55 protein-coding genes and 1 riboswitch (2 of these 56 running past the window's edge) are annotated in these 57,671 nt (G+C 50.8%); of the genes, 22 read left to right on the forward strand and 33 right to left on the reverse strand.

Features of this window, described 5'->3' with window-relative positions; translation table 11 throughout:
• The 3 genes from MUG06_RS12440 to MUG06_RS12450 all read right to left on the reverse strand — a co-directional run.
• Positions 1 to 44 carry the start of a YfaZ family outer membrane protein gene (locus MUG06_RS12440; protein ID WP_243078780.1) on the reverse strand. Its footprint begins 229 nt before the window's first position, so only the first 44 of its 273 coding nucleotides appear in the window; the start codon lies at positions 42 to 44; its stop codon lies beyond the left edge, outside the window.
• A 90-nt stretch (positions 45 to 134) separates the two neighbouring features.
• Complete coding sequence (locus MUG06_RS12445) at positions 135 to 830, reverse strand: LrgB family protein (RefSeq protein WP_215847878.1); 696 nt, start codon at positions 828 to 830, stop codon at positions 135 to 137.
• Positions 823 to 1,248 (reverse strand): CidA/LrgA family protein, encoded by a 426-nt coding sequence (locus tag MUG06_RS12450; RefSeq protein ID WP_243078781.1) that lies wholly within the window; start codon positions 1,246 to 1,248, stop codon positions 823 to 825. The genes MUG06_RS12445 and MUG06_RS12450 overlap by 8 nt, the downstream gene beginning before the upstream one ends.
• Positions 1,249 to 1,352: 104 nt before the next feature.
• Between MUG06_RS12450 and MUG06_RS12455 the strand changes: the two genes are divergently transcribed.
• A complete protein-coding gene (locus MUG06_RS12455; RefSeq protein WP_215847880.1) occupies positions 1,353 to 2,255 on the forward strand; it encodes a LysR family transcriptional regulator in 903 nt (300 codons plus the stop codon).
• Positions 2,256 to 2,394: 139 nt separating this feature from the next.
• Here MUG06_RS12455 and MUG06_RS12460 read toward each other — a convergent pair whose 3' ends face one another.
• The 4 genes from MUG06_RS12460 to soxR form a co-directional block, all read right to left on the reverse strand.
• Positions 2,395 to 4,044, reverse strand: coding sequence for a Na+/H+ antiporter (locus MUG06_RS12460; protein ID WP_243078782.1), 1,650 nt, complete (start codon positions 4,042 to 4,044; stop codon positions 2,395 to 2,397).
• Between the two features lie 150 nt (positions 4,045 to 4,194).
• Positions 4,195 to 5,544: an NCS2 family permease gene (locus tag MUG06_RS12465; protein WP_243078783.1), complete on the reverse strand. Its 1,350-nt coding sequence runs from the start codon at positions 5,542 to 5,544 to the stop codon at positions 4,195 to 4,197.
• Between the two features lie 350 nt (positions 5,545 to 5,894).
• Entirely contained in the window at positions 5,895 to 6,560 is a 666-nt protein-coding gene (locus MUG06_RS12470; protein WP_243078784.1) for a glutathione S-transferase, read from the reverse strand.
• Positions 6,561 to 6,600: 40 nt separating this feature from the next.
• Positions 6,601 to 7,086 (reverse strand): redox-sensitive transcriptional activator SoxR, encoded by a 486-nt coding sequence (gene soxR / locus MUG06_RS12475; RefSeq protein ID WP_215847882.1) that lies wholly within the window; start codon positions 7,084 to 7,086, stop codon positions 6,601 to 6,603.
• 100 nt (positions 7,087 to 7,186) lie between these two features.
• On the opposite strand from soxR, the gene soxS reads away from it, so the two are divergent.
• Both soxS and MUG06_RS12485 read left to right on the forward strand, forming a co-directional pair.
• Positions 7,187 to 7,612, forward strand: a complete 426-nt coding sequence (gene soxS, locus MUG06_RS12480; RefSeq protein ID WP_215847883.1) for a superoxide response transcriptional regulator SoxS — start codon at positions 7,187 to 7,189, stop codon at positions 7,610 to 7,612.
• Between the two features lie 281 nt (positions 7,613 to 7,893).
• Entirely contained in the window at positions 7,894 to 8,175 is a 282-nt protein-coding gene (locus MUG06_RS12485) for a YjcB family protein (protein WP_215847884.1), read from the forward strand.
• Positions 8,176 to 8,229: 54 nt separating this feature from the next.
• Here the strand turns inward: MUG06_RS12485 and MUG06_RS12490 are convergent, their stop codons facing one another.
• Entirely contained in the window at positions 8,230 to 9,180 is a 951-nt protein-coding gene (locus MUG06_RS12490) for an ATP-grasp fold amidoligase family protein (protein ID WP_215847885.1), read from the reverse strand.
• A gap of 8 nt (positions 9,181 to 9,188) precedes the next feature.
• On the reverse strand, positions 9,189 to 10,445 hold the full coding sequence (locus tag MUG06_RS12495) for a polysaccharide biosynthesis C-terminal domain-containing protein (protein ID WP_243078785.1): 1,257 nt from the start codon (positions 10,443 to 10,445) through the stop codon (positions 9,189 to 9,191).
• Between the two features lie 527 nt (positions 10,446 to 10,972).
• Between MUG06_RS12495 and MUG06_RS12500 the strand changes: the two genes are divergently transcribed.
• Positions 10,973 to 11,368 carry a transposase gene (locus MUG06_RS12500; RefSeq protein ID WP_215847887.1) on the forward strand — a complete coding sequence of 132 codons (396 nt, stop codon included), beginning with the start codon at positions 10,973 to 10,975 and terminating at the stop codon, positions 11,366 to 11,368.
• A gap of 933 nt (positions 11,369 to 12,301) precedes the next feature.
• Here MUG06_RS12500 and MUG06_RS12505 read toward each other — a convergent pair.
• Complete coding sequence (locus MUG06_RS12505; protein ID WP_243078786.1) at positions 12,302 to 13,261, reverse strand: DMT family transporter; 960 nt, start codon at positions 13,259 to 13,261, stop codon at positions 12,302 to 12,304.
• A 78-nt stretch (positions 13,262 to 13,339) separates the two neighbouring features.
• A complete protein-coding gene (locus MUG06_RS12510) occupies positions 13,340 to 14,167 on the reverse strand; it encodes an AraC family transcriptional regulator (RefSeq protein WP_243078787.1) in 828 nt (275 codons plus the stop codon).
• Between the two features lie 128 nt (positions 14,168 to 14,295).
• Between MUG06_RS12510 and MUG06_RS12515 the strand changes: the two genes are divergently transcribed.
• Positions 14,296 to 14,817: an isochorismatase family protein gene (locus tag MUG06_RS12515; RefSeq protein WP_243078788.1), complete on the forward strand. Its 522-nt coding sequence runs from the start codon at positions 14,296 to 14,298 to the stop codon at positions 14,815 to 14,817.
• A 74-nt stretch (positions 14,818 to 14,891) separates the two neighbouring features.
• Here the strand turns inward: MUG06_RS12515 and ssb1 are convergent, their stop codons facing one another.
• Positions 14,892 to 15,440, reverse strand: a complete 549-nt coding sequence (gene ssb1, locus MUG06_RS12520; RefSeq protein ID WP_243078789.1) for a single-stranded DNA-binding protein SSB1 — start codon at positions 15,438 to 15,440, stop codon at positions 14,892 to 14,894.
• A 224-nt stretch (positions 15,441 to 15,664) separates the two neighbouring features.
• Between ssb1 and uvrA the strand changes: the two genes are divergently transcribed.
• A complete protein-coding gene (gene uvrA / locus MUG06_RS12525; RefSeq protein ID WP_215847892.1) occupies positions 15,665 to 18,493 on the forward strand; it encodes an excinuclease ABC subunit UvrA in 2,829 nt (942 codons plus the stop codon).
• 232 nt (positions 18,494 to 18,725) lie between these two features.
• The gene (locus MUG06_RS12530) at positions 18,726 to 19,790 is read left to right on the forward strand and encodes an NAD(P)-dependent alcohol dehydrogenase (protein ID WP_215847893.1); all 1,065 of its coding nucleotides are present in this window, start codon (positions 18,726 to 18,728) and stop codon (positions 19,788 to 19,790) included.
• 63 nt (positions 19,791 to 19,853) lie between these two features.
• On the opposite strand, the gene MUG06_RS12535 is transcribed toward MUG06_RS12530, so the two are convergent.
• The 6 genes from MUG06_RS12535 to dnaB all read right to left on the reverse strand — a co-directional run bounded on the left by MUG06_RS12535 (position 19,854) and on the right by dnaB (position 25,009).
• Positions 19,854 to 20,177 (reverse strand): MmcQ/YjbR family DNA-binding protein, encoded by a 324-nt coding sequence (locus tag MUG06_RS12535; RefSeq protein ID WP_215847894.1) that lies wholly within the window; start codon positions 20,175 to 20,177, stop codon positions 19,854 to 19,856.
• Between the two features lie 2 nt (positions 20,178 to 20,179).
• Positions 20,180 to 20,596: a secondary thiamine-phosphate synthase enzyme YjbQ gene (locus tag MUG06_RS12540; RefSeq protein ID WP_215847895.1), complete on the reverse strand. Its 417-nt coding sequence runs from the start codon at positions 20,594 to 20,596 to the stop codon at positions 20,180 to 20,182.
• Between the two features lie 290 nt (positions 20,597 to 20,886).
• A complete protein-coding gene (locus MUG06_RS12545; protein ID WP_215847896.1) occupies positions 20,887 to 22,080 on the reverse strand; it encodes an amino acid aminotransferase in 1,194 nt (397 codons plus the stop codon).
• A gap of 60 nt (positions 22,081 to 22,140) precedes the next feature.
• On the reverse strand, positions 22,141 to 22,755 hold the full coding sequence (locus MUG06_RS12550; RefSeq protein ID WP_215847897.1) for a YitT family protein: 615 nt from the start codon (positions 22,753 to 22,755) through the stop codon (positions 22,141 to 22,143).
• Positions 22,756 to 22,994: 239 nt separating this feature from the next.
• Positions 22,995 to 23,474, reverse strand: a complete 480-nt coding sequence (locus tag MUG06_RS12555) for an Lrp/AsnC family transcriptional regulator (RefSeq protein WP_215847898.1) — start codon at positions 23,472 to 23,474, stop codon at positions 22,995 to 22,997.
• Positions 23,475 to 23,602: 128 nt separating this feature from the next.
• Positions 23,603 to 25,009, reverse strand: a complete 1,407-nt coding sequence (gene dnaB / locus MUG06_RS12560) for a replicative DNA helicase (protein WP_215847899.1) — start codon at positions 25,007 to 25,009, stop codon at positions 23,603 to 23,605.
• A 95-nt stretch (positions 25,010 to 25,104) separates the two neighbouring features.
• Between dnaB and MUG06_RS12565 the strand changes: the two genes are divergently transcribed.
• Complete coding sequence (locus MUG06_RS12565; protein WP_243078790.1) at positions 25,105 to 26,088, forward strand: quinone oxidoreductase; 984 nt, start codon at positions 25,105 to 25,107, stop codon at positions 26,086 to 26,088.
• 185 nt (positions 26,089 to 26,273) lie between these two features.
• Here MUG06_RS12565 and pspG read toward each other — a convergent pair whose 3' ends face one another.
• The 3 genes from pspG to MUG06_RS12580 all read right to left on the reverse strand — a co-directional run bounded on the left by pspG (position 26,274) and on the right by MUG06_RS12580 (position 29,057).
• On the reverse strand, positions 26,274 to 26,540 hold the full coding sequence (gene pspG, locus MUG06_RS12570; protein ID WP_243078791.1) for an envelope stress response protein PspG: 267 nt from the start codon (positions 26,538 to 26,540) through the stop codon (positions 26,274 to 26,276).
• 166 nt (positions 26,541 to 26,706) lie between these two features.
• Positions 26,707 to 27,702 (reverse strand): tRNA dihydrouridine(20/20a) synthase DusA, encoded by a 996-nt coding sequence (gene dusA / locus MUG06_RS12575; RefSeq protein WP_243078792.1) that lies wholly within the window; start codon positions 27,700 to 27,702, stop codon positions 26,707 to 26,709.
• A gap of 104 nt (positions 27,703 to 27,806) precedes the next feature.
• On the reverse strand, positions 27,807 to 29,057 hold the full coding sequence (locus tag MUG06_RS12580) for a conjugal transfer protein TraF (protein ID WP_243078793.1): 1,251 nt from the start codon (positions 29,055 to 29,057) through the stop codon (positions 27,807 to 27,809).
• A gap of 440 nt (positions 29,058 to 29,497) precedes the next feature.
• Between MUG06_RS12580 and zur the strand changes: the two genes are divergently transcribed.
• Positions 29,498 to 30,019 carry a zinc uptake transcriptional repressor Zur gene (gene zur, locus MUG06_RS12585; protein WP_215847904.1) on the forward strand — a complete coding sequence of 174 codons (522 nt, stop codon included), beginning with the start codon at positions 29,498 to 29,500 and terminating at the stop codon, positions 30,017 to 30,019.
• A gap of 71 nt (positions 30,020 to 30,090) precedes the next feature.
• Here the strand turns inward: zur and MUG06_RS12590 are convergent, their stop codons facing one another.
• The 4 genes from MUG06_RS12590 to MUG06_RS12605 all read right to left on the reverse strand — a co-directional run bounded on the left by MUG06_RS12590 (position 30,091) and on the right by MUG06_RS12605 (position 32,997).
• A complete protein-coding gene (locus MUG06_RS12590) occupies positions 30,091 to 30,303 on the reverse strand; it encodes a CsbD family protein (RefSeq protein WP_215847905.1) in 213 nt (70 codons plus the stop codon).
• A gap of 173 nt (positions 30,304 to 30,476) precedes the next feature.
• Positions 30,477 to 31,799, reverse strand: coding sequence for an MATE family efflux transporter DinF (gene dinF, locus MUG06_RS12595; RefSeq protein WP_243078794.1), 1,323 nt, complete (start codon positions 31,797 to 31,799; stop codon positions 30,477 to 30,479).
• 108 nt (positions 31,800 to 31,907) lie between these two features.
• The gene (gene lexA, locus MUG06_RS12600) at positions 31,908 to 32,522 is read right to left on the reverse strand and encodes a transcriptional repressor LexA (protein WP_215847907.1); all 615 of its coding nucleotides are present in this window, start codon (positions 32,520 to 32,522) and stop codon (positions 31,908 to 31,910) included.
• Positions 32,523 to 32,628: 106 nt separating this feature from the next.
• Positions 32,629 to 32,997 (reverse strand): diacylglycerol kinase, encoded by a 369-nt coding sequence (locus MUG06_RS12605; RefSeq protein WP_215847908.1) that lies wholly within the window; start codon positions 32,995 to 32,997, stop codon positions 32,629 to 32,631.
• A gap of 128 nt (positions 32,998 to 33,125) precedes the next feature.
• Here MUG06_RS12605 and plsB point away from each other — a divergent pair, with 128 nt between their 5' ends.
• Positions 33,126 to 35,549, forward strand: a complete 2,424-nt coding sequence (plsB, locus tag MUG06_RS12610; protein WP_243078826.1) for a glycerol-3-phosphate 1-O-acyltransferase PlsB — start codon at positions 33,126 to 33,128, stop codon at positions 35,547 to 35,549.
• Between the two features lie 76 nt (positions 35,550 to 35,625).
• On the opposite strand, the gene ubiA is transcribed toward plsB, so the two are convergent.
• From ubiA to MUG06_RS12630, 4 genes are all read right to left on the reverse strand, one after another.
• Complete coding sequence (gene ubiA, locus MUG06_RS12615; RefSeq protein WP_243078795.1) at positions 35,626 to 36,510, reverse strand: 4-hydroxybenzoate octaprenyltransferase; 885 nt, start codon at positions 36,508 to 36,510, stop codon at positions 35,626 to 35,628.
• 11 nt (positions 36,511 to 36,521) lie between these two features.
• Positions 36,522 to 37,034, reverse strand: coding sequence for a chorismate lyase (ubiC, locus tag MUG06_RS12620; protein WP_243078796.1), 513 nt, complete (start codon positions 37,032 to 37,034; stop codon positions 36,522 to 36,524).
• Between the two features lie 87 nt (positions 37,035 to 37,121).
• Complete coding sequence (gene psiE, locus MUG06_RS12625; RefSeq protein ID WP_243078797.1) at positions 37,122 to 37,532, reverse strand: phosphate-starvation-inducible protein PsiE; 411 nt, start codon at positions 37,530 to 37,532, stop codon at positions 37,122 to 37,124.
• Positions 37,533 to 37,597: 65 nt separating this feature from the next.
• The gene (locus MUG06_RS12630) at positions 37,598 to 38,305 is read right to left on the reverse strand and encodes a UTRA domain-containing protein (protein WP_243078798.1); all 708 of its coding nucleotides are present in this window, start codon (positions 38,303 to 38,305) and stop codon (positions 37,598 to 37,600) included.
• Between the two features lie 216 nt (positions 38,306 to 38,521).
• On the opposite strand from MUG06_RS12630, the gene MUG06_RS12635 reads away from it, so the two are divergent.
• The 7 genes from MUG06_RS12635 (at position 38,522) to MUG06_RS12665 (ending at position 45,147) form a co-directional block, all read left to right on the forward strand.
• Positions 38,522 to 39,583: an ABC transporter substrate-binding protein gene (locus tag MUG06_RS12635; RefSeq protein ID WP_243078799.1), complete on the forward strand. Its 1,062-nt coding sequence runs from the start codon at positions 38,522 to 38,524 to the stop codon at positions 39,581 to 39,583.
• A 20-nt stretch (positions 39,584 to 39,603) separates the two neighbouring features.
• Entirely contained in the window at positions 39,604 to 40,416 is an 813-nt protein-coding gene (locus MUG06_RS12640; protein ID WP_243078800.1) for an alkaline phosphatase family protein, read from the forward strand.
• Positions 40,413 to 41,252, forward strand: a complete 840-nt coding sequence (locus MUG06_RS12645; protein ID WP_215847914.1) for an ABC transporter permease subunit — start codon at positions 40,413 to 40,415, stop codon at positions 41,250 to 41,252. Before MUG06_RS12640 ends, MUG06_RS12645 begins: the two co-directional genes overlap by 4 nt.
• Positions 41,253 to 41,261: 9 nt before the next feature.
• On the forward strand, positions 41,262 to 42,047 hold the full coding sequence (locus MUG06_RS12650) for an ABC transporter permease (RefSeq protein WP_215848358.1): 786 nt from the start codon (positions 41,262 to 41,264) through the stop codon (positions 42,045 to 42,047).
• A 2-nt stretch (positions 42,048 to 42,049) separates the two neighbouring features.
• Entirely contained in the window at positions 42,050 to 43,042 is a 993-nt protein-coding gene (locus MUG06_RS12655; RefSeq protein WP_243078801.1) for an ABC transporter ATP-binding protein, read from the forward strand.
• Between the two features lie 110 nt (positions 43,043 to 43,152).
• A complete protein-coding gene (locus MUG06_RS12660) occupies positions 43,153 to 44,769 on the forward strand; it encodes a Na/Pi cotransporter family protein (protein ID WP_243078802.1) in 1,617 nt (538 codons plus the stop codon).
• Between the two features lie 39 nt (positions 44,770 to 44,808).
• Positions 44,809 to 45,147: an SMR family transporter gene (locus MUG06_RS12665; protein ID WP_215847916.1), complete on the forward strand. Its 339-nt coding sequence runs from the start codon at positions 44,809 to 44,811 to the stop codon at positions 45,145 to 45,147.
• Between the two features lie 57 nt (positions 45,148 to 45,204).
• Here MUG06_RS12665 and panS read toward each other — a convergent pair whose 3' ends face one another.
• From panS to lysC, 3 genes are all read right to left on the reverse strand, one after another.
• Positions 45,205 to 46,122 carry a ketopantoate/pantoate/pantothenate transporter PanS gene (gene panS / locus MUG06_RS12670; protein WP_215847917.1) on the reverse strand — a complete coding sequence of 306 codons (918 nt, stop codon included), beginning with the start codon at positions 46,120 to 46,122 and terminating at the stop codon, positions 45,205 to 45,207.
• 184 nt (positions 46,123 to 46,306) lie between these two features.
• Positions 46,307 to 46,999 carry an aquaporin Z gene (aqpZ, locus tag MUG06_RS12675; RefSeq protein ID WP_243078803.1) on the reverse strand — a complete coding sequence of 231 codons (693 nt, stop codon included), beginning with the start codon at positions 46,997 to 46,999 and terminating at the stop codon, positions 46,307 to 46,309.
• Between the two features lie 279 nt (positions 47,000 to 47,278).
• The gene (gene lysC / locus MUG06_RS12680) at positions 47,279 to 48,631 is read right to left on the reverse strand and encodes a lysine-sensitive aspartokinase 3 (RefSeq protein ID WP_215847919.1); all 1,353 of its coding nucleotides are present in this window, start codon (positions 48,629 to 48,631) and stop codon (positions 47,279 to 47,281) included.
• Between the two features lie 118 nt (positions 48,632 to 48,749).
• Positions 48,750 to 48,943: riboswitch (Lysine riboswitch) on the reverse strand.
• A gap of 423 nt (positions 48,944 to 49,366) precedes the next feature.
• On the opposite strand from lysC, the gene pgi reads away from it, so the two are divergent.
• The 5 genes from pgi (at position 49,367) to MUG06_RS12705 (ending at position 55,385) form a co-directional block, all read left to right on the forward strand.
• Entirely contained in the window at positions 49,367 to 51,013 is a 1,647-nt protein-coding gene (pgi, locus tag MUG06_RS12685) for a glucose-6-phosphate isomerase (protein WP_215847920.1), read from the forward strand.
• Positions 51,014 to 51,594: 581 nt separating this feature from the next.
• The gene (gene yjbE / locus MUG06_RS12690) at positions 51,595 to 51,843 is read left to right on the forward strand and encodes an exopolysaccharide production protein YjbE (protein WP_215847921.1); all 249 of its coding nucleotides are present in this window, start codon (positions 51,595 to 51,597) and stop codon (positions 51,841 to 51,843) included.
• Between the two features lie 73 nt (positions 51,844 to 51,916).
• Positions 51,917 to 52,564, forward strand: coding sequence for a YjbF family lipoprotein (locus MUG06_RS12695; RefSeq protein ID WP_243078804.1), 648 nt, complete (start codon positions 51,917 to 51,919; stop codon positions 52,562 to 52,564).
• Entirely contained in the window at positions 52,561 to 53,295 is a 735-nt protein-coding gene (locus MUG06_RS12700) for a capsule biosynthesis GfcC family protein (protein ID WP_243078805.1), read from the forward strand. Before MUG06_RS12695 ends, MUG06_RS12700 begins: the two co-directional genes overlap by 4 nt.
• Positions 53,295 to 55,385 (forward strand): YjbH domain-containing protein, encoded by a 2,091-nt coding sequence (locus MUG06_RS12705; RefSeq protein ID WP_215847924.1) that lies wholly within the window; start codon positions 53,295 to 53,297, stop codon positions 55,383 to 55,385. The genes MUG06_RS12700 and MUG06_RS12705 overlap by 1 nt, the downstream gene beginning before the upstream one ends.
• A 63-nt stretch (positions 55,386 to 55,448) precedes the next feature.
• Here the strand turns inward: MUG06_RS12705 and metH are convergent, their stop codons facing one another.
• Positions 55,449 to 57,671: the 3' portion of a methionine synthase gene (gene metH / locus MUG06_RS12710; RefSeq protein ID WP_243078806.1), read on the reverse strand. 1,461 nt of this gene lie beyond the right edge of the window; only the last 2,223 of its 3,684 coding nucleotides appear in the window; its start codon lies beyond the right edge, outside the window — the gene reads right to left on this strand; it ends in the stop codon at positions 55,449 to 55,451.

Here is a 57,671-nt window from a genome sequence, read left to right on the forward strand (position 1 = left end):
CATGCTGCCAAAAGCAGGCCGGCGACGACTATAAATTTCATCATTGTGTTCTTCCTTGTGTGTTTAAAAACAGCACGCACTTTAAGGAAAGAACAAGAGGTGGAATATAAGCACCGGCTTGAAAAAGTCTTAACTCAGATCGCCCACATTACATGGCCGATCAATGGCGCGGCTATCACGGTTAGCACACCTGAAAGCATCATCACCAGGCTGGAAACCACGCCTTCTTGCTGGCCTAACTGATAGGCGCGAGCCGTGCCAGCACCATGTGAAGCCGCACCGAAACCGGCCCCTTTTGCCACGCCCTGTTTGATGGCAATTCGCAAGAATAAAACGTCGCCTACCGCCATGCCAAAAACGCCGGTGATCACCACAAACAGCGCCACTAAATCGGGTTGACCCCCAATGGGCCCAGCAGCGGCTAAAGCAAATGGCGTGGTGATAGAACGCACCGCCAGGCTGCGCTGAATAGATTCCGGCAGCGTCAACAGACGCGCCAGCCAGACTGAGCTGCACACCGCGACCAGGGTTGCGGTGAAGACGCCAGCACTTAATGACATCCAATGCCGTTTGATGATCGCCATGTTTTCATATACCGGCACGGCAAACGCCAGCGTGGCGGGCCCCAGCAACCACAGCAACCAGTGACTTTCGGCAATGTAATCCTGCCAGCTAATGTGCGTCACCATCAGCAAGGCCACCAGCACCAGCGGTGTCATCACCAGCGGCATTAACAACAAGGTGCGCCAGCGGCGGTAGAGATGTTTATTGAGGTAATAGATCAACAAGGTAATGACCACACACAGCAGGCTGAGCAATAAATCACGCATTATTGCCCTGCTTACGCGCTGCGCGCGCCACTTCAAAGCGATAAACGCGATCCACCACTAAGGCTGTCGAGGCCAGGACCAACAGCGTACTGATAGCAATCACCAGAAAAATGCGCCAGCCTTCAATACGTAGCAAATCGCCGTAGTTCACCACTGCGACCACCGCAGGAATAAAGAACAACAGCATTTCCGCCAACAGCCAGTTTGAACCCGCCTTCACCCAACCCAGCGGCACGATGCGTGTCACGATTAAAACCAACATCAGCAGCATGCCGACGATATTGGCAGGCAACGGCAAATGCAGCCAATTGACCAGACGATCGCAGCCTACAAACACGCTGATATAGAGCACCAGCTGCAGTGGCAATCCAAGTCGTTGCAGCATGCCCATTCTTCGCGGACTGATTGCTAACGCCATTTTTTTCTTCTCCCCGTCAATTCAAGGTGCTCAGTATAAATCCCAGACAGAAGGTGAAAAAAATGAATTAATATTATTAAAATCATGCCAAAAAGGAATAGCTCATGGATGTCCGCGCGTTGCGTTACTTTACCGAAGTGGTTCGCCAGCAAAGTTTTACGCGCGCCGCGCAGAAACTGTATGTGACGCAGCCAACTATCAGCAAAATGTTGCGTCAACTTGAGGAAGAGCTGGGCTGTACGTTGATATTACGCGATGGTCGCCGCTTGCATCTCACCGACAGTGGGCAGGCGGTTTATCAGCGTGGCCTGGCGATTTTGCAGGAGTTTCATCAGCTAGAGGCGGAAATCGGCGACATTAATCAGTTGAAAACCGGCGAGCTACGATTGGGCATTCCTCCCATGGTGGGTATGCAGATAGCCGGTTCAATTTCCGCTTTTCGCCGTCGTTATCCTGGCGTAGCACTAAAAATTTCTGAGTTTGGTGGCTTAACCGTTCAGCAGGCCGTGCTGGCGGGCAGTTTAGATATCGCGCTTACCGCGCTACCCGTGGAGGCAGATTTACCTCTTAATACGCTGCCGCTGATGCATCATCCCCTTTGCGTGCTCCTGCCGCGCCGCGCCGAGTGGCTCAATCGCAGCCATATTGGTTTGTCCGAATTGGCAGAACATCCTTTACTGATTTTTAATGAAGAGTTTTCGCTTAATCGCCAGTTAATGCAGGCGTTTCAACGTCTCGGCATTACGCCAACGATCGCAGTGAGAAGCGGGCAATGGGATTTTCTGGCTGCAATGGTACAGGCCGAAATGGGAGTAGCAATTTTGCCGGAGCCGATCTGCCAAAGGCTGGATAAACAGTCGCTGCTGTGGCTACCACTGGAATCAGAACTGAAGTGGAGTTTAGGGCTGATTTGGCGTGAGGGCAGCTATTTGTCTCGCAGTGCGCAAGCATGGATTGATTGCTGTCATGAACATTGGCCCGATGACGCTCCACGTCTTTCAGTGTGACCCGCCATCATTCACGCTACTGTTGCGTTGGCTTCACTTTTTTCCCCGGTCACTTACCTGAGTAAGCTTCCGAGGATAAACACGCTTGCCGCCTTCCTGCAGCATGAATGATGCGGGTTATTTCATTCTCGTAAAAAACTTATTCTTCTTTCTCAATCAGTAACGCTTCCAGCAAATCGAGATCGTGCAGCAGTTTCTGCATGGTTTCGTTGGAAATCTGTTGAGTAGCACGCAAATGATAGACCTCGGCGCGTTCAGCACGCAGCGCTGTCAGACGGAATCGACGCTCCAGATTCTCGGCGAACAGCGCGTGATCGATATCATTTTTACCTTCTGCACGACGACGCAAGTTGCCAATCACGCGCAAGCTGACCTCTTTCAGCAGTTCAGGATCGATGTTCTCGGTGGTCTCATTTTCCAAACGAGACTCCATCTTCTGTAGGCTCTCAATGGCCACGCTGGCCATGACCGCGCGGGCATTTTGCAACTCACGGCGATGACTGGATTTATCGATACCATCATAGCCACGCAGCAGAATAGGCAGAATGACCACGCCAATCAGCAGCGAGAACAGAATCACACCGGTGGCGATAAACACCAGTTCATAACGGGCTGGGAACGGGTCGCCATTGCTGAGAAACAGCGGAATAGATAACACACCCGCCAGCGTAATGGCTCCACGTACACCCGCGAATGAAGCAATCAGCAGCTCTTTAAACGAGTAGTTGGAGAACTCCAGCGGCTTTTTCTTCAACAGGCGCTTACTGAAGCGCTGCATGATCCATAACCAGCCGAAGCGCACCACCATCAACGAGACATAGACCAACCCGATATCTGCAAACAGCATCCACAGCTCGACATTAGGATCGGCGTTAGCCTGGTCGATGGAGGTTTGCAGAATGTCGGGCAACTGCAGGCCAAGCATCAGGAATACCATGCCGTTAAAGACGAATTCCAGCATCTGCCAGACGCTGTTAGCACGTAAGCGCATCGCCAAAGGAGCCTGACGGATGATGCCAGAGCGCGTAATGGTCATACCCGCAGCAACCGCAGCCAGGATACCAGACACACCCAAATGTTCAGCAATCAGGTAAGAGGCGAACGGCAGCAGCAGCAGCAGAACCGTCTGTGTAGCCGGATCATCACCACTCCAGCGGCTCAGCAGGCGCAGCGATTTTCCGTAAAGCCAGCAGATTGCAACACCGGCAACCAAACCGCCTACCGCAACCTTGAGGAACTCAACGCTGGCGCCGCCCCAGGTAAAGACCATTGTGCCCATGGCGACGGCAACAGCAAACTTGAGCGACACCAGGCCGGATGCGTCGTTCATCAACGCTTCGCCCTGCACAATCGACATGATTTTTTTCGGGATACGCCCTTCACCGACAATGCCTGAAAGTGCGACGGCATCGGTTGGTGACAGCACCGCCGCCAACGCGAAGGCGGGAATCAGTGGAATGCCGGGCACCAGCCAATAAATCAGGTAGCCAATTCCCACCACGGTAATCAGAACCAGCACCAACGCTAATCCAATAATTTCTCGACCGTGATGCAGGAACTCGCTAATCGGTGTTTTCCATCCATCAGCAAACAGCAGCGGCGGAATGAACAGCACTAAAAACAGTTCTGGATCGAAGTCAACATGCAGGCCAAACGTTGGCCAGGCAAGCAGCGCACCGGCCGCGATCTGCACTAATGGCAGCGGTATTTGAAAAGGGAGAATGCGAGCAGCAACGCCAGAAAGCGAGACCACCAGCGTCATAATGAGAATAGTAAAAAAGATTTCCATGCTTTCCTTAAGCGCCTTAAAGTCTCTCAAGCAATGTCGTAAGCGCTAAAGTGTAAAACAAACCCAAGGTTGCTGGGATTACTACACGTGCGACAAGGGGTAAAAAAAGAGAATAATCCTGGACGCGCCTCTGCGCGCCCACTTCTACAGTCAGATCGCCCAGCCACCAGCGTAAAAAGCCACCAAGGCTACCGCAATCACCACGGTTCCTGTATTCAATTTACGCCATTCGCCAGCAAAAATGCGTCCAACTACCAGCGCAGCAAAACCGAGCATGATGCCGGTGACGATGTTGCAGGTCAGCACAATAATGACCGCCGTCAGCAGGCCAGACATCGCATCGACAAAATCAGTAAAGTCGATTTTGGCGACGTTACTCAGCATCAGCAGGCCAACGTACATCAGCGCAGGCGCTGTGGCATACGCCGGGACTAAGTATGCCAGCGGCGACATAAACAAAATCACCATGAACAGCAAACCTACCACAATTGCCGTCAGACCGGTTTTACCGCCTGCAGCCGTGCCCGCCGCAGACTCAATATAAACCGCCGCTGGCGATGCGCCGACTAAGCCAGCAAACAGACTGCTGACCGAGTCGGTGGTTAAAGCGCGACCGCCGTTGATGATCTGCCCGTCTTTATCGAGCAGATTCGCCTGGCCAGCCACTGCGCGGATGGTGCCGGTGGCATCAAATACCGCTGTCATCACCAACGCTAACACGCTAGGTAACACGACTGGCTGCAAGGCGCCCATGATATCGAGGCTAAACACCAGCGATTGACCGTTGGCATCAGCCAGGCTCGGCAGCGCAAACAAACCTTGATAACTTACCGCGGGATCGAAAATGAGCCCTAATACCGAAATGGCAATAATGGTCAGCAAAATGCCGCCCGGCACCTTACGCTTTTCAAGACCAATAATCGCACCCAATCCCAACAGTGACATCATGACCGGGAAAGAGTTGAAATGACCCAGCGCTACCGGCAAACCCGGAGCCGGGTTTTTTACCACTAAACCTACGCCATCCGCCGCGATCAGCAGCAAAAACAGCCCGATGCCGACGCCTGTGCCGTGCGCAACGCCCATCGGGAGATTGCGCAAAATCCATGAACGGATACCGGTCACGGAAATCAGCGTAAACAATACGCCCATCAGGAATACCGCACCGAGCGCGACCGGCACGCTGATCTGCTGCCCCAACACCAGACTAAAGGCGGTAAAGGCGGTTAACGAAATGGCGCAGCCAATCGCCATCGGCAGGTTAGCCCACAAGCCCATAATGATGGAGCCAAAGCTGGCAACCAGACAGGTCGCGACGAACACAGCGGTTGGCGAGAAGCCCGCTTTGCCCAGCATACCTGGCACGACAATCACCGAATAAACCATGGCTAAAAACGTGGTTAGCCCCGCCAGAATTTCCTGGCGAACGCTGCTGCCACGAGCAGAAATTGAGAACCAGGCGTCCAGTTTTCCACTGGCCGGTCGTGATTCGTTTGACATAATTGAGCCTCAAAGAGTTTTTGTTGTGTAGATCGCTCTGCGACCGCCGCCCTGAAATCCCTGGGTAAGTTGTTTGCGCCAAACGGCGTCAAACAGAAGGCAAACGTTTACCTTGCCGCAGATAAGTGACCCTTCAAAGATGGGCAAATAAAAAGGCAAACGATTATCCGGCGTTTGCTGGCACATTTTCAACTGCTTGATGGTCATTAATCAGGATAAAGATTTCACTGGATCGCGTATGACGTAGACTTGCTCTGTTGCGTAACACGCGTTTCGCTTTGAAGTTGCAGGATTTTATGAAGAGGAGAAGAGGTTGCGCAACGGCAAGCATTACGCAACAAAAAAGGGATTCAGCCTTGCAGGTTAATGTCGCCGCCCTGCTGAATGGCGCGTTGCCAGGCGGCGCGCTGTTTCACCGTTTCCAGCCACTTTTGCGTCGCGGGCATCTGCTGCAAACCGGCACGCTGATTCAGTGCCAAAAGCGGGAAACTCATTTGAATATCCGCGATGCTGAAACGCTTGCCCGCAAACCACGGATGCGCGACAAGATGGTTTTCAATCATTTGCATGTGCAGCTTCAGCTGTTTATCAAGAAAGGCTTTTTGTACGCCTTTACCAAACATGCCGCCAATCGGCCGCAATAGCCAAGGCACCGGCGCTTGCCCGAGTCGAGCAAAAATCAATTTCATTACCAGCAATGGCATTAATGAACCTTCGGCATAGTGCAGCCAGTAACGAGATTGCAGCGCCTCTTCCTCATCAGTAAGTTTCAGTCGATATTCGGCATCATATTTATTTTCGAGATATTCGAGGATGGCACCCGATTCGGCAACCACGCGGTTTTCGTCAGTAATGATTGGCGATTTACCCAAAGGGTGAATTTTTTTCAGCGCCTCAGGTGCCAGCATGGTGGATTCGCGCTGATAGCGTTTGATCTGATAAGGCACTTCCAGCTCTTCGAGCAGCCATAACACGCGATGCGAGCGCGAATGCTCAAGATGGTGAACGGTGATCATCGTGATTCCCTGTTAGGTGATTATCAGCCAAGTATAGACATCACTCCCGCCCTGACAGTTTGTCATCCTGCTCGGGATCAAGCAGTACCGCACCTGAACCTTGCTCTCCCAACCGATCGCCTGGATTGCGTAGTGGGCAGTCACGCATCGAAAGACAACCGCAGCCGATGCAGCCATCCAGATCGTTGCGTAAGCGGGTCAATGTTTCGATACGTTTATCCAGTTCCTCACGCCAGTGCTGCGTCAGTGCATCCCATTCGTGGGTCGACATACGTTTATTAGCAGGGATATGTTCGAGACTGTCGCTCACCGTCGCCAGAGGAATACCAATGCGCTGGGCAATCTTGATTATCGCCACACGTCGCAGCACGTCTCGGCTATAACGGCGCTGGTTGCCGCCGTTGCGTGTGCTGAAGATAAGCCCTTTGTTTTCATAAAAATGCAGCGCAGAAACAGCAACGCCGCTGCGTCGTGCGACTTCGCCCGGCGTCAAAACCGGTTTTGGGTAGTTGCGATCTTTTTTCATTTGGACCTTTACCTCAAGTTAACTTGAGGAATTATACTCGCTTCCCATCAGAACAACGAATTCCTATACCGCATTGAATTATCACCAGAAGGATGAGGCTATGATGCAAGAAGAGATCATTCACTCCCTGACACACTGGATTGACCAAAATCTGGACAAGAGTTTGTCTATTGATGAAGTCGCAGCAAAATCAGGTTATTCGAAATGGCATCTGCAGCGTATGTTCCGTACCGTGACGAAACAAACGCTGGGTGGATATATTCGTGAACGTCGCCTGACCTTAGCGGCTGAAGCGTTGAGCCTGACGCAACGTCCCGTATTTGATATTGCGATGCAATATGGCTACGACTCGCAGCAAACTTTTTCACGCGTATTCCGTCGCCAATTTTCACAAACGCCAACCGCTTATCGCCACACCATGCGTCGTCAGGCCATTCAGCGCCCTCGCCTGCTGAGCTTTGATTGCAGCGAAAGCATGGCCAGCTTTACCCAACGAACCACGGGCGAATGCTGTCCCGTTAGCTAAATTTGATTTCGCCTTCAGTGCGCCCCAAGCGGGCGCGCCTTCTTAATTGTTTTTCCTCACCTTTTCTTCCCCGCCACTTTCTGCTCAAACTTCAATCAAATTTTTTGTACCATACCAGTTGCAAATTTTGTTCAAAATATAAAATCGAGTGATATAATGTGAGCCAAGTCACATTATGACCTTGGGTTGACGACGGAAAAGCACGACCTGACACGCTTTTTCGCCGCCGGTGATGTCCGCAGATTGTCAGGAATAATCACTGATCTATTGAGGTTGAGTCGATGGCTACGTTAACCACCAGTCTTATCGTTATGCGTTGGGAATTACTTAGCGCCGTTATGATGTTTTTTGCCAGCACCTTGAAAACCAAACTTCGTCAGGATAGCCATCACGTTATGGCATTCATGTGTGGTGGCATCGGTTTGGGCATGACCTGCTGGTTTGTCACCGGTTTAATGGGCATTACACTCACTATGGAGAGTGTGCACAATTTCATGTCCATCTCTAAGGATGTGTTTATCCAGGTGATGAGCCAAGCGCCTGCTGAATGGCCAATGCCTTAAAATTTTCCAATAAAAAACCCCGCTACGCGGGGTTTTTTATATTGCTGTGTATTCTTAAATTTTCTTCAACATGGCAGGGATATTAACATCCTGCACTGTGACGCCCGGTCTCTGCGTTCCGCGACGATCTTGAATCCACATGTCTCCCATCATTTGATTGAGTCCACGATCTAACCCTGTCACCAAACCTGCGCCTGGTGTAAACGTCAATTCACCAAAATAAATACGCTCTTCATGGATATACCAGTCAACACGCACATAGTCGAAATCACTGGCCAGCTTTTTGCTCATATCGAGCGCATGTTGCAGTGACGGCATGATGTTAGTGACATCCAGCCCGGTATCACGGATCTTGTGAAACGCCTCATTAAGGTTATTCACATAGAAATTCATGGATAACAGCGGCTGACATCGGTTGTAGATGACTTGCAGCACATATTCAAACTTGCCATCACGCTTGTTGAACATATGAAACTTGTAATCAATCGGCGCACTTTTTCCATCACCGATGTATTGCTCCACCAAAATACGGGGCTTGATGTAGCGATAATGGATTTCACGCGCTTCATTAGCAAAATCCGTTTTCAGCCAGCGATAGCAATCATGGATGATTTGCTGCTTACGCAACGCGTCCGGTTCTTCCAACAGAATTTCTACCATGTTAGACGCGTGGTTCGGTTTAATCACCGTTCCTTTCCAACAAGGCAAACTATTCAGCGTGGTCGGATCGGTGGTTTCGTGTACCAACGGGATCAGGTATTCGTTGCCAATCTTCTCGGCAATGAATTCGCGCACGCTAAACTTATCTGACAAGCGACCATAATTTTGGTAATCGCCGTAGATAAATTTGCGGTACAGCACCTTTTCGTTAAACACTTTAGGCTGACGAAGATTGGGCAGTTTTCTGAACTTATGGAAGTAGTAGATGCGATCCTGATAGGACCAAGGCATCTTCTTGATGAAATACTGCACACTTCTTCTGAGTTCTTCTTTCAACTTGAGCATATCGGACCTCATTTGTAGGTTTTGTAGTTGAGTGAGGAAACTTGAATCTTTTGAATGACGCCGTTTTTGAAGAAGTAATTCATTACGGTAAGGGACAACAGTTCTGAAAGGAAAACGCTCCACGCGGCCCCCATGACGCCGTAGTCCTGGATTAGCCACCAGGAAAGCGGCACACTGATGACCATCAAACAAATGATTTTCCTCAGCAAATAGTTAAACCCACCTTCTTTTACCATGTAGCGATACGCTACAGTCCCCATTGCCGAAAAGCTGGTTGCAATCGACAGCAACGTAATGAGGCTTCCTGATTGTGTGTATTCTTTACCGTATAAAGCGATGATGATCTGCTCACCGAACAACGCAATGATCAGCAACATCAACAATGAAACACCCACGACATACCCGTGTAGCCGTGCAGCTAATTTTATCGCTGCATCGCCGCGCTCCCTGAAGATCTCGCTAAAGCAGGAAGTAATCAGCGCGACGGGGATAAAAATCCACGAAGCGGCAATTGTGTTGGCGGCAGCGAACAAGCCAAGATCACGTGCTGAAACAATCCCTGCCAGAAACATCTGCGCCGTTCTAACCTGCACAGAAATAAAGATGCTGGAGATGGCTAACGGCAAGCCGGCGTACATTAAGTAACGCAAATAAGCAGCGCGCTTTTCACGCGGCGGCATGAGATCCTGGTGTTCGCGATAAAAGTTGTAGCGTTTGATGAAATACGGCACCAACGTCACCGCCACAATAGAAAGCGTGAGCCACAGTGGATTCAGACGCTGCCAGGCAATGATGAAACTGATAGTAAAACTCAGCAGCATGCCAATGGCGTTAGCGATGGTATTTAACCGTGAGGCAAGCCGCGCATTGTTATAAACGCTGAACGTGTCTTGAGTGACAAAAACCGATGCCACGAATGAGGCCAGTGCAAATGCCAGGAAATTTTCCTGCATGTTGTACCAGACCCAAATCAGCACAGGTATTGAGGTGAGCAACAATAAAACCATTCGCATGGTGCGCGCGATCGTCATCAGGCGTAAGCCTTTTGACGCATTTTTACTCACACGTTTAAAAAGAATGGTTTCGGTGCCAAATATTGCAATGGTTTGCACCATGGCAAATAAAGAGGTTGAGAAGGCCATTTGACCAAACACCGTTGGGCCAAACGATTTAGCCACGTAAGAAGTCACAAATATGACGCCAAACACAGAGATGAGCTTCTCAGACATCATCCAGGCGGCATTAGACATTACGCTCAATTTCATCGACTCTTCCTTAATATTACTGACCTACAACCTCTTCGGTACAACATCCCTGTAACGAATTAATAAGCGCTCAGTGGGCCTGGCGAAAATTAAAGGCTTCAAACCAAACTGGTCCGAAAAAATGAGAATCAAAGCACGATTCAGAGAATGAATTCAGGATTATTCTTATTATATTTGGCGCGAATAACTTGAGATGGAAACGATTTCAAGCTGAAATGAGCGCAGTTTTGTAGAGTCATAACCTGCGTATTAATCAAGGCGGTTATGCTAAATATCCAATGTACGTAGAATTTTTTCGTATTTAGGATGTGAAGAATCTATATCAAAAACCCTTCTCCAGGAAGGCGTCCTAACCCGATCAGAATAAAATAAGATTTATCCCATGATGATATTTATTCTAAATATCTTAATTTAACCTTCGCAATTCAATTCGAGCACTTTAATACTGCATTAATAGAAAACTTACAGTGCCAGGATTTATTAAAGTCATTCTCATCCATTAATCGATAAGAAAGGTAAGCGCATTTATGAGAAAGTCACGATATAGCGAAGATCAAATCACAAATGCCATTAAAGCTTCTGAATCAGGTGTAAAAGTCAGGGAGATTTGTGAGGAGCTTGGCATCTCCGAAGCAACCTTTTATAGCTGGAAGAAGAAGTTTTCTGGGCTATCTTCGGAAGAAGGTAGAAAAATCAAAGAGCTGGAAGAGAAATTGCAAAATCTTTCCCGCGAACTGCAAACGCTGAATTCAGATAAGGAGATGCTCCAGAGCGTATTGAAGAACTTCTTTACGACCAATGAAAAACGTCAAGCAGTCAACTTCTTACAAGATACCTTTGACATCGGGACGCGCCGTAGCTGCCGCTTACTGGATATTAGCCGCAGTGTTTATCATTACCCGTCAGGGACTGAAAACCGTTAATTCCAATGCTACCGCTTTTCCTGGACTTAAAGCTGAGATTTGTTCTTACCAGAAGAGATGAAGATCATTTAACAGGACATTTGTAGCTACTCTTTCCGCACCATTGATTCCTAATGAATGGATTTGCGGCTAAGCTTCTTTTTTTGCGGTAAAATTGATTCGCAACAGCAAAAAGTCTCGCTTTCTACGCTACTTCCCCCTAGCCCAGTCTCATTTCGGTGAGATTGGTGCTTCTTAATTATTAGGTTAATCCTGCTAACCAACGGAACTGAATACAGACAATTCTGTTAAGCCAGTTTAAACAAGTTTAATAAAATCGATTCTTACCTCTCAATTTAGAGTGGATCTAAGCCTTTTTCTATTGAATGAATTTCAACCATCACTAGTGGATAAACCAAAAACTTTCTCCAGGAATAATCCAGGATAAATAGTTTATAGATACTTACCACTTTAATGATCAGCATAGGGTTTGTCTGTTTAAAATAGTGTTCAAAGGTACTAAATATTAATCTTTTAAAATAAGCGAAACGGTAACTGAACCCGACGTTTTTCCAATTCACTGAAGTAAAAACTGGTTTATCTCGCTGTTTTATCAGGGCCAATAGCCAATAAAAACGCAGAGGCTGGCCATAAATATGCACAAACAGGGCTAATTCACTGACTTAAATGGCTAGTTTTTCCACAACCAATGATTTAAAGAATAGCCGGAATGGACTTTAAAAGTCTGAAACCGGTTAACAGAGCGTTTTTCTTCCCTCTCAAACAGGCTTATTTTGGCTATTGAAGGTTGAACGGAGACGATAGAAACAGAGAAAGAAACGGTAATTAAGGAAGAAAGCGGATAATAGGGGCTAAAAAGCAGTACGGCAAATTCTTAAAATGCTTCAAAATCAGTGAGTCGCGCTGACCCTCAACACTGTCAGCGCGAGTACGTTAGACATCGACTTTAGACACCTGCGATTCAGGCTTAATTCGCATTGCCCAAATTACACCGGCAATCAAACAAGCAATACCGACTGTGGTTAAGAGTGGCGGCCAGCTTTGATGCCAAAGAAATGTCCACAACAAGCCAAACAGGATTTCGAAAACGATCAAGGGGCCCATGAGCACGGTTGGAAGGCGCTGGCTTGCAGCGTTCCAGCATAAGGTGCCCAACCAAGAGCACAACAGGCCAATCGTCAGCATTAATGGAACGAAAACCTCAGGGTGCGGGCCCAATGGCAGTTCAAACTCTGGGCGTTGCCAGGCAAGCTGAACACTCACCAACGCATACATGATCAACGCCAACGGCAAGGTGACTAAGCCTTGCGCGGTTGCCCAAGTCGATGGTCTCAGCTGGGGATGCGTACGCATCCAACGGGCATTGCGCAGCGGATACCATGTCCAGCATCCCACCGCCATTATTGCCAAGGCGATGCCAGTCAGATAGCGGCTTAATTCAAAATCTACGCTCTTTGTCCGCAGTTCCGCCACGTTCACACAGAGCAATCCCACTGCAATGATAATGAGTGCGGGGATCAGTCGACGCCAGGAGAGCCGTCCTTCAAGGTGCCCGTAACGCCAGTTTGCTGTCACCGCGATGACGACCGGCAACGTGCCGATAATCATGGTTGAAACGGGCGCGCCGGTGCGTTGGATCGCATTGGCGAGAAACGCATAATAAAGAAGGTTTCCTATCAGCGAGAGTTTCAGCGCTTCTCGCCAGTCGGCAGGTAGCAGTTTGCGCAGGCGCTGACGATCGTGCCATGCCAACGGAAGCGCAATCAGGCCAAAGGCGACATAGCGCCCGGCTGACTGAAGCGTGCCAGGATAATCGGGCACCAGCAGCGGACCAACAAAGATTAACCCCCACATCAACCCTGCCGCGAGGGCAAACAATACGCCAGCAAACATCTTTTTCTTCCTTTATAGAGAAACCGGCGCAGTGTGGCGAAATGGCGGAAAGATTGCTTGTAGCAGATTGCGGTGATGCTAGCGACGCATCACCTGTTTTTGATAACGACCTGGCGTAATGCCATAACGTTGAGCAAAAGCACGCGTCAGATGTGCCTGATCGGTAAGTCCCACCGTTGCCGCCACGCTGGCCGCTGATTCACCGCGCGCAAGCAATTGCTTGGCCTCATATAAACGATACGCCATCAACATTTGCTGTGGCGTGACATGAAAGTGGTCACGAAAAGCACGCAAAAAATGCCACGGCGACAGTGATGCCAGCGCGGCTAACGATTCAAGCCGTACCGGCTCTGCAAGATTTGCGCGTAAATAGTCACGGACATGATCAAAGCGGTGCTGCGCCTCTGGTTTTTGCTGAGCAGACATGCGGGCCAGCGGCCGCATCAGGCGAAATAATTCCGACAACAAGCTTTGCCGCGCCAATGCTGAATCCGCTTGCCATAGCGCAGTCAGGATTTGCGACAGCGGCTGCGCCAGGCGCAGGTCTGTAAGCATGGCCTCATTAAACCACCAGCCGCGATCGCCGGTTAATTCATCCATCAGTTGCGGCTGAATGTAGATCATCTGATAGCGCCAGCCTTCATCACAAGCTGATTCGCCAGTGTGAAGTTCGTCAGGGTTCATCATCACCAACGAGTTTTCCGGCGCCGTGTATTGTGTTCCGCGATAGCGAAAGCGCTGTGCACCCGACTCAATAGTACCGATACCGAAGGCTTCATGGGTATGCGGTTCAAATGCATAGCGAGAGATGTGTGCCTGATAAAGTTCTACGCCCGGCAGCTCAGACAACTGCTGAAACTGCGCGCAATCTTTTTCACAGGGAAAAATGGCTGGAACGCCTTCCACGACACACCTCTTGGTTACATTGAGTTTGTTTTACTAGCATGCATGTGAACGATGCTGAAATGCAAAAGTTTGCCAATGTCATCTCGCCAGGTAACACTGCTTCGCTGATGCATAAACGGAGTTTTAACATGGCACAGCGTGTTGTAATGGTAGTCGATATGCAAAACGGCGTTTTTGAAACGCCCCGCTTTGATCAGGACGGTCGCGTCGCACGCATTAACCGCCTTATTCAACAATCCGACCTAACAATTTTTATCCAACACCGCGAAGGCAGCATGAAAGAAGGCGCGGCTTCTTTTGATTTGCTGCCAGAACTGCATCAGCCTGCTCACGCACATTTCGTGACCAAAACGGCCTGCGACAGCTTTTGGCAAACGTCTCTAACCCAACGGTTAAATGAACTGTCTGTGAAAGAGTTTGTTATTTGTGGTTGCGCGACCGATTACTGCGTCGATACCACGATTAAAGTCGGTGCCAGCCTTGGCTATCGCATTACCGTGGCGGCTGATGCGCATACCACGGCCGATCGTACTTTTGTCAGCGCAGAACAACTGATTAATCAACACAACGAGGTGTGGGCAGCGCTTTCACTGCCTGGCAATGTGCCGCGTGTGCTGAGCTGTGATGCCATTTTGACAGAATGGTCATAGTTGAAAAAAGTTTATAAAAGAAAAGGCCCAGCGAGCTGGGCCTTTTCTTTTGGTTTAACGCAAGTCCGCAAAAATCAGAACGGGATGTCGTCGTCAAAATCCATTGGAGGTTCATTATTGTTGCTTGCAGGTGCGCTCTGCTGCTGCGGACGAGATTGCGCGCCGCCGCTGAACTGATTACCGCCGCCCTGTGGCTGCTGCGGTTGGCCCCAACCGTTGTTGTTGTTGCTTTGTCCGCCGCCAGCAGGTGCTGCTCCGCCAGCGCTGCCGCCTTGACGTCCACCCAACATTTGCATGGTGCCGCCTACGTTAACCACAACTTCAGTAGTGTAACGTTCCTGGCCGCCCTGATCCTGCCATTTACGCGTACGCAGTTGGCCTTCGATATAGACCTGAGAACCCTTACGCAGGTATTCACCGGCTACTTCGGCCAACTTGCCAAATAGCACGACGCGGTGCCATTCGGTGATCTCTTTATTTTCACCGGTTTGTTTGTCGCGCCAGCTTTCCGACGTGGCCAGCGTAATGTTGGCGACAGCGCCACCATTTGGCATGTAACGCACTTCCGGATCCTGACCCAGATTCCCGACAAGAATCACTTTGTTAACGCCACGACTGGCCATGTTGCTGTCTCCCGATGAGTTAATGCTAAAAGTCTAAACGATCAATTCTAACACGTCCTGAATAGTGTTCCCACTTTAGAGCGGGGTTCCAATTTTGAACACTTAGCCACCAAAAGGCAAAGACTACTGGATATTTATTCAGTCTATTTTTTGTGCCATAATAATGCGTTTATTCTGGTCGTGTCGGCATGGCACGGCGAGTGCTGCTAATCCGGGAAAGGTGAATGGATAAGATCGAAGTTCGTGGTGCTCGCACCCATAATTTGAAAAACATCAACCTGACCATTCCGCGTGACAAGCTCATTGTGGTAACCGGCCTTTCGGGTTCCGGTAAATCCTCTTTGGCTTTTGACACGCTGTATGCGGAAGGTCAACGCCGCTATGTAGAGTCGCTCTCTGCCTATGCGCGCCAGTTTCTTTCTTTAATGGAGAAGCCAGACGTCGATCATATCGAAGGTCTGTCGCCCGCTATCTCCATCGAGCAGAAATCGACTTCACACAACCCGCGCTCGACGGTCGGCACCATCACCGAAATACATGATTACCTGCGCTTGCTGTTTGCACGCGTGGGTGAACCGCGCTGCCCAGATCATGACGTCACGCTCGCGGCGCAAACTGTGAGCCAAATGGTCGATCAAGTCTTAGCGCAACCTGAAGGTCGCCGCTTGATGCTGTTGGCTCCGGTCGTGAAAGATCGTAAAGGTGAACATACCAAGACGCTGGAAAGCCTGGCGACACAGGGTTATATCCGCGCGCGTATTGACGGCGAAGTCTGCGATCTTTCCGATCCGCCTAAGCTTGAGCTTCAGAAAAAACACACCATTGAAGTGGTCATTGATCGCTTCAAAGTGCGTGAGGATCTTTCAACTCGCCTGGCAGAATCGTTTGAAACCGCGTTAGGAATGTCTGGCGGCACGGCGATTGTTGCCGACATGGACGACAACGCAGCGGAAGAACTGCTGTTCTCAGCGAACTTTGCCTGCCCGATTTGCGGTTACAGCATGAGTGAGCTGGAACCACGCTTGTTCTCTTTTAATAACCCAGCCGGTGCCTGTCCAACATGTGATGGCTTGGGCGTACAGCAATATTTTGATCCCGATCGTGTGGTGCAAAACAATGAGCTGTCGCTGGCTGGCGGTGCAATTCGTGGCTGGGATCGTCGCAACTTTTACTATTTCCAGATGCTGCGCTCACTGGCTGAGCACCTCGATTTCGACATCGAAGCGCCATTTGGCAGCCTGAAAGAGAACGTGCAGCAAGTGATTCTGTACGGCTCAGGTAAAGAGAGTATCGAATTCAAGTACATCAACGATCGCGGTGACACGTCTGTACGTCGCCATCCGTTTGAAGGTGTACTGAACAATATGGAACGTCGTTATAAAGAGACCGAATCTTCAGCGGTACGTGAAGAGTTGGCGAAGTTTATCAGCAACCGCGCCTGCGCCAGTTGCGAAGGCACGCGTCTGCGCCGTGAAGCGCGTCACGTCTATCTTGAAAACACCACATTACCTACGATCTCTGATATGAGCATCGGTCATGCGATGTCGTTTTTTGAGAACCTTAAGCTAAGCGGGCAACGCGCTCAAATTGCTGAAAAAGTGTTGAAAGAGATCGGCGATCGCCTGAGCTTCCTGGTGAATGTCGGGCTCAATTATCTCTCTATGTCGCGTTCCGCAGAGACGTTATCCGGCGGTGAAGCACAGCGTATTCGTCTGGCTAGCCAGATCGGTGCGGGCCTGGTTGGCGTTATGTATGTGTTGGATGAGCCGTCAATTGGTTTGCATCAGCGCGATAACGAACGTCTGCTCGGCACCTTGATTCATCTGCGCGATCTGGGTAATACCGTGATTGTGGTTGAGCATGATGAAGATGCTATTCGCGCCGCTGACCATGTGATCGACATCGGTCCAGGCGCAGGTGTGCATGGCGGTGAGATTGTTGCCGAAGGCACCGTTGATGAAATCATGGCAGAAGAAGCGTCATTAACCGGTCAGTTCCTGAGCGGAAAACGTGAAATTGCTGTGCCGCAAGAACGGGTGAAAGGCGATCCAACCAAAGTATTGAAAGTCACTGGCGCACGCGGTAACAACCTGAAGGATGTGACGCTAACGCTACCGGTTGGCCTGTTTACGTGTATCACCGGCGTGTCCGGTTCCGGTAAATCAACGCTGATCAACGATACGCTGTTTCCGATTGCTCAGCGCGCGCTTAACGGTGCGACCATTGCCGAACCCGCAGCGTATCGCGAGGTTCACGGGCTAGAGCATTTCGATAAAGTTATCGATATCGATCAAAGCCCAATTGGTCGTACACCGCGTTCTAACCCGGCGACTTATACCGGCATCTTTACGCCGGTACGTGAATTGTTTGCCGGCGTTCCCGAATCGCGTTCGCGCGGCTATAACCCGGGACGTTTTAGCTTCAACGTGCGGGGCGGCCGCTGTGAAGCCTGTCAGGGCGATGGCGTTATCAAGGTAGAAATGCACTTTCTGCCCGACATTTACGTGCCCTGCGACCAGTGCAAAGGTAAACGCTATAACCGCGAAACGCTGGAAGTTAAGTACAAAGGCAAAAGCATCCATGAAGTGCTGGAGATGACCATTGAAGAAGCGCGTGAGTTCTTTGATGCCGTTCCGGCGCTGGCGCGTAAGCTACAAACGCTGATGGATGTTGGCCTGTCGTACATCCGTCTTGGGCAGTCCGCAACGACGCTTTCAGGCGGTGAAGCACAGCGTGTGAAACTGGCGCGTGAGTTGTCAAAACGCGGCACCGGCCAAACGCTCTATATTCTGGATGAGCCAACCACCGGCCTGCACTTTGCCGATATTCAGCAGTTGCTGGAAGTGCTGCATCAGCTGCGTGACCAGGGCAATACCATTGTGGTGATTGAACACAATCTTGACGTGGTCAAAACCGCTGACTGGATTGTCGATCTGGGGCCAGAAGGCGGCAGCGGCGGCGGTGAAATATTGGTTGCTGGCACACCGGAGACAGTGGCGGAGTGCGAGAAATCGCATACCGCCCGCTTCCTCAAGCCATTATTGAAGAAGTAAATCTTTCAGGCCCGCCTCGTGCGGGCCTTGTTTTTAGTCCTGCACAATTGCCCCGAGAAATGCAGAATCAGGCAAGATTCAAACATGTATAGGCATATACGCTTTCGGCATCCCTGACTATCCTTAAGCGTTCCTCTTTGGCACGCCTTTCGCGTCGCCCTATTTGCAGCTGTTCTGCCCTGCTGCACTTATCTAAAAATCATCACGACACATCGACGAAACTGGAGACACCATGAATATCACGCATGCGTATGCTGCTCAGGATGCTAAATCCAAACTCGCACCGTTCGATTTCAAACCACGCGAACTCCGCGCACATGATGTGCAACTTGACGTTTTGTACTGTGGCGTTTGCCACTCAGATCTTCATCAGGCTCGTAACGAATGGCGAAACACTATTTTCCCTGTGGTGCCAGGTCATGAAATTGTGGGTCGCGTCACCGCTGTGGGTGCAGATACTCAGAAATACAAAGTGGGTGATTTGGTTGGCGTGGGTTGTATGGTTGATTCCTGCCGCAGCTGTCCAAGCTGTCAGGAAGGCCTGGAACAATATTGTGAAAACGGTTTTGTTGGCACCTATAACGGTGAAGACCGCGAAACCGGCGCGATCACTTACGGTGGCTACTCAACCTCAATGGTCGTAGATGAAGGCTTTGTGCTGCGTATTCCAGAAAACCTGGAACTGGCGGGCGTTGCGCCGCTGCTGTGCGCGGGCATCACCACCTATTCGCCGTTGCGCCACTGGAATGTTGGCCCAGGTAAAAAAGTAGGTATCGTGGGTTTGGGTGGTTTAGGCCACATGGGCGTGAAAATTGCGCACGCGATGGGCGCACATGTTGTGCTGTTCACCACTTCGCCGTCAAAAATCGAAGATGGTAAACGTCTGGGCGCTGACGAAGTCGTGGTCTCAAAAGACGCGGATCAAATGGCGCAGCACACCAACAGCTTCGACTTTATTCTCAATACCGTTGCGGCTCAGCACGATCTGAACCCTTTCATCGCTTTACTGAAGCGCGACGGCAACATGACGCTGGTTGGCGCACCGGAACACGATCACCCTGCTCCACAAGTATTTAACCTGATTTTTAAACGCCGCAGCATTGCAGGCTCACTGATTGGTGGTATCGCTGAAACGCAAGAGATGCTGGATTTCTGTGGCAAGCATGGCATTACCTCAGACATTGAACTGATTGCCATTAATCAGATTAATGAAGCCTATGAGCGCATGTTAAAGAGTGATGTGAAGTATCGTTTTGTTATCGATATCAAAACATTACGTGAAGAAACCGCTGCTTAAGCCTTACGCCGCTGAACCATCAGGTCCTCGTCTGTATTACTGGCGAGGACCGCTGTTTTACTTTTACTTTGCTGTTCCCGCCTGCTGATAAGAAGCATCAACCAGATAGTAGATCTGCGAGTCCTTCAACGAGCCATCCAGAAAGAGTGTATTCCAGTGCGACTTATTAAGATGTTCGCTGGGGAAAACATCTTTGTGTTCTTCACGCATTAAGTCTGCCAGGGCAGGTGTCGATTTCAGTGACACCGCAGGACGCCCTTCGACATCGTGAACCATGGCAAATAGCATGCCATCGCATTTAATTTGCGTTGCTTTCCAGTCGCTGTGTACGCTTTGTTCCGCGCCAGGTTTGCTCATGCAATAGGTCAATAACTCCGAAGTATTCATCCTCATTCCCCTTGTAAGGTGGCGACGATTCGCCTCGCACCGCCATGTATGCGGTGTTCTCCCAGCCAAATACCTTGCCAGGTTCCCAGTACTAGCTTTCCTCGCTGAACTGGCAACAGCAACGAAACACCTAACGTCGATGATTTAATATGCGCAGGCATGTCATCGCGACCTTCATAATCATGCTGATAAGGCGCATCTTCTGGGACGTGGCGCATGAAATGTTGTTCCATATCGCTACGCACCGTGGGATCGCAATTTTCATTTAGCGTTAACGATGCCGAGGTATGCTGCAACAGCAAATGCAGTAGTCCGGTTTTGATTTCAGCCAGCGCAGGCAGCTGATCGACAATCTCTTCAGTGACTAAATGAAACCCGCGTTGTCTGGCGTTCAGCGTTAAGGTTTGTTGATACCACATGCTTTTTCCCTAAATCGGTTACACCTTTTAAGTGTGCAGCATGTCGCGAAAAGGTAAACCCTGCAGGGAAATTAAATAAAAGGTCCGGGACGTGAGAGAACAGTCGAAGGTGCGGGCATTGTTTCGAGATGGGTACGCGGATCGCGCAAACAGCGGCCGTTGAAAACGCTAAACCTGATATTAACACGCACTCAGGTCCCCACAAGAGCCGTCTCCTTTATCGTGACGGCTAAAAAAACGGTAAAAAAAACCGCCGAACGACGCCGACGGTTTGTTTCTTTTCGTAAGATTTACATCACCGCAGCAAACGCTTCAGCCACCTGATGTACGTTTTTACTGTTCAGGCCAGCAACACACATACGGCCACTTCCTACCAGATAAATGCCAAACTCTTCACGTAAACGATCAACCTGCTCGGCGCTTAAACCGGTATAGCTAAACATGCCGCGTTGCTTCAGCAAATAATCGAAGTTTTGACCCGGCAAAGCGGTACTTAATACCTGCACCAGTGCTTTACGCATGTCCAGAATACGCAAACGCATCGCTTCCACTTCTGCTAACCAGCTGGCTTTTAAGGCAGCGTCATTCAGCACGCGCGCAACAATCTGTGCGCCGAAGTTCGGTGGGCTTGAGTAGTTACGACGCACAGTCGCTTTCAGCTGACCCAGTACGCGGCTTGATTCTTCAGCACTTTCGCAGACGATAGACAATCCGCCTACACGCTCGCCATACAGAGAGAAGATTTTAGAGAACGAGTTGCTGACTAACGCTGGCAAACCTGCCGCCGCAATTTTGCGGATAGCGTAAGCATCTTCTTCCATGCCTGCGCCGAAGCCCTGATAAGCAATATCAAGGAATGGAATCAGCTCCTGCGCCTTCAACACTTCAGTGGTTTGATCCCACTGTGCGTTGGTCAGATCAGCGCCGGTTGGGTTATGACAGCATGGATGCAGTAACACGATACTTTGCTTAGGCAGCGTTTTCAGTTTTTCAATAAAGGCTTCAAAACGTACGCCGTTAGTTTCAGCGTCGTACCATGGATAAGTATTTACCTCAAAACCTGCACCATTGAAGATAGCAACATGGTTTTCCCAGGTTGGATCGCTCACCCAGACATTGGATTGCGGAAAATAGCGCTTGAGGAAATCAGCACCGACTTTCAGTGCGCCCGATCCGCCCAGCGTTTGGATGGAGGTTACACGGCCTGCTTTTAGCATTGGGTGTTCAGCACCAAACAGCAGCGGTGCAATCGCGTTACGGTAAGGATTCAAGCCTTCCATCGGCAGGTAGAGCGAAGCCTGCTGCGGCTCGGCATGCAGCTGTTCTTCCGCTGCGGCTACGGCCTGCAACTGAGGAATAATGCCGTGCTCGTCGTAATAGAGCCCAATGCTGAGGTTAACTTTATGTTCGCGAGGATCCTGTTTAAAGGCTTCCATCAGCGACAGAATCGGGTCGCCGGCATAGGCATCAACGTTTTGAAACACGGTGCAGATCTCCATGATTGGTCTTGTTAAGCAGGGAATGTAAGCAGATCACTTGTCTCATTAAACCATGTAGCGTCCAGGACGATGGTTCATAGCGATAATCAGATTAAGAATTACCGCGCCTGCTATCGAGGCGAGCAATATTGGCATGCTGACCACGAACAGCGACGCCAGCACCACACAGGTGTCGACTGCCATTTGCAGTTTACCGGCACGGATACCAAAACGATCCTGCAGCCAGAGCGCCAGAATATTGATGCCGCCGAGGCTGGCTTTATGACGAAACAACACTATAAACCCAATCCCCATGATTACGTTACCGAACAATGTCGCATAAAACGGATCGAGGTTGGAAAAGTGAACGAACAGCGGATGAAGGTGAGTGAAGAGTGAAACTAACCCCACAGCGCAAAACGTTTTAAGCGTAAATTCCCAGCCCATGCGGCGCACAGCCAACCAGTAAAATGGCAGGTTGATCAGAAAAAATGCGCTACCAAATGACAGCGGGGAGATATAGCTGATCAGGAAAGCGATGCCGGCGGTGCTGCCGGTTAAGGCGCCCGCTTGCTTCAGCATAATGACGCCAAACGACACCATTAATGTGCCCATCACTATCGCCAGCGCATCTTCTATACGGGAATGGGGAATACGGGAAGGTTGAACAACGTTATCCATGGGTGTTTTCTCATTGCAAATGATGCGGTTCAAATGCAAAAAACGCACCATACCGACAACGTTTTTCTGCTGTCGGCAGGTGCCAGCGATTATCCCATTGATATCTAAGGCGCTTTATTGCAGGTTTTTGTGCATGAATATCAATTAAACCGTCAAATCATGCACAAATTCTTTTTCGGTGCGCGTTTTTTGCATTAATTACCAACATTCTGCACCAAAACCGCACATCACGCACTGTTTTAGCGCGCGGTATGCTCAGGAATCATCATTAATCCATTCTCTTTTAACCGGCCCAGTACTACCGATGTTTTAACGTGTGAAACGCTTTGATGTCCGGCGACTAACTGGCTGATTAGTGCCCCCAGCGAGGGCAGATCAGAGACGGCTACTTTCAACAGATAATCGGCATCGCCCGTGGTTTTATACGCATCAACAATTGCATCTTCCTGCTCCACCATACGGTGAAAGCTCTCTACATATTCTGCCGTATGGTTAATCAGGCGAACTTCTATCAATCCCACCATACCTAGACCAATCGCGTCGGGCGAAAGCCGCGCATGATAGCCAAGAATCAAATTGGCCTGTTCGAGATTAATACGGCGGCGGGAACATTGAGACGCAGAAAGACCCACCAAGTCACTCAATTCCTGATTAGTCAGTCGGCCATTAGCTTGCAATAAAGTCAGTATTTTAAGGTCGTAATCGTCTACATGCGTCATTCTGATTCCAGAGCGTTATAAGCGTCGCTTTGTTACAGATAACCCGATCACTGGTGAGGTTGTCCAACACTATTTTCTGATGACAGGCCTGACATGCACAGAACGTGCATGTCAGCACAAAGAAAGGCTTATTCGTCGTCGTATTGCGGGCCTGCGTAGTTATCGAAACGCGACCATTGTCCATTAAAGGTCAAACGGACCGTGCCGATTGGGCCGTTACGCTGTTTACCCAAAATGATCTCAGCAATCCCTTTGAGGTCGCTGTTTTCGTGATAAACCTCATCGCGGTAGATAAACATAATTAAGTCCGCATCCTGCTCGATCGATCCTGACTCACGCAAATCCGAGTTGACCGGACGTTTATCGGCACGCTGCTCCAGCGAGCGGTTAAGCTGCGAAAGCGCCACCACCGGCACGTTTAACTCTTTGGCCAACGCCTTAAGGGAGCGCGAAATCTCAGCAATTTCCAGCGTACGGTTGTCAGACAGCGACGGCACGCGCATCAGCTGAAGATAGTCGATCATGATCATGCTCAACCCGCCGTTTTCACGAAAGATACGGCGCGCGCGTGAACGGACTTCTGTTGGCGTTAGCCCGGAAGAATCATCGATATACATGTTCTTCTTCTCCAGCAAAATGCCCATGGTGCCGGAGATACGCGCCCAATCCTCATCGTCGAGTTGGCCGGTACGAATACGGGTTTGGTCCACGCGTGAAAGCGACGCCAGCATACGCATCATGATCTGCTCGCTGGGCATCTCCAGACTGAAAATCAGCACTGGTTTATCATGCAGCATCGCGGCGTTTTCACACAGGTTCATGGCGAACGTGGTTTTACCCATCGATGGACGGGCCGCGACAATAATCAGATCCGATCCCTGCAAGCCTGCGGTCTTTTTGTTGAGATCCTGATAACCGGTATCGACACCGGTAACGCCGTCGTGTGGTGTTTGATATAGCGATTCGATACGCGAGACGGTCGATTCAAGGATTTGCTCGATGTTTTTCGGGCCATCATCCTTGTTGGCGCGCGCTTCAGCAATTTTGAAGACGTTGGATTCCGCAAAATCCAGCAGCTCTTCGCTGTTTCTGCCTTGCGGATCGTAACCCGCATCCGCAATTTGATTGGCGACCGAAATCATTTCGCGAACAATGGCACGTTCACGCACGATATCGGCGTAAGCACCAATGTTTGCTGCACTTGGCGTGTTTTTCGCTAATTCGGCTAAATAAGCAAAGCCGCCTGCCATTTCCAGTTCGCCACGGGTTTCCAGCGATTCTGAAAGGGTGATCAGGTCAATGGGTTGGCTCTCTTCCAGCAAACGCTGCATTTCTGAAAAAATCAGACGATGCGAACGGTTGAAGAAATCGTTGGCGACGACACGCTCTGAAACGTTATCCCAGCGTTCGTTGTCCAGCATTAACCCACCGAGCACCGATTGCTCCGCTTCCAGCGAATGCGGGGGCATTTTCACGCCAGCCAGCTGACGATCATGCGTTTCGTTCGATTTGTTGGTGGGTTTATTTCCTGCCATAGTGAATGCAATACCGATCTTCTGTGGGGACGCGCCAGTATACCTTGTTGTCGCGCGCGCCTCACCCTCATGATGAAACAATCACAGGAGTAAGAATGGCAAAGCGTATTCAATTCAATGCACACGGCGGCCCTGACGTTCTGCAGTGGATCGACTTTGAACCTGCCGATCCCGCTGAGAATGAAATACAGGTTGAGAACAAAGCCATCGGCATTAACTACATTGATACCTACGTGCGCAGTGGACTCTATCCAGTAGGCAGTTTCCCGTCAGGTTTAGGTACCGAAGCGGCCGGCGTAGTAAAGCGCATCGGTAAAAATGTGACTCGCTTTACGCCTGGCGATCGCGTGGTTTATTGTCAGGCGGCATTAGGCGCATACAGCGAACTGCATAACGTTGCGGAAGATCGATTGATGTTGCTTCCCGATGCAATCAGCTTTGAGCAAGGCGCAGCCAGCTTTTTAAAGGGCTTAACCGTGCAATATCTCCTTCGTCAAACCTACAAAGTTAAACCTGACGAAATTTTCCTGTTTCACGCCGCCGCAGGCGGTGTTGGCCTGATTGCCTGCCAGTGGGCAAAAGCGTTAGGTGCCCATTTGATTGGCACTGTGGGTTCAGCAGATAAAGCGCAGTTGGCTAAAAATTCCGGTGCATGGGCCACAATTAATTATCGCGAAGAAAATATTGCACAACGCGTAAGTGAGTTAACCGAGGGTAAAAAAGTTGCCGTGGCTTATGACTCGGTAGGTAAAGATACCTGGGAAGCCTCTTTAGATTCACTGCGTCGACAGGGTTTATTAGTGAGTTTTGGTAATTCGTCTGGTCCAGTGACCGGAATCGACTTGGGTATTTTGAACAAGAAAGGGTCGCTGTTTGTTACCCGACCTTCGCTGTTTGGCTACATCACTAATCGTGAAGAGCTGGAAATTGCCAGTGCTGAGCTGTTCTCGCTCTTAGCCAGCGGGGCCATAAAAGTTGATGTGCCGGAGCAGCAAAAATTTGCGCTTAAAGATGCCAGCCAGGCACATAAAACCCTGGAAAGTCGAGCGACTCACGGTTCAAGCCTTTTGATTCCTTAAATGCAAAAAGGGCTTCTCTTAGGAAGCCCTTTTTGTCTTTTTTATCGTTCGCGCTGGTGTAGGGACAGCGGCGATGAATGCGTTTTGACTCAACGAGAGTAATCCTGACAGAAAACATAAGTAAAAAATATGTTTAATTGCCGAATTGTTCTAAGCAATTTCTGAGTCTGTGATCGCACCCGCATTTAGCGCCAACTATTACGATCTAACCGATTGATTTTGCGTTTAAGCCTGGCAAGAGAATGCGACTCTTTGTTAGCAAAAAAGGTACGGTATAGCCATACCGACGCCACCGCTAACACTAGCCATGGCAACAGTTTGATAACAAGAGCAAACAACCCACCGACAAACATCACCATGGTTGCAACCACCAATGCGGCAATAACGCCAAGCAATGAAACACCGGTTACTAGCAGCATCAGGAAGAACCCTAATACAAATAAAATTTCCATGTTAGCGCCTCTTTAATAAGCTAATACTGAGCTATTACAAGAAATGTGCCAACGTGTAATTGCCTGAATTATAAGAAAAGAGCGGCATAACTGAATTTCAGCATTAGCGAGAATCCTCATTTTTTGGCGTAAAAAAAACCAGCCTTTGCAGGCTGGCTTCGCTAATTTAGGCTTCCTGAGGAATTTTGTCTGCCACCAACGTTAATGCGGCTTCCAGCACGCGTACATCCGCGCCAGGTTTATGCGCATTTTCACTTAAATAACGACGCCACTGACGCGCGCCCGGGATCCCCTGAAACAGGCCCAGCATATGACGCGTCACATGGCCGAGGTAAGTGCCTTTGCTCAACTCCGCTTCAATATAAGGATACATCGAGCGCACAACCGCCACTGGATCGACAACAGACGTTTCACGATTAAATAATTCACGATCAACCTGCGTCAGAATACCCGGGTTTTGATAAGCCTCGCGGCCCATCATCACACCATCCAGATGTTGTAGATGCAGTTTCGCCTCTTCCAACGTTTTAACGCCACCATTAACTGCCAACGTTAGATGCGGAAAGTCACGTTTGAGCTGATAAACACGTGGATAATCCAGCGGTGGAATTTCGCGGTTTTCTTTTGGGCTTAAGCCGGAAAGCCAAGCTTTACGCGCATGGATAATAAAGGTATCGCATCCACCACGCTCTGCTACTGTGCCAACAAAATGGGTCAGGAATTCATAGCTATCCTGCTCATCAATCCCGATTCGGGTTTTTACCGTTACCGGGATGCTGACGACATCCCGCATGGCTTTGATGGCGTCCGCCACTAAATCGGCTTCTGCCATCAGGCATGCACCGAAGCGACCATTTTGTACGCGGTCAGATGGACAGCCTACGTTCAGGTTAATTTCATCGTAACCGCGCTCTTCTGCCAGCTTTGCGCACTGCGCCAATGCCGTGGGGTCGCTACCGCCAAGCTGTAGCGCAACCGGATGCTCCTCTTCACTATACGCAAGGTAATCACCTTTACCGTGAATGATTGCGCCCGTGGTAACCATTTCGGTATAGAGCAGCGTGTCGCCGGTGAGCTGGCGATGAAAATAGCGACAGTGACGATCGGTCCAGTCGAGCATAGGTGCAATGGAAAAACGTTGCGAAGAGAAGGTATCGGTCATGAAGCGCAGAGAATCCGGTGGTTATGAGTGATGATATTCTGTGCAAGAATACCACAAGGGTGGGCGACATTGCATCGCCCACCCTTTTCTATCCGTGCAGATCGTTAGAAATTGAACCCGAGCTGCATCATTGCGCCCCAGGTATTATTGGCACCTGCTGTACCTGCAAGATCTACATGCACCGCGTTATTAAATGGCGATAAGCCGAAACCGGCGGTAATAACGTTTTCATCATTAGAACGCATATCTGCTCGATAGCCGGCACGCAACTGCAACCAGTCTAACACCCGATATTCACCACCGACCGCAGCATATTGATTACTGCCCTCTGATTTGAAGCGCTTGGTTTCAGTTAAATCTACATCGCCGGTTAAGGTAAATGGACCTTTATCCCAGGCAAGACCTGTGGTTACCAGCGGGCGAATTTGGTAAGTATCGCGGTAGCCGTTGACCTCTTTTGTATCAAGATCGCGTGAAATCAGGTTTTGTCCAGTCAAGCCAAAGGTCCAGTTTTCAGCAAAGGTTGTGGCTAAGCCTGCATCAACGTTGAAGCCGGTATCAGAGCTCCGATAACGTGAACTGTTGATATCGCTTTTGTCGTAGTTGTAGAGACTATCGGTGTAGTTATAAAGCCAGGTTTTCTGAATCTTAGGCGTAACCCCGATTGAAACGGCTTGGCCGGCAATCGTGAACTCATGCGCCACGGAAATACCGTAATCGGTAATCAGCGCCGCCAGGCCATTGGCGCTGGAACGCAAATTGTCCTCATCGCCAGGCACTGGGATGACGGAACCATTGGCAACACCTTGTAAGTAATCAATATCACTCTGCGCTACGTTAGCCTGCACATGGACAGTTCCGTAGGCTTTGGTTATGAAAGCGAAAGGCAGGGTTTCATTAGGAATGGTCACGGCGACAGCCACACCCGCACGGCCATCCGCTTTGTTGCCCTTTAAATCGCTCAGTTGATTTGCTACATCACCCGTTGCCGCCCGTAATTCAGGGTAGCCACGTAAATAGTCGGCAAAAGTCAGATTATTAATAACGTCCTGATAGCGATCAACGGTATCGGAAATATCATCTACTTTGTCAATTAGCTTGTCGTTATCAGTGATTTGCACACCCGCTGAAGGGAAAATAATACTGACTTTATCTTCAGGTTTGGCGCGAGTCATCAACGCCGGGTTTGCCAACACGGCAGAGCCATAGGTTGATGAAGCGACGCCGGTACCACCCATGGCATCATTGCGTGCGTCATACCATGTCCCTGCCGCCATGGCGGAAGAAGAAATAAACAGTGCACTTAACATCGCCGGGTAAGCCAGCGCTGAGCGCTGAACGAATTTTTTCACCATCTGCCTGTCATCACCTGTAAAAAGTGCCGTCGAATCATTCAACGACTGAATAGGTTGTTAGCGCTATTGTGAACGTCAGCTAACACGTTATTGCTGTGAATTCGAAGGAAACAGTGTCTCAATTCAACGGATTGGATGTTTTTGTATCAGATTAGCGTTGTTATTGTTCAAGTTGGTGCAAAAAGAACGGTGCAAGACCAGCCATTCCTTAAATACTTTTGAACATTAATACTTAACTCAGTGAGATGCAAAGCGAAATGGCGGAAAAATCCTCAACCTGTTGAAATAGGTTGGATCTGTTTAAGCGAGGCTTCAGCACTTAACTGAAATTTTAACGCGTAGAAAGTGACGTAAATGCCTGTTTTTCACGCCCGGTGCAACGCCTGCGTGAACAAAATTTGTGTGATAAAATAACATCACTTATTTAGCGGAGAATTTTCATGTCGACGATGACGTCAGAGCAAATTATGTCCCAGGCGGAAAAACTGTGCCTGCAGCGCGGTGTTCGTCTGACTACGCAGCGTGCAGAAGTATTACGTTTGATGGCTGAGCTGCCAGGTTCAATCAGCGCCTACGATTTGCTGGATCAGTTACGCGTAAGTGAACCGCAGGCTAAACCTCCTACCGTATATCGCGCGTTGGATTTTTTGCTTGAGCAGGGTTTTATTCATCGTGTTGAATCCAACAACAGCTACGTGATGTGCCACCATTTTGATGCACCTGCGCATACGTCTGTGATGCTGGTATGCGATCGCTGTGCAGCGGTTATTGAAAAACATGCACAGGGCGTAGAAAACATCATTGGTTCGCTGGCCACGGATGCACATTTCGCTCTACGTCATAGCGTCATTGAGGCGCACGGTTTATGTGAGAAATGCGTTGCTGTTGAAGCTTGTACACACCATGAAAGCTGTGAACACGATCATCACGTTGACGTGAAAAAGCGTGGGAAGAAGGGATAGTTGGCACATCCTTGTGCCTGTCCGGTATGAGCGTACCGGTGGGTAGGAGCATCGTCCTTAAACTGTCTTAATTACCAGCGATAATCTTTGTTATGGCCTTCCCAGTCTGTGACTTCTTTCTCCGCCTCATCCTTAGCGTAGCCATAACGTTCCTGGATTTTACCAACAAGCTGATCGCGTTTACCTTCAACGACTTGCATATCGTCGTCTGTCAGCTTGCCCCATTTTTCTTTGATTTTGCCTTTGAACTGCTTCCAGTTACCACTCGCTTCGTCGTGATTCATAGCAGACCTCCGGTCATCCTTCAGGTTTCAACTTATATCTCGCCATGCAAGATAATATCGATATAAAGCGCTACTCATGTGCGCTATTGAAAGTTAATTATAGTAGAGGATTTTAGATCTGCTGGAACATTACAGAATATTCTGTAGAGCGCGGTTCTGTACCACACCCTATTTTAAGCGGTAAACCAGCTGTTGTTTTGCCAGTGACGCCGCCATATCCACCATAACGACAGGCCGCGCAAGGCAAGAAACACCATGACTGCCAGCCATAAAGCGTGGTTACCCAACCACGGTAAAGTCAGTAAGGTAATGAAGTAGCCTAACGCCGCAATCGCCATACTGTTACGCATTTCACGACCACGCGTTGCACCAATGAACATTCCGTCTAGCAGGTAACACCAAACACCGACTATCGGCATAATGATTTGCCAGATTAAATAGCGATCTGCCATTTGCCGTAGCGCGTCGATTGAAGTGAGCATAGAAACGATATGCGTGCCAAACAGGATGTAAATCAAGGAGAAGAAAAGTGCGACCAGGAAAGCTTGCCGACAGGCGGCGCGCCAGACGCGCAGCAATTTAGCGCCATCTTTAGCACCATGCGCTTCGCCTGCAAAGGCTTCTACGGCGTAGGCGAATCCGTCAAGCGCATAAGCGGTGAATGTGATGAACATCAGCAATACCGCATTGACTGCGACTACATTGGGCCCGATACGGGCACCTAACAGGGTCAGCGAGGCAAAACAGAGTTGCAGCATGAGCGAACGCAGCATGATATCGCGGTTAAGTCGTAACAGTCGGCGCATATCCCCGCGCCAACTCTGTTTGAGCAACGCCATATTGATACCCCGCAGTTTCAACACGCGCCATACCATGGCTAATCCCACCGCCAGGGTGACATATTCTGCCAATGCGGTTGCGGTTGCCGCCCCAGCGACACCCCAATGCAAATCAAGCACCAGCCACAGGTCGAGCAAAATATTGACCAGATTGCCCACTACCAGCAGGATCACCGGCGCTCGCGCATATTGCACACCCAGCAACCAGCCCAGGATCACCAGATTCGCCAGCATCGCGGGGGCGCTAAGCCAGCGAATATGGATAAACAGCGTTGCCTGCTCCAGCACTTGCGGATTACCGCCAATCATATGCGTGGCAAGCTGGCTGACAGGGTCGCGTAAAAAAATGAAAATTACGCCAGCGACAAGCGCCATCATCAATGGCTGAGTCAGGGCACGTGCCAGCGCAGCTTTATCATTCGCACCGAATGCTTGTGCCGTTAAACCGGTGGTGCTCATACGCAGGAAAAGCAGCAGCATAAACAGGAAGCTAGTGATAGTGGTGCCTACAGCGACGCCGCCGAGGTAAACAGGACTATCAAGGTGGCCAATAACAGCGGTATCGACCAATCCCAGCAGCGGGACGGTGATATTAGAAAGGATCATCGGCAGCGCAAGCCGCCAAAGATTTTTATCAGTTGCAGTCAAAAAACGCATTCGCAAATCCGTGCTCAGCGCCGCTGCATCAGCAGGTAAGACAGCAGCGGCTAAATTTGGGCAGACAGAATAGCATCAGACTGGCGAACAAAAGCGACTATAGGAAGATTACAGCCACTCGCCGTTGCGAACGACGCCAACAGCCAGACCCTCAATGGTCAGCGACTGGGCACGCGTATCGACCACAATCGGTTCAAAGTCGTTATTTTCTGGCAGAAGATGGACAATTGAACCCTGTTTTTTCCAGCGTTTAACGGTCACTTCATCATCAATACGCGCGACAACCACTTGTCCGTTACGCACATCTTGCGTTTTGTGCACCGCCAACAAATCACCGTCCATGATGCCGATATCTTTCATCGACATACCGCTTACGCGCAGCAGGAAATCAGCTGAAGGCTTAAACAGACCGGGATCAACTTTGTAATGCGTTTCAATGTGTTCTTGCGCCAGCAGCGGTTCACCTGCGGCCACGCGGCCAATCAGCGGTAAACCTTCCGAGGCTTCTTCTTCCATTAACAGACGAATACCACGAGAAGCGCCAGAAACAATCTCAATAACGCCTTTACGCGCTAATGCTTTGAGATGCTCTTCTGCCGCATTGGGTGAACGGAATCCCAGCTGTGCGGCAATTTCTGCACGCGTTGGCGGCATGCCTGTTTGATTGATGTGATCGCGAATCAGGTCATAGACCTGCTGCTGCCTGCTGGTTAACGCTTTCATCCCGCCCCCTGGTTGTTTATACAGTCGCTGTGAGTATATACAGGTATTGGTGAAATGGAAACCAAAAGTCAGGCAATAATCAGCCGTTTGACGGGTTCTGGAAAGCCTATCGCAAATGCGACCAAAGCAAAGCGATCCAGACGAAAACGGCCAGTAAGATACTCAGCAAGACGGCGGCTGAACCCATATCTTTTGCACGCCCGGCAAGGGGATGGTGCTCCTGCCCGATGCGGTCAACGACAGATTCAATCGCACTATTGAGGATTTCAACGATGACCACGAGCACGACGGCCCCAATCATTAATACGCGAGAAACGGTGTCCACATCCAGCCAACACGCTACCGCAATGGCGATTAACGCGGCGATAGCTTCCTGGCGGAACGCCGCTTCGTATTGCCATGCAGCACGAAGACCTTGCCACGAATAACCGGCAGCTTTCACAATTCTAATAAGACCGGTGGCATTATTTGCCATATTATGGGAACCCTTTCAACGGATTGACGTCAATGTCTGGGCTGCCGGCTAATGGCACCACCACAGATCTTCGCTGCGCTTTCTGGTATGCTTGCGGCGCTTTGCTAACAAGAGGCTTCATGTTGTCTATGTCAGGTTGGCGTAAACTTTATTATAAATTACTGAATTTACCACTCTCGTTTTTGGTAAAGAGTAAGGCTATTCCGGCCGATCCCGTTTCTGAACATGGTCTGGATCCTACCCGGCCCATTATGTATGTTCTGCCGTACGATTCGAAGGCCGACTTACTGACATTACGCGCGCAGTGCATTAAGCACGATCTGCCCGATCCCCTCTCTCCACTCGAGATTGATGGATCGCTGCTTCCACGCCACGTTTTTATCCACGATGGCCCGCGCGTATTTCCCTATTTTGTGCCCAGCGTTGAGTCGGTGAAAATCTTCCATGATTACCTCGACCTGCATCGCAACAACCCGGCACTCGACATTCAAATGCTGCCGGTAACGGTGATGTTTGGTCGCGCACCGGGGCGCGAAGTTCAGGGTGAAGATACGCCGCATCTGCGCGTATTAAATGGCGTACAGAAATTTTTTGCGGTGATTTGGCACGGGCGCGACAGCTTTGTGCGTTTCTCACCCACCGTTTCGCTGCGCCGCATGGCGACTGAACACGGTACAGATCAATCCATCGCTCAGAAGTTAGCGCGTGTTGCGCGTATTCACTTTGCACGTCAGCGTCTGGCCGCTATCGGTCCCCGTTTGCCGGCTCGTCAGGATCTGTTTAATCGGTTACTGCAATCGAAAGCGATTGAGAAAGCCGTTGAAGATGAGGCACGCAGCAAAAAAATCTCTCATGAAAAAGCGCAGCAAAATGCGGTTGAGATGATGGAAGAAATTGCAGCCAACTTCTCTTATGAGGCGATTCGCGTTACCGACCGCGTAATGGGCTGGTTGTGGAGCCGTCTTTATCAGGGCATTAACGTCAACGGCGGCGAGCGCGTACGTCAGTTAGCACAAGATGGTCACGAAATTGTTTATGTGCCTTGCCATCGCAGCCACATGGATTATTTGCTGCTCTCTTATGTGCTTTACCATCAAGGATTAGTACCGCCTCACATCGCAGCGGGTATTAACCTCAACTTCTGGCCTGCTGGACCGATTTTCCGTCGTCTGGGCGCCTTCTTTATTCGTCGTACTTTCAAAGGCAATAAGCTTTACTCCACCGTATTCCGCGAATATCTGGGTGAGCTGTTTACCCGCGGATATTCCGTTGAGTACTTTGTTGAAGGCGGACGCTCTCGCACCGGTCGCTTACTTGATCCCAAAACCGGTACGCTGGCAATGACGCTTCAGGCGATGCTGCGTGGGGGTAATCGTCCGATTACGTTAGTGCCCATTTACATCGGTTATGAACACGTGATGGAAGTCGGCACCTACGCTAAAGAGTTACGTGGCGCAGCCAAAGAGAAAGAAGGCTTTATGCAGATGGTGCGCGGCTTGCGTAAGCTGCGCAACCTGGGCCAGGGCTACGTCAACTTTGGCGAACCGCTGCCGCTGGTCAATTATCTCAACAAGCGAGTGCCAGAATGGCGTGATGCAATCGATCCTATTGAGCCACAACGCCCAAGCTGGCTAACGCCAACGGTGAATGACATTGCCGCGCGGTTGATGGTGAGGATTAATGAAGCAGGCGCTGCCAATGCCATGAACCTGTGCGTGACAGCCCTGCTCGCTTCGCGTCAGCGCTCACTAACGCGTGAACAGTTGATTGAGCAGCTCGAATGCTATACCCAGCTACTGCGTAACGTGCCTTACTCACCCAACTCAACCGTGCCGGATCTTACCGCCGAAGCGCTGCTTGATCATGCAATGGGCATGAACAAGTTTGAAAGTGAGAAAGACAGCATTGGCGATATCATCATTCTGCCGCGTGAGCAGGCGGTTTTGATGACGTACTATCGCAACAATATTCATCACATGCTGGTGATGCCGTCGCTGATTGCCGCTATCGTGCAGCAGCATCCGAATTTGAGCGAAGCTGAGTTGTTGCGTCAGGTTAGCCTGATTTACCCCATGCTGAAGAGTGAGCTTTTCCTGCGCTGGCAAACCGATGAGTTGCCGCAGCTGCTGTCCAATTTCTGTGAAGAACTGGCGCGTCAGGGTCTGATCACTATCGAAAATGGGCAATTACGCTTTACTGCCGCACGCTATCGTACCCTGCAACTGCTGGCGGCCGGTATTCGCGAAACGTTGCAACGTTATGCCATTACTTTCTCGATTCTAAGCGCTAAGCCTGCAATTAACCGCGGCACGCTGGAAAAAGAGAGCCGCACGTTAGCGCAGCGCCTTTCAGTTCTGCACGGCATCAATGCGCCGGAGTTCTTCGACAAAGCGGTCTTTACCTCACTGGTGCTGACGCTACGCCACGAAGGCTATATCAGCGACAGCGGTGATGCAGACGTGTTACAGACGCAGGCAACCTGGCTTATTTTGGCCGACCTGGTTACCAGCGATGTACGCCTGACGATTGAGAGCGCAGTGGCGCACGAGTAAGCGTTTGGTCATATTGATGTCAAAAAAAGGCGACCTCTTTAAACAGGTCGCCTTTTTATTGAGTGCCAAGAATGCGTTAGAAAATATGGCTGAACGGCGCCGTATTCATCAGCACACCGATAAACAGCACCAACCCAACATAGTTATTGTTGAGGAAGGCCTGAAAACAGAGCTGACGCTCGCGCTGGGCAATCAGTCGCTGTTGATGCACAAACAGCGCAGCAGCCAATAATAAAGACCAGTAAAACGCGCCATTTAACTGCAGTAATAAACCTACCCACGCCATCAGTATTAGCGTTGCCAGCTGCAGTAACCCAATGATCAGTTTGTCAAAACGACCAAACAGAATCGCTGTCGACTTCACGCCAATCTTCAGATCATCATCGCGATCAACCATGGCATATTGCGTGTCATAAGCCACCGTCCAGCAAATATTAGCGATGAATACCAGCCAGCAAACAAAAGGTAAGGACTCACTAACTGCGGCCCACGCCATTGGAATAGCCCAGCCGAATGCCGCCCCCAGTACCACTTGCGGCAAATGGGTATAACGCTTCATAAAAGGATAAACCCAAGCCAGCGCCAGCCCCACGACGGAGAGCAGAATAGTCATCAGGTTCATGGTCAGCACCAGTACGAATGCCACTAATGCCAACCCAACAAACAAATATTTTGCCTCTTTTGAACTCACCGCACCGCTGGGTAACGGACGATTTTGCGTGCGCTGGACGTGACCATCCACCTTGCGATCGGCATAGTCGTTAATGACGCATCCTGCCGCACGCATCACGATAACGCCCAAAACAAACACCACCAGCACGGAAATGGGTGGCACCGCCATGTTAGCCAGCCACAATGCCCACAGCGTAGGCCACATTAACAACAAGGTGCCAATCGGTTTATCGATACGCATCAGGCGGCTGTATGCCTGCAACTTACTCACTTTTAATGTCTTTTGCACAATGCAATTCCTTAACCCCGATCGCGATAGAGCGGCGAAGCGGGCAAAAACAGTTCAGTCAGCAGCAGCGGTTTACCTGACAAGCGCAGGCGAGAGCGACGGCCCCATAAATCATCGACCTTTCCCGGCTCGATAAAATCACGGCTCAACGTTGAAGAGGAGAAAAGATAGCGGCCAAGCGGGCGTGTGCCTAACTGCTGCAACATTGCCTCCGGGCCATTCAAGGTACTTTCCGGCACCAGCGTTCGCCCGGCCAGCCAGGGTTCGTCGTCACCGAAAAGAATAATTTCACGCAACCAATAGCGTTCATCGTTTGGTAGCAATGTCAGTTCGTCCGTAAGTTCGCTGGCGTTAATGAAACCTTCGCGCACCGGCTGCACCGTTACTCGCTGACAATGTTGCTCAAAGCGCCGCGTCATGGAATCTTCTTCCATCAACCAATCCAATAGCACAGGCGAAAGCGTCGGTTGCGTGGGCGAAAGCCAGTTGAGCGCACGTAATAGGCTGAGCGCATCTTGCGACATAGCACCACTCCCAAAAATTTGCAGGGCGCTAGTTTAACGCAGAGCGGCCCAGTGAACACCTGTCGTCGTGCAGAACCCTTAGCTGGTTTATTCGCGTTTTAGTCGCTGACTGTTTGCCAGCCATAACGTTACAACCAGCACCAAAATGGCGGCTGAATAGCACAACGTATCGAACGGATTTTTGTGGTCAACGATAATCAGACGAATAATCGCCGTAATACCGATATACACGAAATAGCGTAATGGGAAGTGATAACCCGATTGAAAATACTTAACAATCAAGGCAATAAACTCAAAGTAGAGGAAATAGATCACGATTCCATCAATCAGCAAATAGGACGAAGCCTGTTCGCTGCTGTTGAGTAAAACATTGGCTAAATGGATGGTTTCTTTACCAAGGAATACCACCAATATAATGGCCAGGCTCAGCAGACCTAAATTCAGCACCCATTGCAATACGGTTGCAAAGTGCTGCGCCATAGGATTTTTTTCACTCATGTTGTGTCTCTGAAAAGTCGATTATTCGCTGGCGCTATCATGCGTTAGCGTGACGCAAATCACAATCATGCTTCCACCTCAACACAGAGCGCGTCGTAACGCCAGTATTCACAATCGCAGTCAATGACCTGCTTCTGCTGGTTGCGATTGATTCGCGTGATAAGCAAACCTGGGCTGCCGGCTGCGACATTTAGCGCCGGGGCGGCAACGTCGGGTAAGGGGCCAGGGAGAATGGTGAAACGTGCGCCGCCGTAGCGAATGCCGTAACGCTGATCGTAGAGATCGGTCAGAGAGCGCGTAAGATCTTCGGAAAGCAGGCCGGGAAAAAAGTGTGGATTGAGGTAATGCTCAACATACAACACGGCCCGGCCATCAATGCGACGCAGACGACGAATACAGAAAACCGTTTCCCCTTCTTCCAGCATCAGCGCGGCGGCTACAGCGCCCTGCGCAGACACTTTCTGTGCGGCTATGACTTCGGTGGTGGCATGACGTCCTTGCTCGGCTGCCATGGCATGAAAATGACTGTGATACAGAGGATTATAGATAAGTCGCGGAGGCGCAATAAACCAGCCACGGCGCAGTTCACGATAAATTACGCCTTGCGCTTCCAGCTTCCCCAGTGCTTCGCGCAGCGTGATACGCGTAGTGGAAAACGCTTCACTTAACGCCCGTTCTGCAGGCAGTCGGCCACCACTGAACTCACCCGCTTTGATGCGCGCCAGCAAGGCGCTGGCAATCACATCTGCCGTTTTAGGTGCTATCGACTCCACAACAATAGCCTCATTTTGGTGCGCTTTCGCACTGCGTCAGTTCGATGACAACCTTTCCGTACCCAATCATTCCGAATGGATTTTATGGGAAATATTACGCATCCCCTCGCCCTGCACGTCTTTGTCATAAATCATTCATATACACCCGCTACATTGGCTCGGTTCTTGCTGGACTAGACCAGACAGGCCACTCAACTTACACCGGGAGCAACTGAGATGAAAGCGTTTATCGCCTCTGTAGTAGCCAGTGCTGTATTCCTTGCCTTGCCTGCTGCGCAGGCTGCCGATAATGACCTTGCCGCCTTAGAAAAAGCCGCCCGCAGTGAAGGTCAGGTCAATAGCGTCGGTATGCCGGACAGCTGGGCAAACTGGAAAGATACCTGGAATGACATCAACAGCAAATACGGTTTGAAGCACAGCGATACCGATATGTCCTCGGCGCAGGAGCTGGCTAAATTCGATGCAGAAAAAGAGAACGCCAGTGCAGATATCGGTGATGTGGGTGCGGCATTTGGTCCCATCGCTGTGGCTAAAGGTGTTGCACAACCCTACAAACCCACACATTGGGATCAGATTCCAGCCTGGGCGAAAGACAAAGAAGGCAACTGGGCGCTGGCCTACACCGGTACTATCGCGTTTCTGGTGGATAAACAGCAGGTGAAAGATGTCCCGCACAGCTGGGCCGATCTGAAGAAAGGTAAGTATGTAATCACTATCGGCGATGTCGGCGTGGCGGCTCAGGCGGCTAACGGTGTACTGGCAGCAAACTACGCGTTAGGTGGCGATGAAAAGAACCTGAAACCCGCGCTTAATTTCTTTGCTGAGTTGGCGAAGCAAGGTCGTCTCGGCGTAACCGATCCGGTGATTGCTAACATTGAGAAAGGCGAAGTTCAGATGGCGGTGTTGTGGGACTTCAATGGCCTCAACTATCGCGATCAAATCGATAAAAACCGCTATGAAATCGTGATTCCTTCCGATGGTTCAGTGACCTCCGGTTACACCACCATCATCAACAAATATGCCAAACACCCGAGCGCGGCCAAACTGGCGCGTGAATATATCTTCTCTGACGCTGGCCAAATTAATCTGGCAAAAGGCTATGCACGCCCGATCCGCGCTGAACATCTGACTTTACCTGCTGATGTACAAGCCAAGCTGCTGCCGCAATCTGAGTACAAAAATGCGCGCCCTATCAAGGATCAGGCTGCGTGGGATAAATCCTCCAAAATGCTGCCGCGCCTGTGGCAAGAAAACGTCATCATCAATATGCAACAGTAGCGCGTGGCAAGGAGAACGGAATGAAAACGATCCTCGTGGTGCTGGACGGCTTAAGCAATCAGGTCGCGCAACATGCAATGGGCTACTTGTATGCCGAATGTGCGCAAGGTCATGGTCACTATTACACCCTTACCTGCGAATTGCCGTCCCTGTCGCGTCCGCTGTATGAGTGCATCCTGACCGGCATTCCGCCGGTTAAGAGCGGAATAATTCATAACGGCGTGAGTCGATTGAGTCGTGAGCGCAGCATTTTTCACTATGCGCGTGCAGCTGGGCTGACCACGGCGGCAGCGGCCTACCATTGGGTGAGTGAGCTTTATAATCAAACACCGTTCGTTCCGGCGCGCGATCGTCATACCGACGCGCCGGACTTGCCCATTCAGTATGGGCATTTTTACTCTGACGACAGCTACCCCGATTCTCATCTGTTTGAAGACGCTGAAAGTTTGCGCCTGCGCCACAACCCAGACTTTATGTTCATTCATCCGATGAACATTGACGATGCAGGCCATAAACACGGGTTGTCTTCACCGCAATACCGTAATCGAGCGCGCATGGCAGATGGTTATTTGTCGCACTGGATGCCGACCTGGCTGGCAGAAGGATATCAGGTGATTGTTACCGCCGATCACGGCATGAATGACGATCGCTCGCACGGGGGTATTTTGCCGGAAGAAACTCAGGTTCCGCTGTTTGTGTTTGGCCGCGCTTTCTCACTTCAAGCCGAGATTGCGCCACAGCAAACTGAACTGTGCGGCACGGTCTGCGAACTGCTGGGTGTTACGCATGACAAGCCCATCTGTCGTGGCTTACTGGCGGAGCCGAACGCATGAGGGGAAAGAGGTTAGCGCTGCTGCTTCTGCTCCCCTTCGCGCTGTTTTGGGTTGCTTTTCAGCTCGCCCCGTTGGTATGGATTGCTATCAACAGCTTTTGGAGCGAGATGAATGAAGCCTGGGGCTGGGATAACTATCACGACATCCTGACGTCACCCTTTTATTTACAGGCCTTCCGTTTCTCGTTAGACATCTCGTTTTGGTCGAGTGTGTATGGTCTGCTGATTTCCCTGATTGCCGGTTATTCACTGCATCAGGTCGGCAGCGGGCGTTTACAACGCTTCATGATGTCGTTCACTAACATGACCAGCAACTTTGCTGGCGTGCCGCTAGCGTTTGCTTTCGTGATTCTACTCGGCCTGAATGGCTGCCTGACGTTACTGCTGCGCCATTATGAATTGATTGAAAGCTTCAAGCTGTTCTCGCGTAACGGCATGGTGCTGGTTTACACCTGGTTCCAGATCCCCCTTGGCGTACTGCTGCTTTATCCGGCATTTGATGGATTAAAACGTGACTGGCAGGAATCTGCCGCGCTGCTGGGTGCCAGCCGCTGGCGCTACTGGTGGCATATCGGCCTGCCGATTTTGTTTCCGGCACTGCTTGGCACCTTTGTCATTTTACTGGCGAATGCGTTGGGCGCTTACGCCACCATTTATGCCCTGACCACCGGCAATTTCAACGTCGTTCCGGTACGGATTGCGGCATTGGTTTCGGGTGATATCTCGCTGGATCCCAACACTGGCAGCGCGCTGGCCATGCTGCTGGTGCTGATCATGGCGCTGATTACCGTGGTGCAGCAGTATTTGGTGCGCCGCAGCTATCTCAACGCGAAATAGGGAGCAATGATGTCGCGTGCGGAACAGATTTATCATCGTTTGATCGTGTGGTTGCTGTTTCTCATACTGGCATTGCCGCTGGTAGCGACCTTGCTCTATGCCGTCTCATCAGACTGGAGCAACACGATCCTTCCTGAAGGTTACTCGCTGAAGTGGTTTATTCAGCTGTGGAGCGATGGCCGATTTTTAACAGCACTCGGCCATTCTTTGCTGATTTGCTTTGGCGCGCTGATCTTTTCGCTGGTGCTGGTGCTGCCTGCAATGTTTGTAATCGCTTACTACTATCCACGACTCGATGCCGTAATGAATGTGCTGATTTTAATGCCGTTTGCCGTGCCGCCCGTTGTCTCTTCGGTTGGCTTATTACAGCTCTATTCGTCTTCGCCGCTGATGCTGACCGGCACACCGTGGATTCTTATCGGCTGTTATTTCACTATCGCTCTGCCCTTTATTTACCGCGCTATCGCGAACAATATGCAGGCAATTAATTTGAGAGAATTGATCGACGCCGCGCATCTGTTAGGTGCCAGCACCTGGCAAGCGGCTTTGTTCGTGGTGCTGCCGAACCTGCGTAAAGGCGTGTTAATTGCGGTACTGCTTTCATTCTCGTTTTTGATCGGTGAGTTTGTATTCGCTAACCTGCTGGTCGGCAACCGCTATGAAACGTTGCAGGTTTATCTCTTCAATATGCGCAACGGCAGCGGCCACTTCACCAGCGCACTGGTTATCTCCTATTTCTTCGTGGTGCTGCTGGTGACCTGGCTGGCCAACGTCCTGAATCCTGAGCGAGGCTGATCATGAGCTACCTTGATGTCAAACAACTGAATAAAAGCTACGGCCCAACGCAGATTTTCCAGCAGATTGATTTCAGTGCCGAAGAGGGTGAGTTCGTGACGTTACTCGGCCCCAGCGGCTGCGGAAAATCTACGCTGTTGCGCTGTCTGGCAGGATTGACCTCGGTGGATAGCGGGCAGATTTTATTGCAGAGCAAAGACATCGTGCCGCTGTCGCCACAAAATCGCCACATCGGCATGGTGTTTCAGAGCTATGCGCTGTTCCCCAATATGACCGTAGAAAAAAACGTCGCCTTTGGTTTGAAAATGCAAAAGCTGCCGGGCCATGAAGTGCAGCAGCGTGTAACCGAAGTACTGGCGTTGGTAGAGTTAACCGAGTTTGCCCGCCGCTATCCACATCAGCTCTCCGGTGGGCAATGTCAGCGTGTGGCGCTGGCGCGATCGCTGGTGACGCGCCCACGTTTACTGCTGCTGGATGAGCCGCTCTCGGCGTTGGATGCGCGCATTCGTCGCCATCTGCGCGATCAGATTCGCCGTATCCAGAAAGAGCTCAAACTCACCACCCTTTTCGTGACGCACGATCAGGAAGAAGCGTTAACGCTCTCTGATCGTATCGTGCTGATGAACAGAGGGAAAATTGTGCAAAACGGTGATGCCGAGTCGCTGTATACCCAGCCGGTTGATCACTTTGCCGCCGGTTTTATTGGTCACTACAACCTGCTAAGCGCAGAGCAAGCTACGCAACTCACCGGGCAAACATTCCATTCACAGGTCGCGATCCGCCCAGAGACAATACGTTTCACCCCGTCAGGTAGTGGCATCCCGGCTGAGATCATTAGCCACACTCTGCTTGGCAACGTAATCCGTTATCGTGTCAGCGCGCACGGTATAGAACTTTCTATCGACGTTTTGAACCGCACGGCGGCGGATTTACACCCTGTTGGCATGCAGATTGGTCTACAGTTAGAGATGTCGACGTTGCGCCAGGTGGCTTAAAACACAGGAAAAAATCGCGCTTCGCTCGGCAATATCCTTCACAGATTGCTCTCTCCGTCAGGCTGGCAATCTGTGCTGTTTAAAGCCTGATGGTCGAGGAGCATCTATACGTGTTAACCCTGCTTAATCTCCTTTCCGCGGTCGCACTGTTGGTATGGGGCACGCATATCGTGCGTACTGGCATTATGCGCGTTTATGGTGCTGATTTACGGCGCGTGTTAAGTCGCAGTATTGAACAAAAACCCATGGCATTCCTTGCCGGAATCGGCGTTACCACGCTGGTGCAAAGCAGTAATGCCACCACGCTTTTAGTCACTTCCTTTGTTGCGCAAAACCTGGTCAGCCTGACGCCCGCCTTAGTGGTGGTACTGGGCGCAGATGTCGGCACGGCGATCATGGCGCGTATTCTGACGTTTGATCTCTCCTGGCTTTCACCGCTGTTTATCTTTTTTGGCGTGGTGTTTTTCCTCGGGCGTAAACAGACGCGAGCCGGTCAACTCGGTCGGGCCAGCATTGGGTTGGGATTGATTCTTTTAGCGCTACAGCTGATTGTCGAGGCCGCACGACCGATTACGCAAGCTTCCGGTGTACAAGTGCTGTTTTCCAGCCTGACCGGCGACATCATGCTGGATGCGCTGATTGGCGCGGTCTTCGCCATTATTAGTTACTCAAGCCTGGCGGCGGTGTTAATCACTGCAACCTTAACCGCCACCGGGGTGATCTCATTCAAAGTCGCGCTTTGCCTGGTGATTGGTGCCAATCTCGGCAGCGGATTGCTGGCAATGATCAACGCCAGCGGTTCCAACGCTGCGGGCAAACGCGTCGCATTGGGCAGCTTGTTATTCAAGCTGATTGGCTGCGTCATCATCTTGCCGTTCGTCAATCCGGTCGCGATATGGCTCGATAAACTGCCGGTCAGCGATGAAGAGTTAGTGATCTTCTTCCACGTCTTTTACAACCTGATTCGCTGTGTGGTGCTGGTGCCTTTTGCTGATCCTATGGCGCGTTTGTGCCGTCGCCTGATCAGTGATGACACCGAAAGCGCACTTATTCTTAAACCCAAACATTTGGATCGAAGCGCATTGGATACACCAGCGCTGGCGCTGGTCAATGCTGCTCGTGAGGCATTACGCATGGGCGACGTGCTGGAGCAGATGCTTGATGCCTTCAGCAAGGTCGTGCATGGTGAAGAGCGAACGGTTCGCAGGTTAGATGACGATGTGGATGTGCTTTATACCGCCATCAAACTTTACCTGGCGCGTATGCCAAAAGAGGATTTAGGCGAAGAAGATTCGCGGCGCTGGAGCGAAATTATCGAGATGTCGCTGAATCTCGAGCAGGCCGGCGACATTATTGAGCGCATGAGCAGCGATGTTGCCGACAAGTCCCTTGCCGCACGGCGTGCTTTTTCCGCTGAAGGATTAAAAGAGTTGGAAGCATTACACGAACAGTTGATTGCTAACCTACGGCTTAGCTTGTCCGTATTTCTTTCACATGATGTCACCAGCGCCAAACGACTGCGCCGCGCCAAGCATCGCTTCCGCCTGATGATTCGCCGCTATTCGCATGCGCATGTGGATCGCTTGCATCAGAAGAATGTGCAAAGTATTGAAACCAGCTCGCTACATCTGGGTTTATTAGGGGATATGAAACGTCTGAATTCTCTGTTCTGTGCCACCGCTTACACGGTGTTAGAACAGCCCGATGATGAGCGAGATTATGAATGACTTGTTTGCGTCATGTCATTGCGCATTTAAGGAGAAAGGATGTTTAACGTTTATATCATATTAGCGATCGCCATCTGCGCCGAAACCTTAGCAACGACCATGATGAAATCATCGGAGGGTTTTACTCGCCTGCTGCCCAGCGTTGTGGTGGTGGTTGGGTACGCCATCTCGTTTTATGGCCTGTCTCAGGTAGTCAAAACCATGAATATCGGCGTCGCCTATGCGATTTGGGCAGGAATGGGCATTACGCTGGTGTCCATTTTGTCGTGGGCTATTTATAAACAGAAACTGGATCTACCGGCGCTGCTGGGAATGGGATTAATTATTGCCGGCGTGGTGGTGATTCAGCTGTTTTCAAAATCGGTCACTCACGGATAACACCGCGCAGCGTAAAAACCCGCTACAGTTCCAGGAAATGTAGCGGGCAGTATCAACTTACTTCTTCTTGATCGGTTTGCCTGACCAGTAGCCTGCCAGCAGCGAACCCGAAAGATTGTGCCATACCGAGAACAGTGCGCCAGGCAACGCGGCCAGCGGTGAGAAGTAGAGCTTGCCCAGCGTCGCCGCCAGACCTGAGTTCTGCATGCCGACCTCCAGCGCCAGCGTGCGGCAGGTAGATTCGTCGAATCCAAAAAGTTTGCCACCCCAATAGCCGCCAAGCAGGCCAATGGCGTTATGCAGAATCACCGCGACGATCACCACCAAGCCCACCGAACCAATAAAGCTCTGGCTGCCCGCGACCACTGCACTGATGATTAACAGAATGCAGATCATCGAAAACGCAGGTAAATAAGGTTCTACGCGACGTACCACGCTGTTCATGCTGTGGTGAATGATCAAACCCAAACTGATTGGAATGACGACGATTTTTACAATGCTCAACAGCATGCCGACCACATCGACTTGAATATGCGTATCAACATAGAAACGTGTTAGCAGCGGCGTGGCAAACACGCCCACCAGCGCGGAAACCGATGAGATAGTGACAGACAGCGCGACATCCCCTTTCGCCAGATAGATCATCACGTTAGATGCGGTACCACTGGCAACGCTTCCCACCAGAATCATGCCCGCTGCGAGATCCGGCGGCATATGAAACAGTTTGGCCAATCCCCAGGCTGCCAATGGCATGACCAGATAATGCAAAAACGTACCGGCGATGACCGGTGCCGGGCGCACCAGCACCCGTTTGAAATCATCAATATTGAGCGTTACACCCATACCAAACATAATCAGCATCAGCAGGTAAGTAACCCAGGGACCAATACCAAGAAATGTCGTTGGTGAATAGTAAGCGGCGACAGATAACAGCACGGCCCACAGTGGGAACAGGCGGGTTAAAGTGGCGAGCATGGCCAGACTTCCTTATAAGAATGTTGTGTTTTTACGCAGGTTTGCCATAGAAATACGCGACGCAGGAACGGCTGCGAAAGCGGAAGCAGGATCATAACATTTCGTTATCACGACGTAAGGCGGAGATGAGGTCTGAAGGGAAAATGCGGATCGACTGCTGCCAATCCGCCTGAAAATGTCAAAATTACTCTGCTTTTTCCAGTATAAAGCGGTAGATCACACCACCAATTGCCGCACCAATGACGGGCATCAGCCAGAAGACCCACAGTTGTGAAATCGCCCAATCGCCCTGAAACAAGGCAACGCCGGTGCTGCGCGCTGGGTTAACGGAGGTGTTGGTGACAGGAATACTGATCAAGTGAATTAAGGTTAAGGCCAGGCCAATTGCGATAGGGGCGAAGCCTGCCGGTGCACGCTTATCTGTCGCACCCATGATGACAATCAGGAAAATGGCCGTCAGCACCACTTCAATGATCATCGCTGACATCAAGTTGTAGCCGCCCGGTGATTGTTCGCCGTAACCATTTGATGCAAAACCGCTGGCAGCAACATCGAAATCCGCTTTACCGCTGGCAATCAAATACAACACGGCACCTGCACCTACCGCACCAATAAGCTGCGCAATAATATAGGGTAAAACGTGTGATGACGGGATGCGGCCACCGACCAGCAAGCCAATAGTGACCGCTGGATTAAAGTGACCACCCGAAATATGACCCACCGCGTAGGCCATCACTAATACGGTCAAGCCAAACGCCAGCGCGACGCCAGTAAAGCCAATACCTAACTCTGGAAACGCTGCAGCCAACACTGCGCTGCCACAACCGCCTAACACCAGCACGAATGTGCCGAGGATCTCTGCCACGAACTTTTGCATAACTTTCCCTTAGAATACTGAAATAATTCAGCGGCGCTGATTATCGATTAGCACGCATTAAGCGCAACCGGAGAGAGGGATTTCAGTCCAATTATTGAGCAAAAGGAGGTGATTCAAGACGCATCTTGCTGGTGTAGCGCGGTTTGTCAGAAATAGCCGGGACGACTTTCAAGACGGGTGTGAGATATTTACTTACTTAAACAAAGATAATAAATAAAAAAGCCGGACCCTGTCCGGCTTGGCTTATTAACGAAATATTTAGTCGTAAAATATCCGCGTTTATTCAAAAAGGTTGTGATGCAGAGTACGTACTACGCTCTCCGCATCGGTGCCTGGCACCAGAAAACAGAGGTTATAGCTGCTGGCGCCATAGCAAATCATACGCAAGTTGAAAGGTTCGAGTACCCCGAAGACCTCTTTGCCCACACCGCAAGCTTTCGACAGGTTGTTGCCGATAATGGCCACCAACGCCAGATTCTCTTCCACTTCTACCCGGCACAGCGACGAAAGTTCAGTCAGCAAAGCCTGTGTCAGCAGGCTGTCACCGGTGGAGGTTGAACCGGTGGTGTCGAGCGTCAACGCCACGCTCACTTCGGAAGTGGTAATCAAATCAACCGACATACTGTGGCGCGCCAGGATGTTAAAGACTTCGGCAAGGAAGCCACGTGCATGCAGCATGTTCAGGCTGTGTAAGGTCAGCAAGGTTTGCTTGCGACGCAGCGCCAGCGCACGGAACAGCGGTGGGTTCTGGCTTTCATTACAAACGCGTGTGCCACCCGCAGACGGGTTTTTGCTTGAACCTACAAATACCGGAATATCGCTGCGAACCGCAGGCAACAGCGTAGCGGGATGCAGTACCTTGGCACCAAAGGTTGCCATTTCGGCCGCTTCTTCGAAGGTAATTTCATCAATGCGCTTCGCTGTTGGCACGACGCGAGGATCGGTAGTGTAAATACCGGGCACATCGGTCCAGATATCAATGCGTGCAGCATGCAGCGCTTCGCCTAACAGCGCTGCGGTGTAATCACTGCCGCCACGGCCTAACGTGGTGGTGCGACCTTTGCTTTCACTGCCGATAAAGCCCTGCGTTACCACCAGCGCTTGCTCGATACGCGGCTTAAGTTGCGCGATCGTCTGTTCTGCCAACACGTTGACTTCCGGTTCAGCGCGGCCAAAACGGTCGTTGGTCCGCATCACTTTACGCACATCAAACCATTCAGCGTTTACCTGACGTTCGCGGAGAATCTCCACAAACAGCAGCGTCGACATCAACTCACCGTGGCTCACCAGTTCGTCGGTTAACGCGGTAGAGGTTGCTAGCGCGGCAGCTTCAGACAACATGGCAATGTTTTCGATCATGCGGTCGATTTCGTCACGAATGACGTCGGGACGTTGCAGATGATCAATGATGTTGTATTGAATACGGCGGATCTCTTCCAGCAGCAGGACGCGTTGCGACGGTTCCTGACCTTCAGCGAGAGAAACAAGGAGATTGGTAATGCCCGCAGAGGCGGAAAGCACCACCAGACGCGTATTGGCATTGGCCAGCACCACATCGGCGCTGCGGTTCATGGCTTCAAAATCGGCAACGCTGGTGCCACCAAATTTCGCCACAATCAGAGTTTGAGACATGTTACGACCTCGTGTCAGGTTATCTTGCTCCCGCACGTTTAACTGCGGACGAGAGACATTCTATCAGCCTTGGCACAAGGAAAGAGCAGAAATGGGCAGACCAGATCGGGTAGACGAGTCACCCAGAAGCGCCCCACCTTGCAAAACGTCCGACTGGGAACGTTTCTGGTGACAACCCAAGGGATTCAGCCCCTGTAGCCGACAATCAATCCACCGCGAATTGACCACCTCGGCGTCGCTCCCCCTGATGTGTTTTCACTGGATTACGGTTCCTCCAACACACTGCCTGGGCGACGCGCCTCTTCTGGCTTGCGCTTAGTGGCGCAAGTAGGCGCATAGAAATATCGGTTTCTGGCCCCGCTGTCAACGCTGTTGCCTGAAGGATTTTTCATTTTCAGAGCACCCCGTGGCAAATTTGCCCGCGCCGCAGCAATTAGAGTGCTAAATGGGTTCAGCCAGCAGGCTATTTCCTGATGCGGCACAAGGAAGGTAAAGCAGATTTTTGCCACACTACGCCCTGTTTTTGCATCGAACTAACCCGAAAATTGAGGCCAGAAAAATCTGGCGAAACGCCGCGCCAGGCCGCACCTGCCCGCGAATGGTTCGATACCAACACAATCACTGCGGTGACAAATTTTTTCCTTTCAGTTGCATCTGTGGTCATACTGAAACGCTAACCGGGTACGCTGTGACCCCGATGGAATGACGGTTCTTAATATCAACAAGAGTGTTGCCATGAAAAATATCAATCCGACACAAACCGCAGCCTGGAAAGCGCTGCAACAGCATTTTGAACAGATGAAAACGGTAGAAATCGCCGACTTGTTTGCCCAGGATGCCGATCGTTTTGCCAAATTCTCTGCCACCTTTGATGATCAGATGCTGGTGGATTTCTCGAAAAACCGCATCACTCAGGAAACCCTCGATAAATTACAGGCGCTGGCGAAAGAGACCGATCTGAGCGGTGCCATCAAATCCATGTTCTCTGGCGAGAAGATTAACCGCACCGAAGATCGCGCGGTTCTGCACGTTGCGCTGCGCAACCGCAGCAACACGCCAATCGTGGTTGATGGCAAAGATGTGATGCCGGAAGTGAACGCAGTGCTGGATAAGATGAAAGGCTTCTCTGAGCGCATCATCAGCGGCGAATGGAAAGGCTATACCGGCAAACCGATCACCGATGTCGTCAATATCGGTATTGGCGGCTCGGACCTCGGCCCTTTCATGGTGACCGAAGCGCTGCGCCCCTATAAAAATCATCTGAACATGCATTTTGTCTCCAACGTTGATGGCACCCATATCGCCGAAACGTTGAAAGATCTCAGCCCGGAAACCACGCTGTTCCTGGTGGCTTCTAAAACCTTCACCACGCAAGAAACCATGACAAACGCCCACAGCGCGCGTGACTGGTTCCTGAAGACGGCGGGCGATCAGCAGCATGTGGCGAAGCACTTTGCCGCGCTGTCGACCAACGCGAAAGCGGTGGGTGAGTTCGGTATCGATACCAATAACATGTTCGAATTTTGGGACTGGGTTGGCGGACGCTATTCACTCTGGTCAGCGATTGGCTTGTCGATCATTCTTTCCATCGGTTTCGATAACTTCGAGCAGCTGCTAAGCGGCGCGCATGCAATGGACAAGCATTATTCCAACACGCCGGCTGAACAAAACTTGCCGGTGCTGCTGGCGCTGATTGGTATTTGGTACAACAACTTTTTTGGTGCTGAAACCGAAGCTATTCTACCGTATGACCAATATATGCACCGTTTTGCGGCCTATTTCCAGCAAGGCAATATGGAATCCAACGGTAAATATGTCGATCGCGAAGGCAATCCGGTGGATTACCAAACCGGCCCAATCATTTGGGGCGAGCCTGGCACCAATGGTCAGCACGCGTTCTATCAGCTGATTCACCAAGGCACCAAATTGGTTCCGTGTGACTTCATCGCCCCTGCGATTACGCACAATGCCTTAACCGATCATCATCCAAAACTGCTGTCGAACTTCTTTGCTCAAACCGAAGCGCTGGCATTTGGTAAGTCGCGTGAAGTGGTTGAAAAAGAGTTTACTGACGCCGGTAAAACAGCGGAATCCGTTGCGCACATCGTGCCATTCAAAGTGTTTGAAGGTAACCGCCCAACCAACTCGATTCTGCTGCGTGAAATTACGCCGTTCAGCCTGGGCGCACTGATTGCACTGTATGAGCACAAAATTTTCACTCAAGGTGCCATTCTGAATATCTTCACGTTCGATCAGTGGGGCGTGGAATTAGGTAAGCAACTGGCAAACCGTATTCTGCCTGAACTCGAAAATGACGACAAAATTGAGAGCCATGACAGTTCCACCAATGCCTTAATTAACCGCTATAAATCCTGGCGTTAATTTATTGCTGATTTCAATGGGCGGCATTATTGCCGCCCTTTTTTTGCCATAAAAGCTGAAACTGCGCGCTAATTAACCCCTTTCCCCCTGCTCAACCGTTAGATAATTCTTAAAATAACCTCAGTAAATTCTGAACTTGCTGTTTTTTTCCTGGGTTTAACCCTATTAAAACTGGCCCTAAAACGCAGCCGAAAAATAATTACCCATTGATTATTAACGTAATTATTATTTGTCTGTAATCAGGAAAATCTGATTATTCCTATTCCGTACCAATATTTAATAAAATGGCACAAAACACTTTGAAATATTCATAGCGCCAGCCAAATATCTGGCCAGATGGCGTAAACCTCCGATTTAAAAAGTGATTAACGCCAAATTGGCTTAATTATGACCGTCTTGCGCCCTCTTTTTCGCTGGCTTTTACATACGCTGAACTCTGGTAATTTGTTGCCCTATACTGAACGCGCCCGCAATGGGCAACCCCGTAGTCTTTACGTTGTTGGTGCGCAAATATCGCCTGCCTGCAGCGTTAATGACGAAGGGGAAAGATCCTTCATTCACTCAATGCAGGAAATGTTGTTATGAAAAAATACATGGTTGCCGGTGCAGCCCTACTTTACGTTGCTGTCTCTTCCAGTGCTTTTGCAGCGCCAGAAGAAGCAGGTGCCGCAGCAGGCGCGCAGGCGGGAGCAATCTCTGCCGGTGCGTCTACCGCTGTCGGTATCGGCGCACTCGGCGCGTTAGTGGGACTCGGCGTTGCCGCTTCTGGCGGTGGTGACGGGGCAAATACCGGTACAACAACCACGACCACAACGAGCACCACTCGTTGATGTAGCACCTTTAAACATAACCACACTTTCGTGTGGTTATTTTTACTTTGGCATGACTTATCAGGGACACACAGTGCGCCAACTTCCTCTGCTGCTCGCTTGCCTGTTGCTGCAGGCTTGTACACAAACGCAAAAAGGGCTGGAACAAACCGTGATGCTAGCCATCAGCGGCCCCGATGATGTAACCGTTACTGACCAACAGGTAGACGCTCTGCCTTACGCCAGCATTTACGCCCGAATCAATGAAGGCCCGCGTATTTTTGTTGTGCTGGGTTACAACGAAAACAATCAACAAAAATGGGTAACGCAAGACAAAGCCATGCTGGTGACCGCAAAGGGTCGTTTGATTAAAACGCTGGGCCTGCCAGACGATTTACAGCAGGTTAGCAATCTGCAGCAGGATCCACTCGCAGACAGCCTGCACATTCAAGAGGGTGCAAGCTGGACACGCATTGTGCAGTGGACCGAACAAGGTAAAGTGCGCGCTGGCACGGTCAGTTCCACTTTCCAGCGCGGCGACGATGAAGTGATAGAGATTGCGGGTAATCGCATCGCCTGTCGGGTTTGGCATGAGCAGGCGCGTATCGACAGCTTGGGTCGCGAATGGGAAAACACGTTCTGGATTGATAACCGCAGCGGCGAAGTGGTGCAAGCCCATCAGATGCTGGCGGCGGATGCCTTCCCTGTTGAAATCACCATCCTGAAGCCGGCAAAATCATGAAAAAAATAACGCTAATGCTGACCGGTCTCAGCCTGTTCAGCGCAACAGTTTTGGCTGAAGGCCAGATAACAGTCCATGCGCCGCACAATCAGAACAGCGTGCAAATTGATGCCGTGCAAAACCTGGCACAGCTGATGACACAACCTGCACTGCTGCCCTTTAGCCAGGGCGCGGTTATCGCTGAACGCGGTGCCACCGCCGTGGCACAGCAACAATACCAACAAACCCTGGCCCAGTTGCGGGCATGGCGTGCCGACAGCAGCGGCGATCGTGCTGTTGCTATCGATGAAGTACTTCGTCAGTTAGGTGAAATCAACGTTACCGGACGCCAGTTTACCCCGCTGGATCCCGACTGGATTCGTCTGCACCCCGCTGATAATCGCCGCCTCGAAGGGCAATACGATCTTTATCTGGCTGCGCCGACAAATACCGTACTCGTGCTGGGCGCACTCTCCGGTGCCGGGAAAGTCACCTGGCAGCCAGGCCAATCGGTCCGTCAGTATCTGGCAAATCATGAGCTTCTCTCCGGTGCTGAGCATAATTTTGCCACGGTGATCTCCCCTTCCGGTACGACCCAGCAAGTGCCTGTCGCTTACTGGAACCACCGTCATGCTGAAGTTGAACCCGGCAGCATTATTTGGCTCGGTTTCTCTTCATGGAGCTTGCCTGGCGCTTATGACGACCTGAACAGTCGCATGCTTACCGTTCTGACTCACCGGATACCAGACTGATGAAAAAACGTTATCTCTTCAGCCTGTTGGCTGTTTCTGTGGCGACCGCGTGTCAGGTACAAGCTGACACCTGGCAGGAACCGGTTGGCCCTTCTCAATCGGACTTTGGTGGTGTTGGCCTGCTGCAAGTGCCTACGGCGCGCATGGCAAAAGAGGGTGAATTTAGCCTGAACTTCCGCGATAACGATCAATATCGCTATTACTCTGCGTCATTGCAGCTATTTCCCTGGCTGGAAACCACCGTGCGCTATACCGATGTGCGCACCCGTGAGTACAGCGCCGTTTCATCATTCAGCGGCAATCAAAGTTACAAAGATAAAGCGTTCGACCTGAAGTTACGCTTGTGGCAGGAAGGTTACTATTTGCCGGAAGTCTCATTGGGTACACGCGATCTCGGCGGCACCGGTTTGTTCGACAGCGAATATCTGGTCGCCAGCAAAGCCTGGGGTCCGTTTGATTTCACGCTCGGCCTTGGCTGGGGCTACCTTGGTAACAGCGGTACGGTCAAAAACCCCTTCTGCTCTTATAGCGACAGCTATTGCCAGCGCCCGGGCGTAGGCCAGGCGGGTTCGATCAACGGCTCACAAATGTTCCATGGCCCAAGCGCCCTGTTTGGCGGCGTGGAGTATCAAACGCCGTGGCAGCCGCTGCGCCTGAAGATGGAATATGAAGGCAACGATTATCAAGATGATTTTGCCGGTCGTTTAGAGCAGCGCAGCAAGCTGAACGTCGGCGCTATTTATCGAGTTACCGATTGGGCTGATATCAACGCCAGCTACGAACGCGGCAATACGTTTATGTTTGGTGTGACCATTCGCACTAACTTCAACGACCTGCGTCAGGAACATCTCGACAGCGCTAAACCTGCTTATGATCCGCATCCGCAGCCGACGCTGTTAGAACCGACAGTGGTTGCCAACCAGTTAACTGACCTGAAGTACAACGCCGGGCTGAATGGCCCGCGTATCCAGACTAAAGGCCATACGCTGTTTGTCTCTGGCGAGCAGACTAAATATCGTGATACGCGTGAAGGTGTTGATCGCGCAAACCGTATAATGATGAATAACCTGCCGGCTGGCATCGACACCATTAACGTCACAGAATCGCGCTTTAACATGCCGCAGGTCACCACCGAAACCAAGGTTTCCAGCCTGCACAATGAACTGGCCGGTTATCCGTTGGGCCATGAACAACCTTTGCAGCAAACGCGTAAAAATCCGGTTGATGCCGGACAAACTGAACAAGGGATGTTTATCCGTAAGGATCGCCTGAATTACAGTTTGTCGCCGGTGCTAAACCAATCGGTGGGCGGCCCAGAAAGTTTTTATATGTATCAGGTTGGCGTAATGGGTAACGTTGATTTCTGGCTTACCGATCACCTGTTGGTTGGCGGGAGCCTGTTTGGCAACCTTGCTAATAACTACGACAAGTTTAACTACAACGGCGCGCCTGCCGATTCAACCTTGCCCCGCGTACGTACTCACATTCGTGATTACGTCGAGAACAATGTGTACGTCAATGACCTGCAAGCCAATTACATGGGACATCTCGGTAATGGCTTCTACGGTCAGATATACGGTGGCTACCTTGAAACGATGTACGGTGGCGTCGGTGGCGAACTGCTTTATCGCCCGGTCGACAGCAACTGGGCAGTGGGCGTGGATGCAAACTATGTCCGCCAGCGTGACTGGGACAACATGATGCAGTTCACCAACTACAAGGCGCCAACGGGTAATGTCACCGCTTACTGGCGTCCGTGGTTTATGCAGGATGTGTTGGTGAAAGCCAGCGTCGGGCAGTATCTGGCGAAAGACAAAGGCGTCACGGTAGATCTCTCCAAACGCTTCGACAGCGGCGTGATGGTTGGTGTCTACGCCACCAAAACCAACGTCTCGTCAGAAGAGTATGGCGAAGGTGACTTCACCAAAGGCTTCTATATCTCTATTCCGATGGATCTCTTCACTGTGACGCCAACGCGTGGCCGTGCGCAGGTTAACTGGGTGCCGCTGACGCGTGATGGCGGTCAGATGCTGGGACGTAAATACCAGCTGTATGATTTGACCTCCGATCGTGACGCACGATTCAACTGATACCTGAGAGAATAAAACAAGGGCGACCACCGGGTCGCCCTTGTTGTTTACGCTGTTCTGCTGCTAATCCGCATCGTAACCCAGGTTCGGTGCCAGCCAGCGTTCGACTTCCGTTACCGACATCCCTTTACGTGCCGCATAATCCTCAACCTGATCGCGCTGAATCTGCGCCACTGCAAAGTAGCGGCTGTCAGGATGGCTGAAGTACCAACCTGAAACTGACGCGCCAGGCCACATGGCAAAAGATTCCGTCAGCTTCATACCGGTCATGGTTTCAACGTCCAGCAGTTGCCAAATCGCGGCTTTCTCGGTGTGCTCCGGGCAGGCCGGATAACCTGGCGCAGGGCGAATTCCCTGATAATTTTCGCGAATCAACTCTTCATTGCTGAGGTTTTCATTCGGCGAAAAGCCCCAAATCACTTTACGCACCCGCTCATGCAGATACTCGGCAAATGCTTCTGCCAGACGATCGGCGAGCGCCTTAACCATGATTTTGTTGTAGTCGTCATGCTGACGGTCGTAAGCCTCTGCCAGCTCATCTTCTTCGAGTCCGCCTGTAACGGCAAACGCGCCAAAGTAGTCCGCTTTTCCGCTGCTTTTAGGGGCGACGAAATCGGCCAGACAGTAGTTGGCGAAGTCGGTTTTCTCTGTCTGCTGACGTAAGTGATGACTCACACTTATTACGTCGTCACGCTGCTCATCTTTGTAGATATGAATGTCATCACCAACGCTATTGGCCGGGAAAATACCGACGACACCGCGTGGCTTCAGTGCGCCTTTTTCACTCAGCTTATCCAGCATATCGTTGGCGTCGGCAAACAGGCGTTTCGCCTCTTCACCTACCACCTCATCTTCAAGGATGCGCGGATATTTGCCCGCCAGCGACCAGGTCATAAAAAACGGCGTCCAGTCGATGTAGTTACGCAACGTATCAATGCTCGCCTCTACCGCGCTAACACCAAGACGATGCGCCACCGGCGGCGTGTAACTTTCCCAGTCAAGGCTGGTGGCGTTATCACGCGCAACCTGCAATGAAACCGGCGGCGTACGCGGTTTCTTGCGGGCGTGCTGAATACGCACAGTTTCGTACTCTTTGCGGGTGCGCGCCACGAAGTCATCTTTCAGCGTAGCGGATAACAGTGAGGAAACCACGCCAACCGTGCGCGAGGCATTTTGCACATACACCGTCGGGCCGCTGTAGTTCTGCTCAATTTTCACCGCGGTATGCGCTTTTGATGTGGTCGCGCCGCCAATCAGCAGCGGCAGCGTGAAGCCTTGACGCTCCATCTCTTTGGCCATATTGACCATTTCATCCAGCGACGGCGTGATCAAGCCCGATAAGCCAATGATATCAGCGTTCACTTCGCGGGCGGTTTTCAGGATTTTTTCGCCCGGTACCATCACGCCAAGATCGATGATTTCGTAGTTATTACACTGCAACACCACGCCAACGATATTTTTACCGATGTCGTGCACATCGCCTTTTACCGTCGCCAGCACGATTTTGCCGTTGCTGCGCCCCGCTTCTTTGCTCGCCTCAATAAAGGGTTGCAGGTAAGCCACCGCTTGCTTCATCACCCGCGCTGATTTTACTACCTGCGGCAGGAACATTTTGCCCTCGCCAAACAGATCGCCCACCACGTTCATACCTGACATCAGCGGACCTTCGATCACTTCAATTGGACGCGGAGCCTGCTGACGCGCCTCTTCAGTATCCTGTTCAATAAATTCGGTAATGCCTTTAACCAGCGAATATTCCAGGCGCTTCACCACGTCCCAACTGCGCCATTCAGCCAGCTGTTTTTCTTGTGAGCCATCGCTTTTGCCGCCGCGATATTTCTCGGCTAAATCCAACAGCCGTTCGGTGCCATCATCGCGGCGGTTGAGAATAACGTCTTCGACCGCGTTTCGCAGTTCGTCAGCCAAATCGTCATAAATCGCCAGCTGACCGGCGTTGACGATCCCCATATCCATGCCTTTTTGGATGGCGTAATAGAGGAACACGGCGTGAATCGCCTCACGCACCGGGTCGTTGCCGCGGAATGAGAACGAGACGTTGGACACGCCGCCAGAAATCATCGCATGTGGTAATTCGCGTTTGATGTCTTCACAGGCGCCGATGAAATCCATTGCGTAGTTGTTGTGTTCTTCAATGCCGGTCGCCACCGCAAAGATATTGGGGTCAAAAATGATGTCTTCCGGCGGGAAGCCCACTTGCTCAGTCAGGATTTTGTAGGCGCGGCGACAGATTTCAATTTTTCGCGCGCGCGTATCTGCCTGACCGAC

This window comes from Pantoea sp. MQR6 (assembly GCF_022761075.1).
GTDB lineage: Bacteria > Pseudomonadota > Gammaproteobacteria > Enterobacterales > Enterobacteriaceae > Pantoea > Pantoea phytostimulans.

Excerpts from the sequence above, each read along its gene's own strand:
- MUG06_RS12445 (WP_215847878.1), bottom strand. The coding sequence starts at position 830 with ATGCGTGATTTATTGCTCAGCCTGCTGTGTGTGGTCATTACCTTGTTG.
- MUG06_RS12450 (WP_243078781.1), bottom strand. The coding sequence starts at position 1,248 with ATGGCGTTAGCAATCAGTCCGCGAAGAATGGGCATGCTGCAACGACTT.
- MUG06_RS12455 (WP_215847880.1), top strand. The coding sequence starts at position 1,353 with ATGGATGTCCGCGCGTTGCGTTACTTTACCGAAGTGGTTCGCCAGCAA.
- MUG06_RS12460 (WP_243078782.1), bottom strand. The coding sequence starts at position 4,044 with ATGGAAATCTTTTTTACTATTCTCATTATGACGCTGGTGGTCTCGCTT.
- MUG06_RS12465 (WP_243078783.1), bottom strand. The coding sequence starts at position 5,544 with ATGTCAAACGAATCACGACCGGCCAGTGGAAAACTGGACGCCTGGTTC.
- MUG06_RS12470 (WP_243078784.1), bottom strand. The coding sequence starts at position 6,560 with ATGATCACCGTTCACCATCTTGAGCATTCGCGCTCGCATCGCGTGTTA.
- soxR (WP_215847882.1), bottom strand. The coding sequence starts at position 7,086 with ATGAAAAAAGATCGCAACTACCCAAAACCGGTTTTGACGCCGGGCGAA.
- soxS (WP_215847883.1), top strand. The coding sequence starts at position 7,187 with ATGATGCAAGAAGAGATCATTCACTCCCTGACACACTGGATTGACCAA.
- MUG06_RS12485 (WP_215847884.1), top strand. The coding sequence starts at position 7,894 with ATGGCTACGTTAACCACCAGTCTTATCGTTATGCGTTGGGAATTACTT.
- MUG06_RS12490 (WP_215847885.1), bottom strand. The coding sequence starts at position 9,180 with ATGCTCAAGTTGAAAGAAGAACTCAGAAGAAGTGTGCAGTATTTCATC.
- MUG06_RS12495 (WP_243078785.1), bottom strand. The coding sequence starts at position 10,445 with ATGAAATTGAGCGTAATGTCTAATGCCGCCTGGATGATGTCTGAGAAG.
- MUG06_RS12500 (WP_215847887.1), top strand. The coding sequence starts at position 10,973 with ATGAGAAAGTCACGATATAGCGAAGATCAAATCACAAATGCCATTAAA.
- MUG06_RS12505 (WP_243078786.1), bottom strand. The coding sequence starts at position 13,261 with ATGTTTGCTGGCGTATTGTTTGCCCTCGCGGCAGGGTTGATGTGGGGG.
- MUG06_RS12515 (WP_243078788.1), top strand. The coding sequence starts at position 14,296 with ATGGCACAGCGTGTTGTAATGGTAGTCGATATGCAAAACGGCGTTTTT.
- ssb1 (WP_243078789.1), bottom strand. The coding sequence starts at position 15,440 with ATGGCCAGTCGTGGCGTTAACAAAGTGATTCTTGTCGGGAATCTGGGT.
- uvrA (WP_215847892.1), top strand. The coding sequence starts at position 15,665 with ATGGATAAGATCGAAGTTCGTGGTGCTCGCACCCATAATTTGAAAAAC.
- MUG06_RS12530 (WP_215847893.1), top strand. The coding sequence starts at position 18,726 with ATGAATATCACGCATGCGTATGCTGCTCAGGATGCTAAATCCAAACTC.
- MUG06_RS12535 (WP_215847894.1), bottom strand. The coding sequence starts at position 20,177 with ATGAATACTTCGGAGTTATTGACCTATTGCATGAGCAAACCTGGCGCG.
- MUG06_RS12540 (WP_215847895.1), bottom strand. The coding sequence starts at position 20,596 with ATGTGGTATCAACAAACCTTAACGCTGAACGCCAGACAACGCGGGTTT.
- MUG06_RS12550 (WP_215847897.1), bottom strand. The coding sequence starts at position 22,755 with ATGGATAACGTTGTTCAACCTTCCCGTATTCCCCATTCCCGTATAGAA.
- MUG06_RS12555 (WP_215847898.1), bottom strand. The coding sequence starts at position 23,474 with ATGACGCATGTAGACGATTACGACCTTAAAATACTGACTTTATTGCAA.
- dnaB (WP_215847899.1), bottom strand. The coding sequence starts at position 25,009 with ATGGCAGGAAATAAACCCACCAACAAATCGAACGAAACGCATGATCGT.
- MUG06_RS12565 (WP_243078790.1), top strand. The coding sequence starts at position 25,105 with ATGGCAAAGCGTATTCAATTCAATGCACACGGCGGCCCTGACGTTCTG.
- pspG (WP_243078791.1), bottom strand. The coding sequence starts at position 26,540 with ATGGAAATTTTATTTGTATTAGGGTTCTTCCTGATGCTGCTAGTAACC.
- dusA (WP_243078792.1), bottom strand. The coding sequence starts at position 27,702 with ATGACCGATACCTTCTCTTCGCAACGTTTTTCCATTGCACCTATGCTC.
- MUG06_RS12580 (WP_243078793.1), bottom strand. The coding sequence starts at position 29,057 with ATGGTGAAAAAATTCGTTCAGCGCTCAGCGCTGGCTTACCCGGCGATG.
- zur (WP_215847904.1), top strand. The coding sequence starts at position 29,498 with ATGTCGACGATGACGTCAGAGCAAATTATGTCCCAGGCGGAAAAACTG.
- MUG06_RS12590 (WP_215847905.1), bottom strand. The coding sequence starts at position 30,303 with ATGAATCACGACGAAGCGAGTGGTAACTGGAAGCAGTTCAAAGGCAAA.
- dinF (WP_243078794.1), bottom strand. The coding sequence starts at position 31,799 with ATGCGTTTTTTGACTGCAACTGATAAAAATCTTTGGCGGCTTGCGCTG.
- lexA (WP_215847907.1), bottom strand. The coding sequence starts at position 32,522 with ATGAAAGCGTTAACCAGCAGGCAGCAGCAGGTCTATGACCTGATTCGC.
- MUG06_RS12605 (WP_215847908.1), bottom strand. The coding sequence starts at position 32,997 with ATGGCAAATAATGCCACCGGTCTTATTAGAATTGTGAAAGCTGCCGGT.
- plsB (WP_243078826.1), top strand. The coding sequence starts at position 33,126 with ATGTCAGGTTGGCGTAAACTTTATTATAAATTACTGAATTTACCACTC.
- ubiC (WP_243078796.1), bottom strand. The coding sequence starts at position 37,034 with ATGTCGCAAGATGCGCTCAGCCTATTACGTGCGCTCAACTGGCTTTCG.
- psiE (WP_243078797.1), bottom strand. The coding sequence starts at position 37,532 with ATGAGTGAAAAAAATCCTATGGCGCAGCACTTTGCAACCGTATTGCAA.
- MUG06_RS12635 (WP_243078799.1), top strand. The coding sequence starts at position 38,522 with ATGAAAGCGTTTATCGCCTCTGTAGTAGCCAGTGCTGTATTCCTTGCC.
- MUG06_RS12640 (WP_243078800.1), top strand. The coding sequence starts at position 39,604 with ATGAAAACGATCCTCGTGGTGCTGGACGGCTTAAGCAATCAGGTCGCG.
- MUG06_RS12645 (WP_215847914.1), top strand. The coding sequence starts at position 40,413 with ATGAGGGGAAAGAGGTTAGCGCTGCTGCTTCTGCTCCCCTTCGCGCTG.
- MUG06_RS12650 (WP_215848358.1), top strand. The coding sequence starts at position 41,262 with ATGTCGCGTGCGGAACAGATTTATCATCGTTTGATCGTGTGGTTGCTG.
- MUG06_RS12655 (WP_243078801.1), top strand. The coding sequence starts at position 42,050 with ATGAGCTACCTTGATGTCAAACAACTGAATAAAAGCTACGGCCCAACG.
- MUG06_RS12665 (WP_215847916.1), top strand. The coding sequence starts at position 44,809 with ATGTTTAACGTTTATATCATATTAGCGATCGCCATCTGCGCCGAAACC.
- panS (WP_215847917.1), bottom strand. The coding sequence starts at position 46,122 with ATGCTCGCCACTTTAACCCGCCTGTTCCCACTGTGGGCCGTGCTGTTA.
- aqpZ (WP_243078803.1), bottom strand. The coding sequence starts at position 46,999 with ATGCAAAAGTTCGTGGCAGAGATCCTCGGCACATTCGTGCTGGTGTTA.
- lysC (WP_215847919.1), bottom strand. The coding sequence starts at position 48,631 with ATGTCTCAAACTCTGATTGTGGCGAAATTTGGTGGCACCAGCGTTGCC.
- pgi (WP_215847920.1), top strand. The coding sequence starts at position 49,367 with ATGAAAAATATCAATCCGACACAAACCGCAGCCTGGAAAGCGCTGCAA.
- yjbE (WP_215847921.1), top strand. The coding sequence starts at position 51,595 with ATGAAAAAATACATGGTTGCCGGTGCAGCCCTACTTTACGTTGCTGTC.
- MUG06_RS12700 (WP_243078805.1), top strand. The coding sequence starts at position 52,561 with ATGAAAAAAATAACGCTAATGCTGACCGGTCTCAGCCTGTTCAGCGCA.
- MUG06_RS12705 (WP_215847924.1), top strand. The coding sequence starts at position 53,295 with ATGAAAAAACGTTATCTCTTCAGCCTGTTGGCTGTTTCTGTGGCGACC.